This window comes from Zhongshania aquatica (genome assembly GCF_027257955.1).
Classification (GTDB): Bacteria; Pseudomonadota; Gammaproteobacteria; order Pseudomonadales; family Spongiibacteraceae; genus Spongiibacter; species Spongiibacter aquatica.
Genome location: NZ_JANZNQ010000008.1, coordinates 57,672 through 115,342, shown reverse-complemented (window position 1 = coordinate 115,342; position 57,671 = coordinate 57,672). Strand labels below are relative to the sequence as shown.

The following is a 57,671-nucleotide window of genomic DNA, read 5'->3' as shown; positions in this document are numbered from 1 at the left end:
ATTTAATTTATTTTTCATCTCGTTTGTAACATGGTGACTTGTTGTTACTCTTATAAGTAGAGTCGCTATGCAGCGGCCAATGTAATCTTTCAACTAATTATTCAGGTGATGACGATATGAAAAATACTGCGATGACAGCACTAGGTGCGGCCATGCTAGCTTCCTCAATGGCATCAGTTGCTGTTGCAGATACCAACCCCTTTGCCGCAACAGTAATGAGCAGCGGTTATCAGCTTGCTGATTATGCTAAAGACGCGGAAGGTAAATGTGGTGAAGCGAAATGCGGCGCTGAGAAAAAAGCTGCTGAAGCGAAATGTGGCGAAGCTAAGTGCGGCGCCGAGAAGAAGGCGGCTGCTGAAGGTAAGTGCGGCGAAGCGAAATGCGGTGCTGAAAAGAAAGCCGCTGCTGAGGGCAAGTGTGGTGAAGCTAAATGTGGCGCCGATAAGAAGTAATATCTAGTCTGTTTCACAGCCTCTTTGCCTTAGCGAAGGGGCTGTATTCTCTAAAATCCCCTTCCCTACTTGGCAATTACTGGCCAATATCAATCAGGCTCATTATAGTGGCGGCGCAAACGCGAGTTTTATAGTCGTTGCGGATCATTGTATAAAGAGACTGAGCCTTGGCATTATCGATAGAAAGAAAACAATTGTTCACTGGCTTAGCGCTGTCTTTAGTGACGGTGTTTTTCTCAAGCACAGTTGCCGCTGTCGGCAAGCATGTCTCGCAAGAAGTTCATGTATCCGCCATTGTCTTGGTGCAATATGGCATCAGTTTTTTATTTGCTCTACCGTCAGTATTACGAGCGGGTCGCTCTGGGCTAGCGACATCTCGCCCCGGTATTCACTTAATAAGAGGGATGAGTGGCTGCGCGTGTTTTTATTTGTACTATATCGCGTTAAGCAAAATATCGTTGGTCGATGCGACACTCCTACGTTCGTCTGCGCCCTTAATGGTACCGCTGGTAATCTACCTTTGGTTTAGCCAGCGAGTGCGTCGAGAAACGTGGCTGCCTTTGGTGGTGGGATTTTTGGGTGTGGTGCTGGTGCTTAAACCGGGAGCCGCAGGTTTAAGCCTATGGCATTTACTGGCGCTACTGTCGGGTTTGGGACTTGCGGTTTCTATGGTTAGTACACGTGTATTGGCACAACACGAGCCGCAAAATCGTATTTTATTTTATTATTTCAGTATTTCCCTGCTGTTCAGTCTTCCTTTTTTTCTATGGAATTATCAAGCCATACCTGCATCTGCGTGGCCCGGACTGATTTATATGGGCGTGGTTATTTATCTCAGCTTTGTGATGTACACCATGGCGTATCGCTATGTATCTGCGGCGGCGCTCGCACCAATAAGCTATTTTGGTGTGGTATTTAGCGGCTTATTAGATTGGCTGATTTGGGATCATATTCCCGGTGCGCTAACCATGATGGGGATTGCCTGCGTGATATTGGGTGGTGTGCTGGTGCTAAGGCATAAAGAAGTACCAGCGGCTTAGTTTGAGTCACTGGTCTACTTTTAAGGGACGGCCATGCTACTAGCGGTAGAGTGGTGCCAATGCTGGTCTAGTTTGGCCTTTTACAGTTCCCTTGCTACGTACAGATTTTACTGTGTCGAGTAGGGCATTGGTATCGAAGTCAATGTCGTGGCCGGAGAATAAATGCGCGTCTAGCTTTTGGCAGAACGTGCGTAACTCGGGAATGGCGTTTCCTAATTCGCTCAAGGTCACTGGACGTTTACAATAGCACTGCCCCCATTTGCTGAGAGTGCTTCGTAATTCGGTGTACGCGGCCTTAGTCTTTACACTTTTCTCTAATACTTTAAATGCCTTACTTTCAGAATTGCTTTCCATTTCTGGTGTGATAGGCGTCGCCGAGCTGCGGTGTCGCCCCCGCCACCACGCCACTGCAAATCCGAGATTGCTGAGTAGCAACAGCGCTACGACTACCCACATAAATACACTATTGCTTGATGTCTGATCACTTAAAGCATCAGCGGCATTTGTGTTAACTGGCTCATTTGCTTCTTTGTTATGGATGGTCGGCGTGTTCGGAATCAGCGAGTTACTGCTTGCGGCGCCCGTTTCTCCACTAGTGCTGAGTGCCGGTGCAACAGTAAACTTCCGCTCCGGCAGTACCGCAAACTCCGCTCGATCACTGTCGGTATTCCACCAAGCAATGCGGACTTCAGGTAGAACAAATTCGCCGGCGTGGGTCGGAATAATGGCTAAGGACTCGCTGCGAATTCCCGTCCAATTTGATTTGTCGTCACCTTTCTCTATTTTTGCCTGATCAGGATACAGTTTGGCGTTGTTCAACTCTATTGTTGGCAAGGCCGGTAGCTGAGATCCTAATAGCCCGTCGGCTTTAATGTTGACTGTACGAGTAATTGAGTCGCCAACTTTTAAGGTGTCAGGATTTTTACTCCAGCTTTCTTCAAGGGCAATTTCTTTGGCTGGCAGCCAGACAGCGCCTTTAAATTCTGCCGGTGGCGGTAGCACCTTGATACGGTGTTCACTGCTGCGTTTTACTACTAATCGGCCGGGATCGAGCATAGAAGGACGATAGCCCTCTACACGTGCTTGAAGAGTTAGTGCCGGAATTGTCAGGTTGCCGCTGGTTTGCGGATATATAGAATACCGTCGCTCAATTACTTGAAAATAACGACCATTGATAAGCGATTGATAGCGTTCTTCTCCGTCAGCTTCAACAACCGCATTGTCCACTTCTGGCGCATCCAATGAGGCGTCGAGAATATTTACCGATGTGAATATTTTTACCGTGTATTGCAATTCTTGTTGTACGTAAGCTGTGCGCGGCGAGACGTCAGATTCCATATACATACTTTCGTTGCCAGTTTGCTGAGCTTTAGCAGCCTTGCTGACAGTAATTGTGATCGCTCTGGTTTTATACTTGCCCATGGGAAGCGCCGGAATTGTTAATGTACCTTCGCGCTTCGGGACGAGGGTGTAGTCCCATTGCCGACTGCTGTTGACCTTGCCATTGATAATGTTGGTGCGGCTACTCTGTTGGCGATTAATAATATGAAAGTCTTTTTCCAGAGCGTTTACATCAGGTTCGCCTGAAAACAAAATGCTGTCGGCAGTGAGCGACAGGGTAAAGGATTCTTCGCTAGAAACCTGACTGCGATCGACCGTGGCGCGCACATTGGTTTCAGCGTGGGCAAAGCCAGCTTGGCATAGCAGTACTACCAGCAAGCCTAATATCGCAGCACCTTGTGTAAATATATTGTGGGATCTGTTTTGCATCATGGCATTCCTGTGGCGAAGCCGTTTAACAGTCTGGTTAATAGGGTGCATAGTCGTCGTTATTACCTTGTTGTTCTCCGCGCTGCTGGCGATCTAAGTGTTGATAGCGGAATTTATTACGCAGTAAATTTCCGGGGTTGTCCGGAATCTTTCGCAGCCACTGCTCGCGGGCTTGATCCTCTTCACTTAGCGGTTCGTCGCTTGCCATAGCAGCGGCGGCTTGCTCGCCAGCATCACTTTGTTCTTTAGCATCTCGCTTGGCTTCCATCGCTTTTTGCACGGCATCATTTTGTTCCGCAGACTGCTTGGCATAGTCTTCGGCAAGTTTTGCGTTGCGTTCTTCGGCAGCTTCTTTTTCAGCTTGAGACTGCTTATCTTGTTGTTCACTTTGGTCTTGCTTGTCTTCGCCTTGCTTGGATTGATTCTGAGAGTCTGAGCGATTGTCTTGCTGAGAATCAGAGGAGTCTTGTCCCTCAGAGCCATCTTGTTTCTGTGAATTATCTTGTTTTGATTGTTGCTGATCCTCAGCGCTGTCTGACTTCTCCCCAGACTCGTTGTTCTCTGAATCCTGATTCTGCTGATCTTGATTCTGTTGGCTTTTATCACCCTGCTGATTTTGTTTATCGTCTTGTGATTGGTCTTGCTTCTGTTTGTCATCCTTAGATTGTTGATCTTTATTATCTTGGGGATTTTGCTCTTGAGATTTTTTTAAATCCTCAAGAATTTTTTTGTTCTTCTGGGCGTCGGCATGTGAAGGGTCCTTTTCTAAGGCTGCATCATAGGACGCTATGGCTTCGTCTAGTTTACCGGCCTGCGCAAGGGCATTGCCTTTGTTGTAATGGGCATCAGCGGTATCGAATTGCCCGTAACTTTCCGCCGCGCCAGCAAAATCGCCAGCGCGGTATTGGGCTGCAGCTTTCCACATTGGGTCTTCGAATTTTTCAGCCGCAGCTTGCGGGCTTTCCCGCATAAGCGCGGCTGCCTGTTGATCTGGCGTTTGCCAAAGATCGTCAAATTCAAAGGCATTGGCTGTTGAAGGCTGCCCAGCAATTAAAACCGGCAGTAGCAAAGGCAATAGACTGGGTAACCAGCTTTTACGAAAGCCCACTAATGCAAAAGGTAATAGCAGCAATACCAGCCAAGGGCCAGCGTCTTTCCATTGATCGTAATTGCGCTCAGAACGGGTTTCAGTTTCGCTATCCTTTAAGTCAGACACGGTATCGATGGCAAGCGCTTCGATATCACTGTCGTCCAAACTGAGTTCTCGGTATCTTCCATTGCCCGCCCCCGCTAAGGACTGCAGTGCATCGACGGTCAAGGCTGGCACAATGATATTTCCGTTATTGTCTCGTGCAAAGCCACCGCCCGGTAAGGGAATGGGGGCGCCATCTGCACTGCCAACGCCTAGAACAGAGAGTGGGTAAGCGCTGTCGCTAATAAAGTCTTTTAAGCCGTCTAGCTGCTCTGCATTCACGCCATCGCTGATCAGTAGAATACTGCCGTTGCCGCCGCTGTTGTCCAGCAGATCCTTGGCCAGTGTCAGTCCCGCTAATGGATTGCTGCCGGGCATAGGCATCATTTCAGGACTGAGTCCGGGGATGAGCGTTAATAGGGTATTTACGTCATCGGTGAGCGGCGCAACGACGAACGCATCGCCAGCAAAAACTACCAAACCGGTTTGCCCGTCGCGGCGTGAATGCAATATGTCGCGCAGCTTGAATCGTGCCTGGCGGATACGGGAAGGTTGAATATCTTCAGCTAGCATTGAGGGTGATAAATCCAATACCACTACCAAGCCTTTGGTGTTTTTGTGTAGCGGCGACGGGACTTTTTCCCACGCGGGGCCAAGCAGCGCTATCCACGTTAAGGCAGCAGCGAGCAGCAAAATCAGCGCTGAGCGGCGCGGCTTACCGCCCTGTTTACCATCTAATAAATAGGGTAGCAATGCCGGGTCGATATGCCGTTGCCAGCTACGTTGTTTAAAGCTTTGGCGGGTTAGTAACAGGGCGCATATAAATAAGGGTATGCCAGTCCACAGTAGTTCGGGACGTATCCAATGTAATTCAATGCCAGCAAGGTTCATGAAGACACCTCACTTGATTTGCCGCTACCAAAGGGCCAGTTGCGGCTGAGAGCGAGGATCAACATGAGTGAGCCTGCGCAGAGCAGTGGCCAGTGCAGCAACGAACGCTCTGGGCGCAGCATTTCCTGTTCTTGCTCCACCGGTTCTAGTGCGGCAATCGCATCATAGGCTGACTGCAGTTCAGCTGGATTTCGAGCACGAAAGTACTCACCACCTGTTTTAGTGGCAATGGTCTGAAGAGTGTCTTCGTCCAGATCGGCAGAGGGATTTACCGTGCGTGCACCGAGATTGCTGCCGAAAATACCAGGTATTTTCATTTCGGTAGCGCCAACGCCGATGGTGTAAATTTTGATTTTTTCTGCCGCCGCTATTTCCGCTGCTTTTAAGGGCTTTAAGGTACTCGCAGTGTCTGCGCCATCGGTGAGCAATATGAGAACGCGACTGTTTTCTGGCCGCTGGCGTAGTCGCTTGATAGCAAAACCAATCGCGTCGCCAATGGCGGTTTGTTTACCCGCGAAGCCAACCTGCGCTTCGTTCATCAAGGTGTTGAGGGTATGTAAATCGAAGGACAATGGCGATTGGATGTAGGGATTGGAACCAAATAAAATTAAGCCAAGTTTATCGCCCTCTCGCTGCCGAACAAATTCGTTGACCACCGCCTTAACAACGGCGATACGGGGTAAACCTTGGCCTTTGATGATCATGTCTTCTTGATTCATGGAGCCAGAAATATCGACGGCCAACATGAGGTCGCGTCCAGTGGTGGGCATGGCAACAGGGTCACCTATCCAAGTTGGTCGCGCTGCGCCAGCGAGTAGCGATAGCCACACCAGACTGAACAGAAGGATATTTAAATAACTTCCGCTGCTTTGTGGCCCATTGTGCTCGCTGCTTAGACTGCGGAGCTGCGCAAAAAACGGTACGCGTAGGGCAGCCGCTGTGTTCTGATTCTGTGGTTTGGAGAGCCAGCGCACCAGAAGTGGTAGAGGGGCGAGTATAAAAATTAATGGCCATTGAAACTCAAACATGGCGGCTCCGGTGACGGCGAATCCACGTCTTACTTTCGGCAATGAGTCCATCGCGCGCGAGTGTATGGGTTGGTGATTGGTAGGCTGCTTGTAACAACGCCTCTAGACTAGCGTCCGCAAATATCGGCTTTTCGCCGCAGTTCTGGTATAAAAAATCCATCCATTTGTCGCCACTAAGGCCCGCTATTTTTTCTTTTGGGTAACTGTGTAAAGCGACCCGTCGCAGTAATTGATTGAGTTGCTGCGCGAATAATTGGTCTGATTCGATCGTCGCAATGTCGCTCAGTTCTACGAGTGCGGCTCGCCGGAAGGCACTCTTACTGCGGTGTTGACGATACCAAAAAACACCACATAGCAAGGCGATTACAGCGATGCCGAGTAGCACCCACCAGCCGGGCGCCCAAGGAAAATTGGCGACAGGCGGTGGTAAATGTATGTCGGCCAATTGCGCTAGCGGAGACGTTTGTCCCGCTGCGGCATTCATGGCTGGACTCATTGTTGGAGGGACATTAGCTGTCATGCCTGGCCCATTCCACGTTGTAGGTGCAGAAAATAAGCCGAGTCTGTCGAGAGAGAAATATGGTGAATGCCACCGCGTTTAAGGCTGGCTTGTAAGGAGTGCCGGGTCTGCTGGTGACGATTGATGAACTGTTCTCGTAGACGGTTTGTTAGGGTCATTTGAATTCGTTCGCGGCCGTTACTAACAGGATAACTTCCGTTTGTTGGTAGGCTTGCTTCCATTGGGTCGCTAATAGAAATGGCAATCACGTCGTTATGGCGTGCAATCAAATGGAGCTGGCGCTCTGCATCTTGCTCGTAACCCGCAAAATCGCTGAGCACGTAAACAGTTGATCCGGGTCGGGTGATTCGTCGCAGTTCTTCAAAGGCTGATGCTAGGCTCTTTTCGTTGCTAATATCTGATGCATTCGTTGTTTGTGCCAGACTTTGATTGTAGTCGGTGGCGGTATGAATAAAGTTAAGCACCGAGCGATGGCTGCGGCGTGGCCGTACTTCTCGGTGATGTTCATCGGCAAAGATTAAGCCGCCAACACGATCGTTGTTTTCAAGACCTGCCCACGCGAGGGTGGCGGCTACGTGGCAGGCCAGCACAGATTTAAAACAGTGGCGGCTGCCGAAAAACATGGTCGCGCGCTGATCCAAGCAAAGCACCACCGGCCGCTCTTTCTCTTCTTCAAATATTTTGGTGTGGGCTTTTGCTGTGCGAGCAGTCACTCGCCAGTCGATGTGACGAATTTCGTCGCCACCCTGATACTCACGAACATGGTGAAAGGCTAGACCGCGGCCTTTAAAAGGCGAGGCGTGGTTGCCGCCCTGTTTGGCAAAGTGGCGACGACGCGGTTTGGCTTTGAGTTTAGTGGCGGCAAAGCGGGTGTGTATCAGTGATTGCTGATCGACTACCGCACCTTTTACCGGCGCACTAAAGTCACCGCGCAATTGGCTACTCATGCCACTGGCACCACCTGCAACAGGCGATCGATAATATGGTCTTTACGGATACCGTCGGCCTCGGCTTCAAAACTTAAAATCAGGCGGTGGCGAAGTACGTCGTGCGCTACTGCTTGAACATCGTCGGGGCTAACGTAATCTCTATCATTTAGCCAGGCGTGGGCGCGAGCGCAGCGATCCAAGGCGATCGTTGCACGGGGACTGGCGCCAACTTCTATCCAGTTTGCCAGATCGGCATCCAAGGCTTTTGGGTCTCGGCTGGCGATAACCAACTGAACCATATATTCCTCAACAGCCTCCGCCATATGCAATTCTAAAACTTGCTTGCGGGCGGTGAGTAGGGTTTCTTGACTGAGTGGCGCAGGGGTGTCTATTTCTCCCCTTGCCTCGGCGCGAACCCGGCGAAGGATTTCGAGCTCGGCGGCAGCGTTGGGGTAGGCGACATTCACGTGCATCAAAAATCGGTCAAGCTGAGCTTCGGGCAGCGGATATGTGCCCTCTTGCTCAAGCGGGTTTTGCGTTGCCATCACCAGAAATAGTGGCGGCAGCGGCAGGGTATTGCTACCGACGCTAACCTGGCGCTCAGCCATCGCCTCTAGTAGGGCAGACTGTACTTTCGCAGGCGCGCGGTTTATTTCGTCGGCTAAAACTAAATTGTGAAAGATGGGCCCGGGTTGAAATTCGAACACACCGGTTTCGGGGCGGTAAATATCGCTCCCGGTAACGTCGCCCGGTAATAAGTCTGGAGTAAACTGAATACGTTGAAAGCTGGCATCAATCCCATCTGAGAGGGTTTTGATGGCCTTTGTTTTTGCCAAACCCGGCGCGCCCTCGACCAGCAAATGGCCATCGGCAAGCAGTGCAATAAGAAGGCGATCTACCAGACTTTGCTGGCCAATAATTTGCGAAGTCAGCCAATTACGTAATTGGCCAATGGATTGTTTTTCCGTCATTGGGGGGTTCCCTTGCCGAGCGAGTGTCATTATCCGTTCTTGTGACAGTGAAAATGGGGTTTTGCTCAGCGATTTCAAGGGAAAATTTAGTTTTGCTGTATTTTAATGCCCCTTAAGTTGAATTTAGGTCGTCATGCGCGCTTTGCCGGCCGACAGTCTTTGCTTGCAGTGTCTTCTAACACGGCCTGATCCAAGGCGGCGAAAGACTCTTCTAGGCAGCGTTTATAAAGCGCGGGTTCTTTTAGGGCGTTGGGGCTGCTTAGTACAGATAGGGTCATGACACCGTTGTAGCTCATTGCGACGTGAAACAATCCTAGATGATCGACAATTAGGCCTAAGCCGAGCATGTCCACCAGTTTGGCATCATTAAAATACAGCGGCACCGGAGGCCCCGGAACATTGCTAACAATGGTGCAAGCTGGCAGTGACACACCGCCAGGCCAATAAGCGAGGGCAGATAGCGCGCCCAAGGCCGCAGACTCGAGACCGTTTGGCATTTCGCGTACCAAGGAGGTAAGAGAGCTGCGGCCAATGGTGCTTGAAAACTGCTTTGCGTTATTGGAGGCATCGCGCACCGCCTGTAAGCGCTGAAGGGGGCATTGAATGTCAGTGCGTAGGCTGGCAATCATCATGCCGATGGCATTCCCCGCGATGTTGCTGTCGCTACTTCGCACATTCACGGGAATCATCGACGACAGGGGGTTGTCAGGTAGTTTATTGAGCTCTATGAGATACCGTCTGAGCGCGCCACCCACAATGCTAAGAATGACGTGATTAACCGTGGTTTGTGGATAGTGGCGGCGTATTTGGCGCAACCGTGAAAAATCTAAATGTACCAGCTGTATGTTTCGTTCGGCGGTGATACGAGTATTAAAGGGTGATTTCTGCCAATTCACCCTTGGGCGATGATCCGGAGTACTTATTACACTGGCAGCCTGTCGAATAGTCGGAATTAATTTACGTGCCTGCCAGGCAAAATTCATTGGCTTGCGAAGGCTGTTAATACAAATTTGGCGCGCGATGCTCCAACTGCTTGGCGGTGTGTCTGGCTGCCAATGATCTTCCTTTTCGGACGCATCTTCTAGGGCGAAGGCGATTGGCTCAAGATTGTGTAAGGCTGCCAGTATCTCTGTGCCTGACACACCATCCATCGCCGCGTGATGCACTTTCAAATACAAGCCAAAGGATCCTTTTTCATAGGTTTTTAACGTACCGAGGCCGTGAATAACATGAACCTCCCAGAGCGGGCGCTTCATGTTCATTGGCTGCGCGTGCAGTTTAGCGAGTAACGATGGCAGGTCACCGCCATGGTCTTTTATAGAATGGCTGAAAATATGGCGGTCTAGATCGAAGTGTTGGTCTTCAATCCAATATGGGTGATCCATGCCGTAGGGTATGGTAAGTAAGCGACGACGAAAAATAGGGGATGCCGATAGTCTTTGTTTGAAGCTGTCGCGTACTTCCTGCTGCAAGAACGTTTTGTGTTTGATGTTCTTGGGTTTGTAAACCAGAAAAGCGGCGATATGCATCGGCGCGTGTTGGCGTTCGTTTAGAGCGAATAGGGCGTCTAGTCCGTCTAATTGTTGCATAGTGATGTGTTCCATTATTTTGGCGTACGTGCGTTAACGACATTAGGCGCTGTATGTGGCGATTGTGTGTCACTGCTGTGTATCACTGTACTGTTTTTAGTGTCGGGTGAGATAACCTCTATTTTGTGACTAGATTTCGCCCCAAAAATTCAGCAATAACTGCGCCATCTTTAGAGTATTAACTGGCGTTGGGCGTTAATTGCTGGGGTACTTTAGTACTGGTAAAATGAGAAAATGGCGTGCTGTATCATTGGTCGGAAGGTTTCATGCCATCGGGTGTGGAAAAACTGAGATTTAGCATTTGGCAACCTGCAATGAATCACGCTGCGTAACAGGCCCGAATGATTAAACTGCGAGAGACGCTATTGGAGATACAGAGCTGAGCTTAATCCCAAGCGGATATTACTTGCCGATTGATCTTTAATTTTTACCGCTTCTGACTCTGCCAAAATGCACCGCTAATATCAGGGCGATGGATAAGCCGCCGGACAAACAGGCAACACTGGGTAAATTTAACCCTACTTCAAAGCGACCATTGTATGCCAGCAATGCATAACCCGTTATAAAGTTAACACTGCCCCATAACACATTGATTACTGGGGAGGATTTGCCGATACCCGGCGGTCGTGCGAATGGACTTGGAAATGCCTGCCCGCTGATGCCGCTCACGAAATGGGGCAGCCCATTGACTAAGAGTACACCGGCAAAAAAGTACGCAATAAATATCATCACCGTTTCTGCCTAGGTAAAATTAGGGGTATGGCTATCTGAAATAGGCTAATGGTTTGTTGGTCGACTTAGCTTATAAGGTTAACGATGTCAGTATTAGGGAGGTTTGTAAATACGTGATGTATCAACTTAGGGGTGTTAAGTAGCCAGCGCAGTTCTGACTACTTAACAATATGAGCTTATTTAAAATGACAGCGTGAGATCGACACCAAAGCTCCGCTGCTCACCAAATATTGTGGTAACAAAGCCACTGGCGGCCCAGTCTATTTCGTGTGCGGCGTAGGTTTTATTTTCCAAATTTCTTCCCCACAACTGCACGCTTAGTTCGCTTTTACCAATGGCGATAGCACTTACACCCAGCGTCGCACCCAGTAGACCGACGTCGTCTTTGCGAGCTATACCCTGAGTACTGAAGAAGTACTCGTCTTCCCAGCTGTAATTCACAGCAGCACTGAGTTCACCGATGGATATGGGGCGCGAATAATCTAAGCTGACGTTGTAGCTGTGTTGAGGCGCCGACGGGACATTTTTCGATTGCGATACTTCCTGCCCGTACTGAATGAAGGAGTCATAATTTGCATTGAGATAGCCATAGCTAACGTTAAGCTGTAGATCTCGCGTTATTAGGGCGGTTAAATCCATCTCAGCCCCTGACATTGTTGCTTCACCAGCATTAAAGGTGTCGGTCGCAATGATGTTCACCGGGTCGCTTTGGTCTACCTGTAAGTCTGTGTATTCATACCAAAAAGCCGCAAGGTTTATTCGCACTCGGCGATTGAATAGTTCTGCCTTGCTACCAATTTCGTAGGCGAGCAATTCCTCTGGGTCAAAACCTTGAGCAAATCTGGTTTCGGTACCGCGGGTGTTAAAACCGCCAGCGCGGTAGGCCGTGGCGATTTTTGCATAGGCGTTCACGTCGTCGCTTATGTCGTAGCCGATGGTGAAGCTCGGTGTGAACTTGCTAGAAGTTTGGTCGCCGCTAACAGTAGCGCCATTTTGATTGTCATATAAATTATCGTATTTAGTCGCATCGCGCTTGTCGCTGGTGTATCGCAGCCCCAAGGTTAGGTGCAAACGCTGTTCTAGTACTTCAGGTGTGTATTCAAGTTGTGAGAATGCCGCGAGGGATTCCGCACTGGCGTCGATTTCATAATATTCTTCTGCAATTTGCGGGAAGCCGCCCAGCGCAAGTAAGTTGAGAGATGCGAGCTGATCTTCGCTACCGTCTTCTTTGAAATAATAAAGTCCGCCAACGTAGTCAACTTTACCGTCGGCAAAGCTGCCTAAAAATTGAATCTCTTGAGAAAATTGGTCTTGTACTTTATTTGTTCGAGTGTCGAGGATTTCCGCGCCGCTGGCAACGAGAGACGGGAAGGTGCCGCCGCTAAAGTGGTGGGCACTGGCAGAGTAGTCTTGATAGGCGAACTCATCGAGTTCGCGATACGCCGTAATGGATTTGATGGTGAGGTCGTCATTAACAAGCCATGTTGCCGTTAAGCTATGACCGCCAACGTCATCGCTGCTATTTTCTAGATTGTTTACCGACAATGTTGATTGACGTGATTCTCTAGCAAACGCCGTAAAACCTGCGGCATTGGCATTGGTGACGCGAGTTATCTGGTAGGCGAGTTGACCGCCGTTAATTTCGGATTGGTCGAATGCATAGTCAAGAGAGAGGTCGTCACTGACTAGCCAGCGGGCAGCGAGACGTATAGCCTGCTTTTGTTGTTCGCCGAAATCTTTTCCATCGCCGGTGTTCTCTACCCAGCCGTCCTCAGCGCTGCGACTATAGGCTGCGCGCAGCATAAATGTATCGGTAACAGGAAGGTTGGCCTGAGTTGTGGTGCGCCAATAACCGCGATTGCCTTTGCTAAGCTTTTGCTTAAGGCTGAATTCTTCATTGGGCAGCGCGCTGCGAATGGAAATTGCGCCACCGGTAGTGTTGCGCCCGTAGAGGGTGCCCTGTGGTCCACGTAATACTTCAATAGCCTCTAAGTCTGCTATGTCTGCGCTTAGCCCTGCAGCACGGCCTAAATATACACCATCTAAATACACACCGACGGCGGGGTCTTTGGTGACTTGTAAGTCAGCATTCCCGACACCGCGAATAAAAGCGGTAAGCGAGTTTCTGTTAGTTGGATGCGGCGCAGTGGATAAATTCGGAACGGCGCTTTGAATATCCCCTACATCGCTAATACCTAATTTCTCTAATTTTTCGCTGTTGAACGCGATTAGGGAAATAGGGGCGTCTTGTAATGATTCGGTTTTTTTCTGCGCAGTAACAACAACCTCTTCGAGTGTTAGGCCATTAGGCGTTTGTTCAGCATAGCTAGTATTAATTAAAGATGTCGCCGCTAATAGAACGCCAGCGGACAGAGCGTAGGGTCGAAATGAAGACATAATTTACTCCGGAAAAACCTTGTTATTTATTGTTTAAAACTCAAAATACGGCGCTGTCTTATCGATGTTGGGCAGTATTATTGATACTCGTATTTATGTCATGGATAACAGCGTGTGACATCGTTGACTTGGACTATTCGAGATGGAATATCAGATATTACTAAGACGATTAAAAAAGGGCCGCCGCAAGCGGTGGCCCAAAGCGCTCACCCAGGATGTGCTGAGAACCTGCGGCCGGCACTAAAGCCTCCGTCAACAGCGATGGTTTGGCCGTTGACAAATGATGCCGCGTTTGATGAAAGAAACCCGATAACGCTGGCGACTTCTTCGGCGCGACCCGCACGTCCTTGAAGATGCCAGCTGATAAATTTTTCATGTAGCTGTGGGTCGAGTGCAATATCTTTGGTCATAGCAGTTTCAATCAAGCCGGGAGCCACACTATTGCATCGTATACCTTGGCTAGCATAGTCAGCGGTGATACTGCGGGTGAGCTGGATGATACCTCCTTTAGATACGTTGTAGGCGACATTGTTGTCGCAGGCTTCCAAGCCGAAGATGCTGGCAACGTTAATAATATTGCCAGCGCCCTGAGCGAGCATAATCGGCAACACGTATTTACACATCAGCATCGTGCCGGTCAGATTGATGTTTAATACTTTTTGCCACTGAGCCATCTCTATATCATTCACCCCGCCCCAGCCACTAATGCCGGCGCAGTTTATCAAGGTATCTATGCCTGCAAACTCGTCGGCGAGTTGATTAATAGCCGACCGAATGGCTGCTTCACTCTCTACATTCAGATTCAGGAAGTGTACGTTTTCTGAATCCCACTTGTGTTTTACGCTTGAAGATGGAGAATTTATATCGCAGGCGATAACGCTAGCGCCGCTTGCAAGCAGCGTGTCGACACTGGCCAGACCGATCCCAGAACAGGCGCCGGTGATAAGTGCTACATTTCTCATGCTAGAGGCCTCATTATTTTTTTATGTAGAATGAATAAAATATCGCTATTTTTTTAACTTAAGTTATACGCGGAAATATCAGGTCGCTGCATCGCTTCTTTAAACTGGGCGCGAGTCCATGGCCAAGTCGCAGGAACGCCCTGCGCATCCAGATACCAGCTTTGGCAACCCGATCCGAATATCGATTTTTTAGCTGCAATGACACGAGCTGCATCAAAGTCATTCAGCGCAGATTGTTTTGCGCTAACTTTGCTGTAGTCGCCACTCTCGACTAATGCCATCAGTTGACTAATGTAATGCCACTGCTGCTCTGCTATTTCGATGAGTGAGAAGTTCCCGACCGGGCCATTGGGCCCGTTGAGCATAAACAGGTTCGGAAACTCGGGAATTGATACCGACATATATGCCGTTGGGCGGTCGGCCCAGGCTTGCTCTAAAGTTATACCGTTTTCGCCAGTGATCGCCATTGGCCGCATAAAACGGTCGGCCTCAAAGCCGGTGGCGAGCACAATAATGTCAAATTCTCTGAGTGTGCCGTCGGGGCTACGTATCCCGTATTCTTCAATCGTGTCTGCGCCTTCGATGAGGATCTCGACATTGGGTTTTTGCACCGCGCTGTAAAAGCCCTCCGAGTAAATGAGTCGTTTGCAGGCGGCGCGATAGTTTGGTCGTAAACGCTCCCTAAGTATTGGATCGCTTACAGACAGCTCAAGATTTTGCGCCACGATATTTTCGATTTCATGCATGGCGGCTGAATCTGGCTCGGTTATCGCTACTGAAAAGCGCTCAATATTGGCTTCCAATTCTGGGTCGTTTTGGATGCGCTTTAGTGCGGCGGCGTCTGTGCGAAAAAGCTCCTTTTCAGCCTCGCTAAATTCCCCGTTGATGACCGGCATAATCCACTGCGGTGTGCGTTGGTAATGGCATAAGCTTGCCGCTCTGTCTGCGAGGGCGGTGACAATTTGTACGCCAGTCGACCCCGTGCCAACAACGGCAATTCGCTGACCATCTAATTTCACCGAGTGATCCCAGCGCGCGCTGTGGAATATATGACCTTTAAAGCTGTCCATGCCTTTTATATTCGGAATGCGCGGGTGGTGTAATACTCCGGTGGCCGCTATTACAAAATCGGCGTAATCGGTATGGCCAAGTGATGTAACAATTTGCCATTGATTATCAATAAATTGGCAACTGTTTATTTCTTCATTGAATGAAATAATATCTTCTAGATGATATTTAGCGGCCACCGATTCAAAATAGGCTTGTACTTCTGATCCTGGCGGTAAATACCGGCTCCAGTTTGGGTTTGGTTCAAAGGAGTAGGTGTAAGAGTGCGAGGGTACGTCACACGTTAATCCGGGATAGGTATTTTCTCGCCATGTGCCTCCGATCCGGTCGGCTTTTTCATAAACGCGAACATTTTTTTTGCCAGCGTCAAGCAGCTTGATAGCCGCCAAAATTCCCGCCATCCCGGCGCCGATAATGACGTATCGATATTGCTTATTCTTATTCATATTGACTATACCTTACATAGCTTTTTAAAAGCGCCTGTTTGCACTTTGCTTATCCTATGAGGGTTCGTCGGGGCTTAAATCGTCCAGATAAACTATTTTTGCACTTTGTCGTACATATTTATTCTATTGCTAGATAGGCAGCGACGCTTTTTAGTAGCAGGCTCACTAGCATTGTTTGCTGGGTAACGCCGGTTTTAGTAAAGATGGCGCGTAGGTGGGCGCGGGCGGTATTTCGGCTGATATGCAGGAAGTTGCTAGCGTCTTCTAAGTTTTGGCCGTCGGCTAAGGCCATCGCGAGCCGTGATTCCGCCGGTGTTAAGCCGTAGAGTTGGCCCAGTACTTCGCTTGATGTCTGTGATTTATTTTCTGGGTCGCTCAAGAATATGGCGACTGCGGCAATCGCTTGGCCATCGACACGGCTAGCTTGTGGCATAGAGCGCACGACGATGTTTAGTGGTAAGTGTCCGCTGCTTCGGGTTATCGCCATGGCTTGCACAATATAAGGCGTATTTTGCCGGTGGGCGTTTATTGCATCATTAACAATTTTCTTAAAATAACTTGCTTCACTTCCTTGGTTTATTTGTAATTGCTGGCCGTTTAGGCCAAGACCATCCTTATTCGACAGAATGCGATCAGCAACCGGATTACAGTGTATTACTTGACGTTTCTCGTCGAGAATAATGGTGCCCAAAGACAATTGCGACACCGTTCGGTCGAGTAGCGTGTTTTGGGATTCCATTTTTTGTAGTCTGGTATACAAGAGTATGGCACGCTGCAAATGCGGAACCAGAAGCGCTATTTTTTCCTTGTCTGTGCTCGTAAATGACGGCGCGTCAGAACCGCGGGTTATTCTCAGACTTACCCGCATGCCGTCAGCGAGCTGTATGTCTACGCCAAGATTGTGTAACAAATCATAGGGTTTCATACAGCGCAGATAAAATTCGCTTCGTAGCAGCTGATTCTGGGGTACAAACTCTTCCAGGGTGATGACTTGGCCGGTGGGAAGATTTGCAAAGGGATCTATCGCGTATAGGCCATCGCTGTAGGCGTTGTTTGGGCTTTCAGACAAGGTTGATGGCAGTCCGTCGCTCAATAGTAAACCCGCATCCCCTGGGTTGGGGTTTCGTAAAATAAGAAAGCAAATATTTGCGTTCATTTCTGTCCGTAGTAGGCTCAGAAATTTCTGCCAAAGCGGCGTTTCATCCAAGCCGCTATAGATACTTTCTAGCAATTCGCTAAATGTATTTACGTCATAGGTAGCATTCTTATTGTGCGTCATGTTGGCGGAGTCACTTATTGGCTTTTGACATGGTTTGCCGCTTTTCTAGAGCAGTCTACTAGCATAGCCTGATGACTTAGCTTTGTACTAGTCCATCTCGACGATGATAGTTTGGCCTATTGGTTGCACATTAGTACCTCATAAAGTTAATAAGCGCTTTGGCAGGGCGAGGAATAATGGTAATAGATCAACAACAGGTCGCAGTTATAACTGGCGCGGCAAGTGGTATTGGCTTGGGTTTGGTGAACGCCTGTGCTGCGAGACGGATGCGTATTGTTGCTGCGGATATTAGTCATTCAAGGCTGGAAGCCTTAAGTCGAGATTTACAATTTCGTAATATTGAGCATCAAATAATGGTCTGCGATGTTGCGGATCCCCTGCAGGTTAATGCCTTGGCCGATCTCGCATATACACAGTTTGGCCAAGTGAATGCGTTGTTTAATAATGCCGGTATTATGATTAACGGCCTGAGTTGGGAATGCAGTGTTGCCGATTGGCAAAAGACCATGAGTATCAATTTTCTAGGAGCTGTTTATGGCATACGTGAATTTGTGCCACGTATGTTGGAGCAGGCATCGCCAGCCCATATCGTGAACACGTCATCATTGGCGGGGCTGCTGAGTTCGCCGTTGATGGGCCCGTATGGTGCCAGTAAGCATGCTTTGGTTTCGTTGTCAGAGACCTTGCTTTATGACCTGCAGGCGCAGGGTGCGAAGATTGGCATTTCTGTGCTGTGTCCTGCTCAAGTTACTAGTAATATTATGGATGCGATTGATACTGGCGAGGGTAAGCAACACGGCGCAGAGCGGCTAAATGATTTTTTACGCGATGGTATTCGCCAAGGTATGGCCCCGAATGATGTGGCAGAGAACGTACTCGACGCTATTGAACGCAATGCATTTTGGATATTCACGCATCCTGATTTTAAGCCTACTTACGCCGCCAAGACAGACGCTTTGCTTAACGAGCGGAATCCAGTTTTTGAACAGGTGATTTGCGATTAAGTCGCGTGTGCGACTGAATGTTATCTAGACCAAAAATAATAAGGGAGTGTTGATGCTAGCCCCAGAAGTGAAAGCTTTACTAGAGTTTATTAATAGTCAGCCTAGTTTTCCAATGTCTGATGTCACACCTGCCGTGTTGCGGGAAAGTGCTAAGACTGTCGGTGGCGCTGTTGAGCCGGTATTTAAGGTTGAGAATTCTCAAATCACTATTGCGGCCAGCGACAGCGAGCCTGGGCAGAGCGACCCGCTAAGAGTCCGGATCTATTATCCGGAAAACGCTAAAGCGAATGGTGGTGCTCTGTTGCCTGCGGTGTTGTTCTATCACGGCGGCGGCTTTGTTATGTGTGATTTGGATAGTCACGATGGAATGTGCCGAACGCTGTGTAATGCCAGTCAGGCGGTTGTGGTTTCGGTGGATTATCGGCTGGCACCTGAGGCGCATTTTCCTGCTGCTCCGGAAGATGCGTATCGCTCATTACTTTGGCTGCATCAAGAAGCAGAAACCTTAGGTGTTGATGCCAATGCCATTTCGGTTTGTGGTGATAGTGCTGGCGGCAACCTTGCGGCGGTTTTGTGCCTCCTTACTCGAGATCGACGTGGCCCGGCGATACAAAAACAATTGCTTCTGTATCCAGTAACATCGCCAAATTGCGATACTGACTCGCACCATAAATTTGCCGAAGGCTACTTTTTGACCCGCGAACAAATGCAATGGTTTTGGCAGCATTACCTCGGTGACGCCACAGATGCAAAAACGCCGTATGTTGATTTGCTGGAAGCCGATCTAACTGACTTGCCGCCCGCTATGATTATTACCGCTGAATATGATCCACTGTCAGATGAGGGGAGACTCTATGCGGACAATCTGAAAGCGGCGGGTAATACCGTTGAACATCGCTGTGTGCCAGGCCAAATCCACGGCTTTTGTAGCTTCAGCGATTATATTCCCCAGGGACGAGACGTGCTGTGTAGCTTATTTAAATCTTAGATCTTTTGTTAGGTGGGCGATGACTTTAGTAACTCATCAATATCCAAATGTGTTTCTAAAGAGTCGGCCAAGCGATCAATATTACTTTCGATAATACCGGCGTAATTTAGTTGTTCTACCTGCGCGATGCCCGCCCACGATAGCAATTCATTGCGGGTATCGCTTTCATCAAATAGCCCATGTAAATAGCTGCCAATGATCTGGCCGTCGTCACTGCGGCTGCCATCTTTATGGCTACCCAAATCTGCGAAGGGAGTATTTAGTGCAGTGCCGCTGCTAATGCCTGCGTGAATTTCGTAGCCGCTAATTTTTGCGCCGCTGCCGATAAGTTGGCCGCTAACGCGGCGCAGGGTTTTGTCGCTGCCGAGGGTGGTTTCCATATCGAGAAAACCTAAACCGGTGCTGGAACCGGCATCGCCTTCGATGCCATCGGGATCGTGAACGGTCTTACCCAGCATTTGAAACCCGCCGCATATCCCAAGCACTTTGCCACCATAGCGGAGGTGTTTGTTAATGTCGCTGTCCCAGCCATTGCTGCGTAAATACTCTAGGTCGCGGCGTGTGCTTTTGCTGCCGGGAATGATGATTAGCTCGCATGGCGGAATTGATTCGCCTTTGCCGACAAAACAAAGATCTACCTGGGGGTGCAGACGTAGCACGTCAAAGTCGGTGTGGTTACTTATGCGGGTGAGCACCGGCACCGCAACTTTAATGACTTTGTCATTCAGTTGTTGGCGGCTGTCTATTGCGTCTTCGGCTTCCAAGTGAAGGTCGTGAATATAGGGAACCACGCCAATGACTTTTTTTCCGGTGCGCTCTTCTAACCAATCTAGACCGGATTGGAGTAGGGCGATATCACCGCGAAAACGATTGATGATAAAGCCTTTAACCCGCGCCTGTTCAGTGGCAGAAAGTAAATCCAGTGTGCCGACGAGGTGAGCGAATACGCCGCCGCGGTCAATGTCGGCGACGATCACCACGGGGCAGTCCACCGCTTCAGCAAAGCCCATATTGGCAATGTCGTTGGCGCGTAAATTGATTTCCGCAGGGCTGCCGGCACCTTCCACCACGATCACATCGTATTGTTCGCTGAGTCGCTGATGTGATTCTAGTACCGCGCTCATGGCGCGTTTTTTATAGGCGTGATAATCCTGAGCTTCCATATTACTCAGCGCTTTGCCGTGAATAATTACTTGCGCGCCTGTATCGCTATTGGGTTTGAGTAATACTGGATTCATGTCTGTGTGCGGCAGCAAGCCGCAGGCCTGTGCTTGAACTGCTTGGGCGCGACCAATTTCGCCACCCTCTGGGGTGACGGCGCTGTTCAATGCCATATTCTGCGGTTTAAACGGCGCTACGCTCAAACCGCGACGTTTAAATACTCGGCACAGCCCCGCGACAGTGACACTTTTGCCTGCGTCTGAGGTGGTGCCTTGAATCATTAATGTTAGGGTCATGGTTGTATCACTTAATTTAATTCGTCGGATGTCTGGTGTCGGAAGTCGGACGAGCGAATTAGTGTTCTTCGCCTAGCGTCTCCCGTGTTCTGAGAATGCTTTACGCTAGATGGGAGACGGTAAACGCTAAGAAGATTGGTCGGAAGTCGGGTGTCTGACGTCGGACGTAAGTGGACAGGCCGCGATATATTGCCACTTCTCAACCTAGCTTCGAGCAGTATTTTAAGCGTCTCCCGTCCAGCGTTCTGCAGCCACCGCGTCCGACATCAGACCTAATCCAGCCACCCATCTTGCATTATCAATTCGTCAATATTTTTGCGCTCAGCCCAGCGCTCGGTCTCTAGCATGGGGCGAGGATAAAATTCCTCTACAGGGCCAAGGCATAGCACGGCAATAGCGCGACAGCCCTCGGGCATATTGAGTAAATTTTGTAGTGAATCTGGATCGAATAGCGATACCCAGCCCATGCCAAGACCTTCCGCGCGAGCGGCCAGCCACAGGTTTTGAATGGCGCAGGAGGCGGAAGCTAAGTCCATTTCTGGTAGGGTGCGGCGACCAAATATATGTTTGTCGCGGCCGTTCATTAAACAGACTACAAGTAGTTCAGCACAGTCACGCACGCCTTCTACCTTTAAACGCATGAATTCATCTTCGCGTTCATTAAGTGCTTGTGCGGTTTTGATTCTTTCGTCTTGGACTAGCTGATAAATATTTTCGCGTAGCTCGGCTTTGCGAATACGAATAAATCGCCACGGTTGCATAAAACCAACACTGGGTGCGAGGTGGGCGGCAGAAAGCAATTTCTTTAAGGTGGTTTCGTCTACCTGACCTCCACTGAAATGGCGCATGTCGCGACGCTCAGCCATGACTCGATAGACGGTATCGCGATCTGCCGCGCTGTACCGTAAATCGTCGATGTTGGATTTAGTCACGGCGAGAGTTCCTGCTGCTGACGGGCATGAAATAAGTTTGGCCTTCGCTGGAGATCATACTGAGCTCTTGGTCGTAGAGTCGCTCCAGTGCTGTAACGGTAAGCATGGTATCGGCATCCCCCCAACATGCGTCGCCGTTGGGATACAACAGCAGAATTTTATCGCACCAGTGTGCCGCTAGATTCAAATCATGTAGGCAAAGAATAATTCCGCAGCCGCTATCCGCTTGCTCTGCGAGTAGCGCCATAATTTGCACCTGATGCTTTAGATCAAGGTGGTTGCTAGGTTCGTCGGCCAGCCATAACTTCGGGCTCTGACAAAGAGCGGTGGCAATGGCGAGTCGTTGGCGTTCGCCGCCAGACAGAGTGCTGACTAAACGCTGCTCTAAATTGCTAAGTTCTAATTTTTGCAGTGCGCTTCGCGCGATAGCGAGATCGTCTGCGGTTTCAATATCCCAAGGTGAAATAAAAGGATGGCGACCGATCATGGCGGTTTCTAATACAGTGGCGGGAAAGCCTTCACCATTGTTTTGAAATACCACCGCCAATTGCTGGGCAACGTGTTTGCGGCGTAACTGTTGAATATCGCTATTATTTAAATTCACTTTTCCAGAGCGAGGTTTTTTAAGCCCTGCAAGGGTGTGTAATAAGGTGGTTTTGCCTGCACCGTTGGGGCCGAGTATGCCCCATATTTCTCCAGACTTAACGTCGAAACATAGCGGCGTACCACTTTTGCGTTCTGGGATATCAATAACTAAGTCAGTCGCGGATAACATTTTCAGCGACTCCGGTGTAATAAATATAGAAAACTAGGTACGCCGATGAGGGCGGTGATAACACCTGCGGGTAATTGTTCTGGCGCAATTACGGTGCGGGCCAGCGTGTCGGCTAATGTAAGTAAAGCGCCGCCGGCTAAGGCGGCGGCGGGCAAAATAAGGCGCTGATCGTTGCCTAGTACCAGACGTAACATATGGGGAACAATCAAGCCGACAAAGCCAATACTGCCTGCGGTGGTAACGGCAAAGGCAGTGAGTAAGCTCGCGCAAATATAGATTGTCCACTCTAGCGGCCGAACAGAAACACCCAGTGCAGCGGCTTGCATTTGCCCGCGAGCTAACACATTTAAGCTGCGTCCCAATGGCAACATAACAACAGAAATAATCGCAAGTACGGTGAGCGCCATCCACGGGGAGCGCGCGTAGGCGAGGTCGCCCATAAGCCAGTAGAGCATGCCGGGTAGTTGATCGCTGGGGCTGACCGCCAACATAAAGGTTATTGCCGCGCCCCAGCCAGAGGCAATTACCACGCCGGTCAGTAATAAGCGGGTGGGCGTCCAGCTACCGGTGCCGTGGGCAAGACCAAATACGGTGACCGCAGAAATCATCGCGCCGATAAACGCAGAGCCAGAAACAACCGTCGCACTTAGTCCGCTGAGCATGGCGATTAAGGCGCCAACAGCGGCTCCACCAGACAGACCCAGTACATAGGGGTCGGCTAGGGGGTTGCGCAATAATACCTGCATTAAAGCACCGGCAACAGCGAGTAAGCCACCTGCGGCAAACGCGGAAAGCGCGCGGGGTAGACGTAGTTCAAAGACCAGCGTCCGGTGCAACGGTTCACCGCCGCCACTTAAGACCTGCCATAGCTCCTGATTAGAAATATGTACGCTGCCAGTAGTAATCGCCAGTATTAAGGCGCCGAGTGTAAAGATAAATAGCAGCAGCAGCGGCGTTAAAAAACGCGGTAGTGCGCTTGTGGCGTTATTCGTTTTAACGACGGCCACGGGCAGTGTCCAAGTGTTTGCAAAGTAAGGTAGTGCCCTGCAGTAAACGCGGTGTTGGGCGTTGTATTGTCGATGGCGGAATAAAAAATAAATTATTTTTGCGCACGGCAGTCAGTCCACTGAAACGACGCCATTCATTGAGCCAATCACGATTTTCTTCACCCATGCCGCCGGCGATGATGGCCTCTGGTTGGGCTGCCAGTACCGCTTCGTTGTCGATACGTGCCGTTAAGTTTGGTAAGTCACCAAATACATTTACGCCGCCGCAAATACGGGTGGCCTCGCTGATGATGTGTTCGTTATTGACTGTCATTAGCGGGTTTGTCCAAATTTGTTGAAAGACAGTGACCGGCGCCGAATTTTGATAACGTGTCCGTAAATCGTTTACGCCAACACGGAATTTCTTCGCGGCTGTTTTTGCGGTGCTATCGGTACCCGCTAATGCGCCGATGCGCTCTAGTGTAGAGGCAACATCTTCGAAAGAGCGTAGTTCGCTGTAGTAAACCGACAAGCCTAGTGAGTGCAATTGTGATAGCTGTTCACGCGGATTTCCGCTGAGCCAGCCTATGAGTAAATCTGGCTTTAAGGCGAGAATCGCCTCTTGATCAAAACGGTTATAACTGCCGACACGAGGGAGATTTTTGGCCGGTTCTGGATAGTCGCTAAAACTGACTGCTGCGACTAATTTGTCGCCGGCACCTGCTGCGTAAACCAACTCGGTTGCACCGGGTGATAAAGCGATAATGCGCTGTGCGGCTTTGGTTAAACAGAGTTGCGCACCGCTGTCGTCGTTAACGCAAATATCAGCATGTACATGAGCCGCTAACAGCGCGGTGACAAACAATAAACCGCGAACTAAATTTATGTGGTAGCGGCGCATTACCACTCCACACCCTTGCGGGCTTTGATACCACCGCGGAAGGCGTGCTTTTTGTCATCGATCATCGACACGGTGTCGGCGAGTTCTTTGAGCGGCACCGGTGCGCCACGACCAGTGATAATCACGCTCTGCTCGCGGGGGCGATTGCGCAGGGCCTCGTAAACTTCTTCGGCGTCAATGTAGCCGTATTTTAAAATGTAGGTAAGTTCGTCTAGCAGTACTAAATGAATTGATTCATCTTGCAGTAAGATTTTGGTTTGCTGCCAGGCTTGCTGAGCCGCTTCGCGATCTTGTTCTTTGCTCTGGGTTTCCCAAGTGAAGCCGGAACCCATCACTATAAAGGGTACTTCTGGGCAGCGCTGTTGAATGAAATTGCGCTCACCGCAGTCCCATGTGCCTTTAATAAATTGTACGACGGCGGCTTTATAGCCGTGTCCGAGTGCGCGAATAATAGTGCCAAAACCAGAGCTGGATTTGCCCTTGCCGGGCCCGCTTAATACGATCAGCACGCCGCGCTCTTCAGTTGCCAGTGCGACTTTTTCGTCGATCATCGCCTTTTTAATCTGCATTCGCTTTTGGTGCTTTTCTTCTTCACTCAGTGTCATGGTGGCTCCTAATTGCTGAGTCTAATCTGCGTTGCCTCGCAACGCAGATTAGTTAGCGGTCAATGATACCTTTATTTTGGCGTATAAGTGATGGTGAGCATCGCCTCGCGACCAATGGAAAGGTAGTCGCCAAAGCTGAAACTGCGTGCACTTACATATTCTTTGTCGAATATATTTTTAAGGGCCAGTTGCAGTTTGACCTGATCGTTTACACGGTAAGACACCGCGCTGTCGACTAAGCCGTAGCCGCCGAGTTCATCAGTATTGGCGGTGTCTTCATAGCGGCTACTGACTAAACGCAGACTGCCGCTCACGCCCCAGTGTTGCCATTCACGACCAATATCAAGGTTGGCTTGCTTGTCGGCGCGGCGGCGCAGATCTAAGCCGGTATTGGCGTCGCGGGCGTTGAGGAGGCTGATGTTGGCGTCGATGCTCCAATTTTGAATCGCGCTTGAAACGCTAAATTCCCAACCTTTTATTTCTGCGCCTTCGATTTGGTCTGGCCCGAATGTGGCGGGGTTGTATTGGATTAGATTGTCTACGTCATTCTTAAATCGTCCGACACTCCAGCTGCCCCAGCGGTGATTGCCTCGAAGTTCTAGTTCAATATTTTCAGAGGTTTCCGGTTCTAAGGTGGCTACACCGTAAAAAGGGTAATACAGATCATTGAATGTTGGTGCATTAAAGCCTTCACCGTAGGACGCAATGATCTTTATCGCGTCGCTAATATCGAATCCGGCCGAGGCATTTCCAGTGTCGTTTGAACCAAACTGATTGTTGTCGTCGTTACGGCCTCCAATCGTAAGGTCAACGGGGCCGAACTCTGCCTGCCATTGCGCGAAATAGGCTTTGTTGCCGCGACTTTGTTCATCATAGCTGAGGTTACTTTCAACGCTGTCTAATAGTCTTTCGAAACCGACGGTGATGACATGATGTTTACCAATCATCCAGTCATTTTGCACGCTGTAGATTCTACGTGTGGTGTCGAAGGTGTCTCCGCTTATACCGACTGCGGCGGGGTCTACATAGCGATAGTCGATGGTTGATTGGTCTTTTGACTCACCAGCAGAAAGTGTAAGTAACCAATTCTCCATTGGTCGAAATTCGCCGCGAATATTCGCGATGCTAACTTCGCCGTCGGTATAAGGCGAACATTCAAAGTTCGCGAAGCTGGCGTCGTAGCAGCTATTGTCGTAGTCACTTTCGGTTTTACTATTTTGATAAAAGGCAAAGAGCTCCGCGGCGTCGCTAATCTTGTGGCTGATACTGGCGTTAACCGCAGTTTGTTCAAAGCCATCGTCGTCACCGCTGACACCGCTTTTGCTTGAAGTATTATCGACACCGTCGGTCTCTTCACGCAGTACGCTGATATTTACTTGTGTTTGTTCATCACCACCGCTGATCGCGACCAGCGCTTTTTGAGTGCCCTGCGTGCCTACACCTAATTGCAGCATGGGTTGTAGGCCGTCGGTGTCATGGTACTTGCGGGTGATAATGTTGATTACCCCGCCAATGGCCTCAGAGCCATAGAGGCTGGAGCGTGAACCGCGCACAATCTCCACGCGCTCGATGAGCTCAGGCGGGAGATTGGTAAGTGATGGGCTACCAAGTGTGGCGGAGCCAATGCGAACACCGTCGATCAGGACTAAGGTGTGATTACTTTGGTTGCCACGCAAAAACAGGCTAGTGCTGGCGCCGCGTCCGCCATTGCGAACAAAGCTAACACCGACTGCACGGGACAGTAATTCTTGTAAGTCTGCTGGCTGAATGCGCTCTATATCTGCACGTTCAAAGACGGTCACCGGCGCCAGAATATCGGCCACCGATTGCTCGGTGCGGGTTGCAGTGACGATGGTGGTTTCGATATGGGATTCGTCCGCCGCAAAAAGTGGTGACGATGCAAGGGTAAAAATACTGCCAATGGCAGCAAGCCTAGTGTTGTTCATGGTTAAACCTCAAAGCTATAAAAGGAAGCAATGAGGGAGGGGTAGGGGTTATATACAAGTATACGACCGCTGATGGAGCCCTCCGCTTCATCGGGTGAATCAGTAGAGGCCGGTTCCGGGCTCGTGCACTCAGCAAAGCTGAAATGTACTTACCGTTGCGGGGGCAGCGTCGGCATTGCGGCGACTCGTGTTGAGCGTTCGCGCACCTGACTTCCCGTTTAACTCCTTGTCACTAATTGCTGACGCAGAGCACCTGTTACTTGGCGCGCACTCTAAGGCGGTGTTGTGATTTTGTCAAATTAAGAGGGGATTTTTGGTTGCATTGTTAGTGTTTTGCTTCTCTTGAAAGACGCTTAATCTCCGCCAGTATTTCCTGATTTAAGGGTACGTTGATATTGTGCTGCTCAGCTAATTGACAGAGGTATCCGGTAATAGCATCGATTTCGGTTTCACGACCCGCTTCAATGTCTTGCAGCATTGATGACCGATTGTCTGCAGTGGTTTTGGCGACATTCTCGACGTATTCGTGAAGGTTGGTCAGCCAATGTGTGCGATTCAAGGCGACACTCACGGCGAGTATTTCATCAACGATCTGTCGCATTTGGGCGAGGGCTTTTGGTTTATGTAGTAATTCACCGTTGCGGCAGTGATGAATCACCGTTAGCGGGTTTATTGCACAATTCACCGCCAGCTTGCGCCATAGCACTGCGTCGATATCGTTGCTAATGTTTACATTTAACGGTGGAAAAGAGAGCGATGCCGCGAGTTGGTCTAGAGCGTTGAAGTCGCGTATTCCGCTCCCTCCTGTCGCACCAATAAACGTATGGCCGTGACCTGCATGCACAAACTCGAAGCCGGATTGGCGATAACAGCCTTCGGTAGTGGAGCCCTGTAGTACGGTTACACTCGGGAATTCTTGACGGATTTGATCCGCAATGCCTAGGCCATTTTGAAGTAAAAGAAATACAGCCTGTTCAGCAATATGGGGCTTTATGGCGCTCAATGCATCCATGGTTTGGGGGGCCTTGGTGGTGATCAGCAGATTCTGAATCGGAGTGGATATACTTTGTGGGTAATCTGCGGGTACCGGGCTGACCAAGGTTTGGTGTGCACTGATTAAGTGAATGCCACCGTGTTGTTGGTAGTCATTAACGGTCTGTTGATTCCGTAGAATAAGACGAATATCCGCGCCGGCTTGATAGCCATACGCGCCCCAGAGACTGCCGATGGCTCCGGCGCCCAAAATATACAAGGGACTTTGTGAGGTGGGCTTTAGATTGGCTGTTAACATATGTGTTGCCTTCATTTTGCCCGAGATACGTTTTGTCGCGTTGCTGGGGATGCTAAACTGCGCCCAGCAACATAACAAAGGAAACTAGGCTATGCCAGCGTTTGATATTGTCTCGGAAGTGGACCTACACGTCTTTACCAATGCCGTCGATCAGGCTGGGCGGGTTATTGAAACGCGCTTTGATTTTAAAGGTGTCGATGCGCGATTCGAACGCGACGCACTAACGGTAACCATGTTTGCTGAGGCGGAGTTCCAATTACAGCAAATGGAAGACCTGCTGCGTGCTGCTTTGGTCAAGGTGAAAATTGATCCCTTAGCAATGGAAATAGGTGATGTTAAGGGCGCAGGTAAACAGGTAAAACAACTGGTAACGATGCAAAGCGGCCTGACTTCAGATGTCGCTCGTAAAATTATTAAATTAATCAAAGAAAGCAAAATTAAAGTACAAAGCCAGATTCAGGATGAACAGGTGCGTGTGACAGGTAAAAAACGCGATGACCTCCAACAGGTGATGGCTCTGTTGCGGGCGGAAGAATTAGATCAGCCCTTACAGTTCACTAATTTCCGCGATTAATCTAATCAGGGGCTGTCGAATGCGTCGGAGCAATCGATAAGCCCTTGCAATATTGCTGGCGGTCGCCAGAATGAAGCCATTGTTTTTGTGGAATTCCCTATGAGTGATCAGCAGTCGGTTTCGGCTTTGCCTTGGCACAAGGCGATTTTTAATCGTCATATGTTCATTTGCGTGCTAACCGGTTTCGCCTCGGGTTTACCTCTGTATTTTTTGATTCAGTTAGTTCCGGCATGGCTGCGCAGCGAAGGTGTGGGGCTGACGGAAATTGGCTTGTTCGCCTTGGTTGGCTTTCCCTACAACTGGAAGTTTGTTTGGGCGCCGTTGATGGATCGCTATGTGCCACCATTTTTAGGGCGTCGCCGCGGCTGGATGCTAATTACCCAGATAGGCCTTATCGTGTCTATGGCTGGGTTGGGGTTCATTAATCCGGTGTTTTCTGTTGGATTAGTTGCCTACGGCGCGGCGGCGGTGGCTTTTTGCAGCGCCAGTCAGGATGTGGTCTTAGACGCTTATCGGCGTGAGTTATTGCTTGATGAAGAACTTGGATTGGGGAACTCAATTCACGTACAAGCATACCGTTTGGCCGGGCTGGTCCCAGGCTCTATTGGTGTCATTCTTGGCGATTTTCTTCCTTGGAGTACGGTGTTTATTGTCATGGCTGGATTCATGATGATCGCGGTGGCGGCGACAATCTGGATTGAAGAAGCTGTTGACGCGAGTATTGCACCACTGAGTTTGCGCGCTGCGGTAGTTGAGCCATTCAAAGAGTTTGTTAATCGAAAAGGCTGGAGCAGCGCACTGTATTTATTGTTATTCCTCTTCCTTTACAAACTTGGCGACAATATGGCCACAGCGCTGTCATCGCCATTTTATTTAGATCTTGGCTTTACTTTGACTGAAATTGGCACGATCGCGAAAACCGCGTCGCTGACGGCAGCTATTCTCGGCGGCTTGGCGGGCGGCATTATTATGATTCGTCTGGGTATCAATCGCGCTTTGTGGCTATTTGGCGTGGTACAGGTGATGAGTATTCTCGGTTTTGCCGCATTGGCGGAAATTGGGCCAAACCGCCTCGCGTTGGCTGGTGTCATTGTATTTGAGTATCTCGGAGTGGGCTTGGGCACCGCGGCATTTACGGCCTTTATTGCCCGGGCAACAATGCCAGCCTATGCAGCAACTCAGTTTGCATTGTTTACTGCTTTAGCTGCGCTGCCGCGCACCTTTGCCAATGCCACTACCGGTATTATTGTTGAGTCGGTGGGTTGGACTAACTTCTATCTGTTGTGCACCGCAGTTGCCATTCCCGGCATGTTAATGCTGTTCAAGGTGGCGCCGTGGTCAGAAGATGCCGTGTTAGACGGCAATAAATGAATACGGGCGGCTCAGTTGTGCGGCGCCTTTTTACGAACTGTTGGCCGACAGCGCTTGTCCTTTTTTCCTTATTAATATTTTACTATTTTCATACAAAGTACGATCTGTCCTATCAGCGGATTTTGGTGGCAGAAGGTCAGTGGTGGAGACTCCTCAGCGGGCAATTTGTTCATAATAATAGCTCTCATCTATTTTCAAATATGGCGGCGTTGCTGCTGTGCAGAGCCTTGCTGTCGATAGTGTATAGCGAACGTAATTTCATCCTCAGTTTATTGAGCTGCGCGTTGTTGACTGGCGTGTTGATTCATTTTTTATTGCCGTCATATGACTATTATTTAGGTGTGTCGGCGGCACTCTATGGGGTTTTGATTGCGGGTGCTTTGGCTATGTGGCGTGGACGGCCATATGCGGGCGTGTCCTTATTCGTACTTATTATCGCTAAATTATCATTAGATTATTTTGTGCCTGATTCCGTTGGTGCGGTATCGGAGCGCATTGGCGTTCCGGTGGCTGTCGAGGCGCATTTTGTTGGGGTACTTGCCGGTGTGTTAGTTGGCGTGGGTGAAGCTGCGCTGGGTTTAATCGGGCCAGCGACATTGCCGCCAAAATAAGCGACCAGATTCGTCTGCGCTGGATTCTTCAATTAAATGACTTAATTGGCGTCGGTAGCTTTCGCTATCTAACGGTAAGCTTATCTTCCCTTGACTATTTACGATTCTGAACCAAGGTAGGTTGGTGTCTTTCGGGAGGTGGCTGAGCAGGCGGCCCACGTAGCGAGCGTGACCGGGGAGGCCTGCTAGTTCAGCAATTTTACCGTAACTGCAAAGGCGTCCCTCTGGGACGCCGTAAATTGCTGCGTAAATTTGCTCAATGGCCTCGCTCTTCATTGGGCTCTCGATTGCGTGGCCTAATTGTTATTCAGCGTTGCTTTCGGCTTCTAAGTTGCGAGTGCGTTCCCAGTAATCTTCGTAAAAGAAATCAACCTCGCCGGTTTCGAGCGAGTACTCGGCACCCACTACCATGAGTTTTCCTTCGCTAATGAGCTTTTCCAAAGTGGGTGAACCACTGCTGAGATGTTCAACAGAGCTTCTGACATTGGCGCGAACAGATTGCTCGATGAGCGCTTTATGGTCGTGGCGTAATTCTGTGCACAACAGGGTTTCTACCGCTGGGCGAATACGTTTGACGATAGAGTGAAGATTTTGCGATGGAATTTTACTGTTTCCGGTGAGTACGTCGACGGTGGCTGAGATCGCCCCGCAGCTTGAGTGGCCAAGTACCACAACTAAGGGGGTACCAAAGCTTAAGGCGGCGAATTCAACGCTACCAATGCCAGACGGTGCGACTACATTGCCCGCCACGCGGATAACAAATAGGTCGCCTAGGCCTTGGTCGAACACGAGTTCGGCCGGCACACGGGCGTCGGAGCAACCGAGCACGATGGCAAGCGGAGCTTGAACTTCGACTAGCTCTGGACGCTTGGTATGAAGGACCGTTGCGTATTCGCTGTTTAGGTTTTTGACAAAGCGGGCATTGCCTTCTTTTAATCGCGCTAGCGCTTCTTGTGCTGTGATCATGTGTAGTTTCCCGTTGAGTGAGTTTATCTCTATAGCCAGTCGCTGATCAGTACGCCAATACCGACACTTTCGATGGCATTATTGTATTCAATCAGGCTCTCTCCGTAGCCATTAAAGTACTTCACATAGGCTTTTACCCGCGAACTGATCGGGAAGCTCCAGCCTATTTCAATAGCGCCTTTGTTCTCGCTACGTAAGTTATTTCGTAGCATGAGACTAAGGGTTCTATTGTGCCACTGGTACATACCCATCCATTCAAAATGGCCTAAATATTTTCCGATATCTGGGTTGTCATCGTCTTTAGATGATTCCGGTAATCGGTACCAGGGTTTGAATGACATCGCAAAGCGATCTCGTTCAAATATCATATTTAACATGATGCGGTTCCAACTCCGCGACAGAGGTTCGCTGCGACCGTTCGATTGGTGGTTAAAGATAAACTGGTTGGCCACATTGCGTATACCCATCCATTCCCAATCATTGGCAAAAGTGAGCATTATTTCCGGTTCGTGATTGGTTTCCCGAAAGGGCGCTGACGCGGCGCTATTGTAGGCCTGCCAATATGATCGATTGGTATAACCAACACTGAGATAGCCGTTGTCTTTAAAAATTTGCTCCCAAACCGTGATTTTAATACTGAGCTGAAACTCCAGCTCGACGCGGTCTGCATCGCCGCTATTGTTGGGAAGAATACCGCTGTAATCGGTAATATCGTCTCGATATGAGACTGGTAAGACATAATTGGTTCGGTGTGGCGTGAGTACGAAAGGGTTGTCGATGGTGAAGCGTTCGAGCGCGAGCCGCTCTTCGACAACACCGCTGCGCTGATAATTGTCAGAGTCCTCTGTTACGGGAACTCTCTCGCTAGTGTTAGTCCAAGCATTGGGCGTGTTGCACAGTGCGCGGAGTTCGCCAACGGTCGTCGATTCGGCAGCGGACTGCGTCGCCATTTGCAAACATTCAGCGTTGCTGTCGGTAGTTTGTGCCTGACATTGACCCACGTAGAGCAATAGCAGCGCGAGGCGTTTAGCAAATCGCATTTTGCGCTATATCTCCTTATGAAGTAGGTTTGTGGGAGCCTGCGATTGTAAACGAAAGTGACATAGTGTGATGGAGTTTTTATAGCCTATTTTGCAATCAGCATTTGCGTCTGTAGCTGGCGCTTGAATTTGACATTAAAACCCCAACCTCTTTATAAAGCCCGAGCTAAGTGAGTCTCTGATGCGATTTTTGTTCGTCATGTTTGTCGTCCTGCCAATCATTGAAATGTGGTTGTTGATCAAAGTAGGTGCTGTTATCGGTGCGCTGCCAACTATTGCCATGGTGGTGACGACCGCTATTATTGGTGCGGCACTTCTTAAGCAACAGGGCTTGCAAACCCTGACCCGCGCTCAGCAGCGCTTGAATTCCGGCGAGGTGCCAGCGACCGAGATTTTAGAAGGTCTGATGCTGGCAGTTGGCGGCGCCTTATTACTGACCCCCGGATTTGTGACCGACGCTATTGGTTTTGTCTGCCTTATCGCTCCGTTGCGTCGTATGGTCATTGCTGCGCTCATAAAACGGGGCGTTATGCAGGTGCAAATGAATCAATTCAATAACGGCACGAGTCCTTTTGGTTCTGCTGGCCAACCTTTCGGCGAAAGGCCCCAGAATAAGGCGGCAGATAGTCGCTCTGTTGAATCGGTCATTATTGAAGGTGAGTACAAAAAAGAAGAATAATTTTTTTGTCGCGCTCTTGAAAAGATTTCTACGAACCCCATTTACAGGACAGCCCACGGTGACTTGGTGATTGCACTTGGTTTTCCCAGTCGGAACATCTGTTCGTTCTGATCCGTATGAAGGGGTTTCAGATCAAAAGGTCTGTAGAAGTAAGATCTACGGCTTTTGGGCTGAATGCCGGTTTAGCCGGTCAAAAAATTCTAACTCATTGATTTAATGGAGATTGATAAAAATGAAAATTCGTCCGTTATACGATCGCGTTGTTGTCCGTCGTAAGGAAGAAGAAAAAACTAGCGCTGGCGGCATCGTGTTGCCTGGTTCTGCAAAAGAGAAACCAAACCAAGGCGAAGTGCTTGCAGTTGGCGAAGGTAAATTGCTTGAAAGCGGTGAATTGCGTCCAGTTGGCGTAAAAGCTGGTGATTTGGTTATTTTCGGCCAGTACTCTGGTAGCACTGTAAAAGTCGACGGCGAAGAGCTGATCGTTCTGAATGAATCAGAAATCTTTGGTGTGGTAGAAGCGTAAGTCCCACACAAAGTTTCTTTTGAATCAACGAATTAGTTAATAAAAGGGTTATAAGATCATGGCAGCAAAAGACGTAGTATTTGGTAATGAAGCGCGTCAGCGTATGGTGGCGGGTGTTAACATTCTTGCTAACGCAGTAAAAGTTACTTTGGGTCCCAAGGGCCGCAACGTGGTACTTGAGAAGTCCTACGGCGCGCCAACCATCACTAAAGATGGCGTGTCAGTAGCGAAAGAAATTGAATTGGAAGACCGCCTAGAAAATATGGGCGCGCAAATGGTTAAAGAAGTAGCATCACGCGCTTCTGATGACGCTGGTGACGGCACCACAACAGCGACCGTTTTGGCGCAGGCGATTGTGAACGAAGGCCTAAAATCAGTTGCCGCCGGTATGAATCCAATGGATATCAAACGTGGTATCGATAAGGCAATTGCCGCAGCAGTTGAAGAAGTTAAGAAACTGTCTAGCCCTTGCTCAGATTCTAAGGCGATTGCTCAGGTAGGTACTATCTCTGCCAACAGCGATGCCAACATTGGCGACATCATTGCCGAGGCAATGGAAAAAGTCGGTAAAGAAGGTGTTATTACCGTTGAAGAAGGCCAAGGTCTAGAGAATGAGTTAGACGTTGTTGAAGGTATGCAGTTCGACCGTGGCTACCTGTCTCCTTACTTCGTTAACAACACTGAAAATATGAGTGTTGAGCACGACAGCCCATACATTTTATTGGCTGACAAAAAGATCTCTAATATCCGCGAAATGCTGCCTTTGCTTGAGCAAGTTGCAAAGTCTAGCCGTCCGCTGATTATTGTAGCCGAAGACGTTGAAGGCGAAGCGTTGGCAACTCTGGTTGTGAACACCATGCGCGGGATCGTTAAAGTTGCTGCTTGTAAGGCACCTGGCTTCGGTGATCGTCGTAAAGCAATGTTGCAAGATCTTGCGATTCTGACTGGTGGTACTGTTATTTCTGAAGAAGTGGGTCTTGATCTTGAGCAAGCAACCCTTGAGCACCTTGGTACTGCTAAGCGCGTGACCATGGATAAAGAAAACACTGTGATTGTTGATGGTGCTGGTCAAGCAGCAGCGATTCAAGCACGTGTTGGCGAGATCCGTACTCAGATCGAAAACACTAGCTCTGACTACGACCGTGAAAAACTGCAAGAGCGCGTAGCGAAATTGGCTGGCGGCGTAGCAGTTATCAAGGTTGGCGCTGCTACCGAAATGGAAATGAAAGAGAAGAAAGCCCGCGTTGAAGATGCGCTGCATGCAACTCGTGCTGCTGTTGAAGAAGGCGTGGTTCCTGGCGGTGGTGTTGCTCTGGTTCGTGCTATCTCTAACATCGGTAAGATCGAAGGCGAAAACCTAGATCAAACTGCGGGTATCAATGCTGCACTGCGCGCACTTGAAGCACCTTTGCGTCAAATCGTAACCAACGCAGGCGACGAAGCCTCTGTTGTGCTAGATAAGGTTCGTAGCGGTACTGGTAACTTCGGTTACAACGCGGGCACTGGCGAATACGGCGATATGATGGAAATGGGTATTCTTGACCCTGCTAAAGTAACCCGTACAGCGCTGCAAGCCGCAGGTTCTGTTGCTGGCTTGATCATTACCACTGAGTGCATGATTGCTGATGCGCCTAAGGCAGAAGCCGGTGGCATGCCTGATATGGGCGGCATGGGCGGCGGTATGGGCGGTATGGGTGGCATGGGCGGAATGATGTAATTTATAGCCCCACCTAGCTCGACCTAAAAACCTCGCTTCGGCGGGGTTTTTTTATGCCTGAATTTTGCTTTTCTGGATATTGCGGGCTTAAATCTAACAAAAGACTTAAGTTTGATCTTGTGTGATCGATGTTAACATGTATAGTATTGTCATATATTGTTTAAAATGTGTAATAGTGGCGCTCATGCTGAACTGACAGGCGGCTAGAAACGCATATTTGCTCGTTATAAAAATAAGTTGCCAGGTGTATCCCATGTCTTACAGTCGTTATTTATGCATCGTTTTTACCGTTGCCGCTTTATCTGCCTGCGGTGGTAGTTCGGTTTCTAGTTCAGGTTCTTCTTCCGGCTCCCCAAATAATGGCGGCGGCGGAGTTAACCAGCTGCAGGACGCGGATTCGGACGGAATCGCTGACAATGTCGATAACTGTCCGGTAAATAGTAATGCCGGGCAAGCAGATATAGATTCAGATGGATTTGGCGACGCTTGTGATAACGATGCTGATAACGACGGAATAGACAACAGCAGTGATAATTGCCCCTCTGTCGCGAATTCAAATCAATCTGATCTTGATGGCGACCTCATCGGTGATGCCTGTGATGCGGTTGATAATAGCGGCGGCAATGGCGGTAATGGTGGTGGCCAGCCAGTCGATAGCGATTCTGATGGTATTCCAGATACCAGTGATAATTGTCCAAATGCCTCAAATCCTGGTCAAGCAGATGCGGATACCGACGGTGTGGGCGATGCTTGTGATAACGACGCTGATAATGATGGCGTTTCTAATGGCGTTGATAACTGTCCTGCGACCCCAAATACGGGGCAGCAAGATATCGATGCCGACGGTATTGGTGATGCCTGCGATCCTCAGGATGATCGAGATAGTGACGGTGATGGTGTTTTAGACACGCTAGATAATTGCCCATCTACCGCAAACACGGATCAGCAAGATTTAGATGTCGATACGGTCGGCGATGCCTGTGACCCAGAAGATAATCGCGACAGCGACGGAGATGGCGTTGGTAATGATGCTGATCTTTGCGCTGGTTCATCAGCCGGTGCGCAAGTTGATGCCAGCGGATGCTCTGCAACGCAAACTAATGCGTCCTGCGGCGATAGCTTTGCAAGTGTTGTTGCTAATCGCCACTATCAAGTGATTTTGCCCTCGGCGAGTGGTGAAAATATTAGCTTCGAGGTTTTCGAACCGGCAGTAATTGATTGTGGGCAGCGCGCTCAGGGAGCGCACCCCTTGGTATTACATAGTCACGGTTTTGGCGGCGCCCGAGTGAGTGACACGGGAAGTGAGTATACCGGCAATGCGATTGATCGATTAGTCGCTGGTGGCTATCCGGTAATCAGTATCGATTTGCGTGGTTTTGGCGATAGCAGTGGCACAGTAAGAGTAATGGATCCGGATTTCGAGGGTTTGGATTTGCTGCAGATTCTAGATTGGGCAGAGGCGAATCTGGATTACTTGTCCTGGCGTGACGAAAGCACGGGTGAATTTGTCGGCCGCCCCGCAGCGCCTGAGAGTGTAGCGGGTGGCGTGAACCTGCTAGTGGGTTCGGTGGGTTCTAGCTACGGCGGCGGCTACCAAATGCTGATTCACGGCGTTGATGAAAAGCAGCGCTTAGATGCGATGGTTCCTGATATTACTTGGCACAATCTGCCCTACAGTTTGAACCAGGGTGATGTTGTTAAATCGACATGGGCACTGTTACTGGTCGCTGGCGGCGAAGCCGGTAGTTATCAGCCTGGGCTAGAGAATCAAGAATCTCCGTTGGCCCGTGGTCTAGACCCGTTTGTTGTTGAAACCTTAGCGCGCGGTCTGGCAACTAACGAGTTTCCTCGTGATGCATTAGACTGGTTTACCTACCATAGCCCGCGCTATTGGTGCGGATTGAACGGTCAGGCAACCATGCCATACAGCGTGGCGGCGAGTGCGCTGAATAACAATATCAGTAGTGAATTTAATGAGGCACCCGGCAGCAATACTTATACAGGTCAGCCGGGTGTGGACATATTACTTACTCAAGGTATTCGCGACACCTTGTTTAATTTCAATGAGGCCTGGTGGAATTTTCAGTGTCTGAGTGAGCGTGCGGCTGAAACCGGACATGAAGTTAGAATGCTGACTCATGAAAGTGGCCATATTATTTCTAGTTTCATTGGCGAGACACCGGACCCCATATTTATGCAGGCGCCAGGCGGCAAATTTGCCTGCGGCAGCATCGACCAGCGTGATGCGACTATTGCGTGGCTGGATGAAAAACTGCGTGGCCTGCCGGCGGCTGACTATTTAAGTGGTGAGAATGCAATTTGTACATCGCTTGCTGACGATGACGCGGTAATGATTCCAGTGTCGAAGTTTAAGGCGCGTCGCTCTGCTAACGACGACACCGCTGTATCGTTTACTGAGTACAGTGATCTCTCGGCAAGTAATGTATTAAACGGTGTTGCCGCTCAAGTCGCGCATTTACCTGGTCAAGATGTGGTTATAGTGCCGGTGTTAAGTGTCACAAGTAGCAATGGGCTTATTGTGGCGGGTATTCCCCAGTTGGATATGACCGTCACGACGCCTCAGCAAATTAACGATGCGGTGTGTGCCTTGGGCAGTATTCCAACTCTGCGCATCGGCTGCGACAGTATCTTGTTTGCCGGGGTGGCGATTCGCAGTGCGGGTGGCGAGTGGCGTTTGCTAGATGATCAAATAACGCCGGTTCGCGGTATTGGCCAGCATTTCGATATTGATATGGTCGGTATCGCAGAGCGCCTTGGTCAAGGTGATGAGTTGGGTTTGTGGTTGAGCGGCTATCATCCGCAATACTTGGAAGCCTTCTCGCGTGACCTGACCATTCCCGCAGTTAATATCGCCGCAAGTCTTCGTTTGCCGCTGTTTGCCGTTGGCGCAGATGGGCAGCCTGATTTTGACGCCAACGCTACTGAGTCTTTGGGTGCGCCGGAGCCGTTAAGTACAGCGCTAGGTATTGACGGAGGATTACCGGATTTAGGTGGTGGTTTGCCTGATTTAGCTGGCGAGCTGCCAAGCCCCTAGTAAGCAGGGTTAATCTATACTTCAAGGCGACTGGAAAGTCGCCTTTTTACGTTTTGAGTCGCGGGTTTATATAGCGGTTCATCGTAAAACACCGGCATGCTGCGCAAAGGGTTTGTGCTGCCAGTGTGACCATCACTATACTTGCTGGGCAGCGATGCGTATTGTGCGTCCATCGAGGTAGGCGTGGCGTAATACTTGCGCCAATAATTATTGTGAGGATGTTTTGGAGCTGTCATCCATTGTCCCCTGGGGACGATCATACGCGGAGTACTGCCGGATGTTTTCGCTGTCTGAGCGAGATCTTGACGGCTATATTTTGGGCTGCGGTGATGGCCCTGCCAGCTTTAATGCTGAATTGACTCAGCGTGGCGGGCGGATCATGTCTATTGATCCTATTTACCAGTTTTCAGCCGAGGGTATTCGCAGCCGTATCCAGCGAGTGTACCCCGGAATGATTGCCGAGCTTGCTCGAAATGCACAGCAATTTTATTGGACCAGCTTTAAAGACCCCGGCCATTTGGGGTCGATCCGAATGTCGGCGATGAATCGCTTTCTGGATGACTTTGACAAGGGCCTCGAAGAGGGGCGTTACATTGATGCCAGTCTGCCGGAACTTCCGTTTTTAGATGATGAATTTGATCTGGCACTTAGCTCCCATCTACTGTTTTTATACAGCGAGCAAATTGATGCGGCTCAGCACATTGAGGCGCTGTCTGAAATGTGCCGCGTTGCCAAGGAAGTTCGGGTGTATCCCTTGTTAAGTTTAGATGGTCGAATTTCTCAACACGTTCCCGGTGTCCTTCGCTATTTTAATGAGCGAGATTATATTGCCGAGCTAAAGCCCGTTGCCTACCAGTTTCAGAAAGGTGCAATGGATATGATGGTGCTGCGAAAGAAGCCGAGCTAGACCTGTGATATTAAAAGTGAATAATTTAATTGGAATCTTGATGTGAATAGCGACATAGCTGCGAGCCTAGATGTACTTAATTTGCGCAATGCTCAGATTCATTTGCGCGCTGCAAGCACTGTTTTTACCGAAGCAAATGGCTATTCTGAGCTAAGCTCTGAATCGGCTGATCTGCCAGTTTTAGAATGTATAAGTGAAACCTGTCGTGCTGTGATATCTCTGCAGGGCGCGCAGATATTGTCTTTCCGTCCAAACGGAAAAGATGAGTTGTTATGGCTTAGTCCGCTATCATCTTTTCGCGTGGGTGACCCTATTCGCGGCGGTATTCCACTGTGCTTGCCGTGGTTTGGTGTAAATCGTCGCCAAGTAGACTTAGCGAAGCATGGCTTTGCGCGTACTCAACTTTGGACTTTAGATGATGTACAGCAAGCTGAAGATGACAACATCACTTTGCAGTTTGGATTTAGTCCTACGAAGGACGATTTAGCGGCATTCCCTTTTTCATTTAGGGCTCGGCTAGATGTGACCTTGGGCCATGAATTACATCTCAAACTGAGCATCATTAACCAAGGACGAGAAACCATGCCGCTCAGTTTTGCGCTGCATACTTACTTTGCAGTTGGTGATTTAGGTCGTGTGAAAATCGATGGCCTTACCGATAGCGCCTACTTGGATAATTGCCAAGGCTTAGCTAAGTTTGTGCAAAGTGATCCATTGGTTTTCGATAAGGAAATCGACCGAGTGTATGAAGGACTTGGTGGTAGTCAGTCGATACTTGATGCTGGCCGTCGGATTGATATCGGCGGTGTAGGATGTGACACCGTCGTGGTCTGGAACCCTGGGGCTGAACTGGCGAGAAAAATGGCGGATGTGGGTCCGCACTACCTTGACTATGTATGTGTTGAGCGCGGTATGGCCTTTGACGATGAGCAGTTATTAGCGGCCGGCGGTGTTACTGTTGCAGAGATGACTTTGTCGTCTAATTGATTTGAGCCTAGTCGTCTTATGTTTATTGTTCTCTGTTTAATTAATATCGCCGTGATATCAGTAGCCGTGCTGATACACCATGAAACTTTATTTACCTTGGCCAAGTTTGTCCCTCGCTTGGCTAAACCGAGGCACCGGGTATTGGTCGCATTGACTGGTGTTTTGTTAGCTCATGCCGTAGAGGTATGGATTTTTTCGCTGGCTTATTTTCTGCTAAGTGCAGACGGTAGTTTTGGTGCCTTAACTGGTAATTTCTCTGGAACCTTGCTCGACAGTGCCTACTTTTCATTTACGGTCTACACTTCACTGGGGTTTGGCGACATTGTCCCTGTTGGAGATCTGCGTTTTCTATGCGGTTTAGAGTCATTGATTGGCTTGGTAATGATTGCCTGGTCAGCTTCATTTATGTATCTAGAAATGCAAAAAAATTGGACCGATATCAAGTAGTTTGAAAATTAAATGGCTTTGTTAAGTTTCAGTTCAGCTCCAGTGCGTATTATGGTGGCTTGTTAAAGGTGCGGGGTTCTACCATAAGGTAGTATCGCTATAAGTTGATTTTTTTAGGGGAAAGTTATGCGTTTACAGTGGGTTTTTGCCGTGTTGTTATCTGGTCTTGTTGTGGGTTGCAGCAGCACAGGTACAACGTACCAGCCAGCTGACGAGCGCGGTGCTTATGGTTATACCGAAACGGAATTGGGTAGTGATCGTTACCGTGTCACGTTTACTGGTAATAGCCGTACAGATAAAGAAACGGTTAATGATTATGCAATGCTGCGCGCAGCGGAGCTAACCTTGCAGAATGGCTACAATTGGTTCCATTTAGTCAATCGTGATACAGAAAGTAAAAGTCGTAGCAGTACCAGTATCTCTGGTGTAAACGATTTTGGTGGCCATACTGCCGTGTATCAACGTTGCGGTTTAATGAGCTGCAGCACGGTAGTGGCGCAAACGCCATCACGTTTGAGCGGCGGCGTAGCGTCAACAACAACGCGTACAAACTACCAAGCGTCATTAGAAATTAAAATGGGTAAAGACCCTATGCCGGATGATGCAGAAGCTTATAATGCACAAGAACTGGCATCTACATTGCGTCGCTGGATGGGTAAACAAGCGAAGTAATTTGCGGAAGTATAGGAAAAATTGCCGGGCGCCTGTCGCCCGGTTTTTGTTTGTCTGGAGAATGTGATGAGCGAGACAGTATTGGTGTTGGGTGCAAGCCCAAAGCCGGAGCGATACTCCTTTAAAGCCGTGCAGCTACTCAAGGAATATGGTCACAAGGTGTTGCCGGTGAACCCCTATCATGAAGAAGTAGCCGGCGTGAAATGTGTTCCTATGATTAACACTGTGAGCGACCATGTCGATACGGTGACAGTCTATGTTAGGGCGGACTTACTCAAAAACGATATTGATCAGCTTATTGCGTTGGCACCACGTAGAGTGATTTTTAATCCGGGCACCGAATCTGACGAGATGGCAGAGCGGCTCGAAAAGGCAGGAATAGCGACTGAAGAAGCGTGCACCTTAGTCTTGTTGCGTACCGGTCAGTACTAGAAAAACTTCACAAAAAAGGGAGCCTTTAAGGCTCCCTTTTCAGTTCGTTATATTAGGCAATTACACGAATTGAAGCAGTGCAACCATCGCTATGGCTAACGCTATGCTGCAATGTACAACGCCTTTTACTGTGGTCATAGGGCCAGTTTTGCCGAAGATAGCATTTAGTTCAAGGACAACAATTAGACCAATACAAATCCACAGGCCCAAGCTAATAGACGTACCAGCTTTACTTACCGCAGCCGCACCAGCGGCACCCGCGCCGTGGAAAGAGCCCAGCATACCAATTAGCATTGGTGCAGAGAAAAGGGTATTAGTGCGAGAAGCCAAGCCAGCCTTGGGAGCCGCTTTTGATGCATCGCCGGGCACAATACCGCAAACAATTTTTTGGTTTGGCCAAATAATTAGCCACACGTTTAAGAACATTAAGGTGCCCATGAGGGCGCCAATAATGATGTAACCGTTCAGACCGCGCGCCATGGTGAAGTGCAATAGACCAAGGCCGGTTAAAAAGGTGAACATGGCACCCCAGCGGAACCACCAAAGGGCTCTTGGGGCTAATTTCTTAACTGCATCCGCTTTCGCCGAAGCTTCGGCTTCTTTGAAGTATTCGGTTTGTACAAAGTTGAAGTAGTACAGCAGGCCAATCCACGTGATACCGAAGAGAACGTGTAACCAGCGCAGTAATAAATCTGGTGAAATAAATGCATCCATTTAAAGTAGCCTCATTTTACGTATTGGTGTTGTTAAATTTTTATTGTTGTTCTTCTGCTCGAAATCGCATTTGACGCGTCTTGAACATAAGGTGCAACACTAAAACCGCTAAAGTATAGCAAAGCAGATGAACTTGGGCAGCGAATACCGTTCAAATCGGGTAGCGGGTGCTTTAACACCCGACATGCCAATGTCATAATGATTCTTTTTCGCCCTTCATACAGTGAGTTAATTAGTCGTGAGCACGGAAAGACAAGAACCAAAAATTTCACTCTCTATTGACGATGATGATATTGCGCATCGTGCGGCAATGAAAAAGCCCGGCCAGCCAGTGTCGCCTCAAGACGCTGGGCCGAAAAGCGGCGGCGGTGGTGGGTTCGTCATGTTTATGTTGACCCTATTGGTACTGCTACTGTCCGGTGTCTCTTATTATTTGTACGATCAATTAAGCGGCACTCAAGCTCAGTTAATGCTAGGTCAAAAACGAATTGATGCGCTTGAGCAGCGCCTATCATCTGCTGATGAGAGTATTAGTGAAAGTACTGTGACCACTTCGGTGAAGTTGAAAGAGCTTGATCAGGAAGTTCGCAAGCTTTGGGACAATGTTTGGAAAAAGCAAAAAGACGAACTAGCCCAGCATGACGCGACCTTAGACAAGCAGCAGTCTGAGATGGACAAATCGATTAAGCGTATCGTAGCACTAGAAGCCAAGCTTAAAACGAGTGATGAGCAGCTAAGTAAGATCGTAAAATCTTATAGCAGTGATCGCGAGTCCTTTACTTCTATGTCTGGAAAACTGGACAGGGTAATTGCGCAATCTGAGGTTAACCGCAAGGAACTGCTCAATATGGGTAAGCAAGTTGCGGCGGGCGGCGGTTTAGATGTTCGGGTTAAAGACCTTGAGCGGCGCATCACCCAAAATGAAGAGTGGTTAGACTCAGTCAATGCCTTCCGTAAGCAGGTAAACCGCGATATTGAATCTATGCGCCAAACCATGACGCAGTATCATTCCGGTAGCCCGGCTCCTCGTTAATATATCCCCAGACACGGTGGTGTGGCCCTTTGCGCTACACTACCGGCTATTTGCTAGTGTATACTCTGCCGCCTTTCTGGGCGCTGTCGCCAACCATTTAGCAGGAGTCCTCCGATGACCGTAATTCGTCAAGACGACCTTATTCAAAGTGTGGCCGACGCGCTGCAATACATTTCCTACTACCACCCCGTTGATTTTATCCGCGCGATGGATGAAGCCTATCAGCGTGAGCAGAATCCTGCTGCTAAAGATGCAATGGCGCAGATTCTTATTAATTCCCGCATGTGCGCCGAAGGCAAACGTCCGATTTGTCAGGATACCGGCATTGTGACCGTGTTCTTAACAGTAGGTATGAATGTGCAATGGGAAGGCACGATGGGCGTGACGGATATGGTTAACGAAGGCGTTCGCCGTGCCTACAATCTTCCTGATAACGTCCTGCGCGCCTCAATACTGGCCGATCCAGACGGCACCCGCGCCAACACTAAAGATAATACGCCGGCGGTTATTCACTATGAGATTGTTCCCGGTGACACGGTTGAGGTACACGTAGCTGCTAAAGGCGGCGGTTCGGAGGCGAAATCAAAATTTGCCATGTTGAACCCCTCTGACTCCGTGGTGGATTGGGTATTAAAAATGGTGCCGACCATGGGTGCTGGCTGGTGTCCGCCGGGCATGCTTGGTATCGGTATTGGTGGAACGGCAGAGAAGGCGATGATTATCGCCAAAGAAGCCTTGCTTGATCCCATCGATATTCATGATCTGCAAAAGCGCGGCGCGAGCAATCGTGCGGAAGAATTGCGTTTAGAATTATTTGAAAAAGTGAACAAACTCGGTATTGGCGCTCAGGGTCTTGGCGGTTTGACGACTGTGTTAGATGTGAAAGTAAAAGACTTTCCAACCCATGCGGCCAATAAAGCCGTAGCAATGATCCCGAATTGCGCCGCGACACGCCATGCCCACTTTACCTTGGATGGAAGTGGTCCAGCGGCGCTGACACCGCCTTCATTGGATGAGTGGCCTGAAGTGACCCGCGAAGCAGGTGGTGACGTAAAACGAGTGAACCTCGATACCGTTACCCAGGAAGAAATGGCGACGTGGAAGCCCGGTGATACGATATTGCTGAGTGGCAAAATGCTTACCGGTCGCGATGCCGCGCATAAAAAAATGGTCGACATGCTTGCCCGTGGTGAGAAGTTGCCTGTAGATATGAAGGGGCGGTTTATTTACTACGTTGGCCCAGTTGATCCGGTGCGTGACGAAGTGGTTGGCCCTGCAGGCCCGACTACAGCGACCCGTATGGATAAATTTACCCGCACCATGCTGGCTGAAACTGGGTTAATGGGCATGATTGGCAAATCTGAGCGCGGCGACGTCGCTATTGAAGCCATCAAAGAGTTCGGCGCAACCTACCTTATGGCAGTAGGCGGCGCGGCATATTTGGTGGCGCAGGCGATCAAGAAATCCGAAGTGGTTGGCTTCCCTGAGCTTGGTATGGAAGCCATTTACGAATTCACCATTGAAGATATGCCGGTCACGGTTGCCGTTGATGTGCGCGGGGAGTCTGTTCATAAAATTGGCCCCCAAATTTGGAAGGCTAAAATTGAAGAGCAGGCGATTACCGTCTCTTAAGCCCAAAGCGGAGTGCGTTACCGCGCGCTCCGCTATCGTTTTATATGCTAAATTTTCTCCTTATCGTTGGTGATTAACGATAAATCGTTACATTGTTTGCATTTTTTGTCTTAGCCATGTGCAATACCGTCATCGCCTATTTGATCGGACACTATCTTGGCCACTTCAACGTTCTATTGGCATGACTATGAAACTTGGGGCGCAAATCCCGCTCGAGATCGTCCAGTGCAGTTTGCCGGTGTGCGAACCGACGCGGACTTAAATATTATCGGCGAGCCGTTGATGGTGTACAGCCGACCCAGCCCGGATTATCTTCCCCATCCCGAAGCCTGCTTAATTACCGGCATAACTCCCCAGCAAGCTCTGCAAGAAGGGGTGTCTGAGGCAGAGTTTATTGCCGCTGTGCACGCAGAGTTATCGCAACCGGGTACCTGTGGCGTTGGGTACAATAGTATTCGTTTCGACGATGAAGTGACTCGCTATACCCTGTATCGCAATTTTTATGATCCCTATGCGCGTGAATGGCAAAACGGTAATTCGCGCTGGGATTTGATTGACGTTGCGCGCCTGTGTCGCGCGCTGCGACCAGACGGAATTGAATGGCCCTTGCGTGAAGACGGCACTCCGAGTTTTAAATTAGAAGAACTGAGCGCCGCCAATGGCCTGAGCCACGAATCTGCTCACGATGCGTTGTCGGATGTGTATGCCACTATCGATTTGGCGAAACTGTTAAAACAACGCCAGCCCAAGTTATTTGCTTATGCCTTAAGCCTGCGCGATAAGCGTACGGTGGCAGCGATGCTAGACGTGGTTACGCAAGTGCCGGTATTACATGTTTCTGGCCGTTTACCCGCGGCCAAGTTTTGTTCAGCGCTGATGATGCCGCTAGCCTTGCATCCAGATAATAAAAACAGCGTTATTGTGTATGACTTGAGTGTTGATCCCGCGCCATTAATAGAGCTGTCCTCTGACGAAATTGCGGCGCGGGTATTTAGCTCTGCAGCAGATTTACCGGAAGGGACCGAGCGTATTCCACTCAAGGAAATTCATATCAATCGGGCGCCGATTGTTGCTACCGCTAAATTAGTTGATGAGTCGGTAAGTCAGCGTATAGGTCTTGATATGGCGCAGTGCCGTCGGCATTGGGCGCAGCTCCATAAAGCAAAGGGTGTCGTTGAAAAATTGCAGCAGATTTTTGGCGCGCGCGAATTTGCCGAAAGTAATGATCCCGACGTGATGCTTTACGGTGGCGGATTTTTTAGTGGCGATGATAAAAAGCTAATGGATGAGGTTCGAAGAGCCACGCCAGATATTCTTGCCATGCAGAGCTATCACTTTAGCGACGCGCGTCTGCCAGAGCTATTGTGGCGCTACCGTGCCCGTAATTTCCCGATGAGTTTGTCTGACACTGAACGAGATAAATGGCGTGTCTTTTGTCGCCGTTGTTTGCGTGAGCCAGAGAAAGGGCAACTCGGTTTTACTGAATTTCGTCAGCGCTTGGTTGAGCTCGCTGGCGAGCGAACGTCTAGCGCTGATGTGATGATCTTGAGTGAGCTAAACGACTACGCCGACGCCTTGGAGCAAGAGGGTTTGTGAGTTCGGCGTGGTGGGTATATATGGTGCGAAGTCGCAGCGGTAAGCTGTATACCGGCATTACTACTGACCCTGAGCGCCGATTTAGAGAGCATTGTGGCGAAGGTGGTCGCGGAGCACGGTTTTTTCGCGGTGATCCGGCCGAGGCTATGGTGTATCGCGAGCCAGCGGAAAATCGTTCAGAGGCGTCGCAACGCGAAGCCGCCATCAAGAAGCTGCGTCGCAGCGAAAAAGAATCCTTGATCCTTTAGCGATTACGTAAAAAATCATGGTTTGTAAATGCCTTGAAACGTTGCTTTCCCGCGCCAGAGATAAAGGCGATAATGCGCTGCTAAGCAGGGGAGAGTTATGACGGATACCGGTTCAGAACGCGAAAAAAGTACGAATGTCGGCGTATTAAAGGCGATGATGACCTTTTTACGACCCTATCGCTGGCAGATGATTGGTGCCAGTATCGCGCTTATTTGCACCGCCGGTATTACCCTATCGATTGGTCAAGGTCTGCGCATGTTGGTGGATCAGGGCTTTTCCAGCAATGCCTCGGTTGATGCCCTCAATCAGGCATTACTGCTGTTTATGGTAATGATCCTTCTTCTGGCAACAGGCACCTTTGTTCGCTTTTATTTGGTGTCGTGGATTGGCGAGCGGGTCAGCGCGGATTTGCGCAAGGCAGTGTTCGCCCACGTCGTGCATCTTCATCCCGGTTATTTCGAAACCAATCTCAGCGGTGAAATTCAATCGCGCATCACTACCGACACTACCCTGCTGCAAACGGTGATTGGTTCCTCGGTGTCCATTGCCCTGCGCAACTTCTTGATGTTCATCGGTGGCCTGATATTGCTCTTTATCACCAACCCCAAATTAACGGGTTTGGTGATGTTGAGTGTGCCTTTGGTAGTGGTGCCGATTATTGTATTTGGTCGCCGAGTTCGTAGCCTTTCGCGTACCAGCCAAGATCGTATTGCCGGAGTGGGTACGTTCGTTGGTGAGGCAGTTAAGAACATAAAGATGGTGCAGGCCTTTAATCATCAGACCCTCGATAAAGCCGCCTTTGACGGTCATGTAGAATCAGCATTTACGGTTGCGATTATCCGCATAAAACAGCGGGCTTGGCTATCTACCACAGTAATAACCCTTGTGCTCGGTGCGGTCACTGCCATGTTGTGGATCGGTGGGCTAGATGTACTGGCCGGCAAAATTAGTGGCGGCGAGTTAGCTGCATTTATTTTTTATGCGGTGATGGTGGCGGCCTCTGTGGGCGCGATCTCCGAAGTTTATGGCGATTTGCAGCGTGCAGCTGGTGCTACAGAGCGTCTATTAGAATTGTTGGCTGCTGAGAATTTGGTGCCGACGCCAGAAAAACCCTTGGCTTTGCCAGAATCACCAGAGGGTAGTTTGCAGTTTGATGCGGTCTGTTTCAGTTATCCATCGCGCCCGGAACAACGCGCCATTGATAATCTAAGTTTAAATATAGCGCCGGGCACGAGTGTGGCCTTGGTGGGTAGTTCCGGTGCGGGTAAATCTACCTTGGTCGATTTAATACTGCGCTTTTATGATGTGCAGGGCGGCGCAATTCGCTTTGATGGCATTGATATTCGCGAACTCAGTCTTGAAGATCTGCGTAGCCAAATCGCCATGGTTCCCCAGCAGCCGGTGCTCTTTACCGGCACAGTGGCAGACAATATTCGCTATGGTAAACCGGGTGCAACGCTGGCTGAAATTGAAGCCGCATCGCGCTCCGCTTATGCTCACGAATTTATTGAACGTTTGTCTGAAGGCTATAACAGCTTTGTTGGCGAGGGTGGTATTCGCCTTTCCGGTGGCCAGCGTCAGCGCATAGCTATTGCCCGAGCCATCTTAGCGGACCCAACCTTACTTCTTTTGGATGAGGCGACCAGTGCACTTGATGCTGAAAGCGAGTTCCAGGTGCAGCAGGCGCTGGAGTTGCTAATGAAGGGCCGCACCACTATCGTGATTGCCCACCGCTTAGCGACGGTTGTCGATGTTGATATTATTGCGGTGCTGGACCATGGCAAGTTGGTGGCAACGGGCAGCCATTCAGAACTTTTACTCAGTTCGCCACTCTATGCGCGCTGGGCTAGCTTGCAATTTGATGAGGGCGCGAACACGTCAGATGTGTTGGCCACGGTTTAATTTTTCGGAGAGACCTTTACACGAGCGGGAATTTTTTTCTGGCGAGGAAAAGGCGCACGAACCGTAGCGTAGCGGAGATCACGCACATTGTGCGAGTGACCAACGGGAGCGGTAATTGAGGGAATTTATACTTATAAATGACCGATGGAGTACGTTTTCGCCAACAGTAGGCGCTTTTAGGCGACGAAGTCAGAGAACAAATAGCTATCATGCAAAGGTCTCGGAGGGGCAGTAGTGAAATTTTCAGGCAGTCATATTCTCTCTATCAGTCAGTTTGATCGCGATGAGATTGAGCGCGTATTTCAGGTTGCCGATCGCATGGTGCCATACGCTCATCGGCAGCGCGTGACCAAGGTGCTGGACGGCGCGATTCTCGGCAATATGTTTTTTGAACCCTCTACCCGAACTCGCGTGAGTTTTGGCTGCGCGTTTAATTTACTGGGCGGCGAAGTTCGTGAAACCACCGGCTTTGAAACTTCGGCCATCGCCAAGGGTGAATCACTTTACGACACCGCACGAGTGCTGAGTGGCTACAGTGACGTTATTGTGATGCGACATCCGGTTTCTGGTTCGGTGGCGGAATTTGCGGCGGCAAGTCGTGTACCTGTCGTCAATGGCGGCGACGGCTCCAACGAGCACCCAAGCCAAGCGCTTCTTGATTTGTACACCATTCGCAAAGAATTGCAGCATCACGGTCGTAGCGATCTTGATGGCCTTCGAATTGCGATGATCGGCGATTTGAAATATGGCCGTACCGTGCATTCGCTATGTAAATTACTGTGCTTGTATAAAAACGTGACGGTGGTGCTGATTTCACCTAATGAATTAAAAATGCCGGAGGCGATTGTTGAGCAGTTGCGGCAGGCGGGTCACACCGTGCAAGAGTCAGACGTGATGGAAGGTAGTATCTCCAAGGTCGATATAGCCTACTCTACCCGGATTCAAGAAGAGCGTTTTGCCAGTCCGGCAGAGGCTGATTTATATCGCGGCCGCTATCGCCTGAACCAAGCTATTTATACCCGTTACTGCGAGCCGAACACTGTCATTATGCATCCGCTGCCAAGGGATTCGCGCACCGAGGCCAATGAGCTTGATAATGATCTTAACGATAATCCGAACCTAGCGATTTTCCGTCAAGCAGATAACGGAGTGCTGGTGCGAATGGCATTGTTTGCGCTCATTCTGGATGTTGCCGGCCAAGTCGATAAAGCGGCGCGGGATGTAAATTGGTATACCGAAAGACGTTTTTGATTTTATTGTTTTGTTTTTAGCTCTTTGGGCGGCGGAAATTTTGAATGGCAGATTTTGAGCGCAAGGATGTAGAGGTTGATGAAGACCGCGCAGCATGGCGCGGTTTTTTTCAGGTGCGTGCACTGCGTTTGCGTCATCGCCTATTTGGCGGCGGTTGGGGGAATTGGCTGAGCCGTGAATTATTTGTGCGCGGCCCAGCAGTGGGCTTGCTGCCCTACGATCCCGTGAATGATTGTATTCTTAAAGTTGAGCAATTTCGGGTTGGCGCATTAAGTCGCGCAAATAGTCCTTGGTTGTTGGAATTGGTCGCGGGCATTATCGATACTGACGAAAGTCCCGCTGACGTGGCTCGCCGTGAGGCGATGGAAGAGGCGGGAATAGACATCGGCGAGATGGAATCCATCGCCGAGTATTACTCTTCCCCGGGCGGAAGCGATGAATATTTTTATTTATTTTGTGGTTCGGCTGACTTAAGTAAGGCGGGCGGCTATTTCGGTCTTGCTGATGAAGGTGAAGATATTCACGCTCAGGTTATTTCATTTGCTGATGCGATGGAGATGCTCGACACCGGCAAGATAGATAATGCACATAGCATTATCGCGATGCAGTGGCTGCGTCAACACCGTGATGAACTGCGGCGCCGGTGGTTGGCATGAGCGAAGCAGTAGCGCCGAAGCCAGTAAAGCAGCGCGGCTTATTAAGCTCAAGTTTATTAGTTAGTGTGATGACCCTACTGTCCCGTGTTTTGGGACTGATTCGCGATGTGGTTATTGCGATATTCCTAGGTGCGAGCAGTAACGCGGACTGCTTTTTTGTCGCCTTTAAAATTCCCAATTTCCTGCGACGTTTATTCGCTGAAGGTGCTTTTTCTCAGGCCTTTGTGCCTGTCTTGTCTGAATACCATGAAAAGGGCAGCAAAGAATCTGTAAAGCTGTTGATCGACCGCACGGCGGGTGCGCTTGGCGGCGTTTTATTGCTGGTAACGTCGGTAGCGGTTATTGCCTCGCCCTTAGTGGCTACCTTGTTTGCCCCCGGCTTTCGCGACGATCCTGCTAAATTTCAACTAACGTCGGACATGATCCGGATTACCTTTCCGTATTTGTTCCTTATATCAATGACCGGATTTGCTGGCGGTATTTTAAATACCTTTGGCCGCTATGCTGTTCCCGCCTTTACGCCAGTGTTATTGAACGTCTGTTTGATCGTGTCAGCCTTATATATGTCGTCTTACTTTGCCGAGCCTGCAATGGCCTTGGCCTGGGGCGTATTAATGGCAGGCGCGGTCCAACTGGTATTTCAGTTGCCATTTTTAAAGCAGATTCAAATGCTGCCGCGGCCTCGTTGGGACTGGCATAACGACGGTGTGCAGAAAATTGTTACCCTGATGATTCCTGCTTTATTTGGCGTTTCAGTGAGCCAGATCAATTTGCTGTTAGACACCATACTGGCGTCGTTCCTGCCAACCGGCAGTATTTCTTGGTTGTATTATTCTGACCGCCTAGTCGAGTTACCGTTGGGGGTTTTCGCTATCGCAATTGCGACGGTAGTGTTGCCAAATTTGTCACGTCAGCGCGCAGGAGGGAATGAAACCGCGTTCGCATCGACCCTCGATTGGGGTTTGAGAAGCGTATTGCTCATGGCAGTGCCGGCCGCCGTGGCATTAATGATTCTCGCTGAGCCGATTTTAATTACGCTGTTCCAGTACGGTGAATTGAAAATGCACGACGTGACCATGTCGGGCTTAAGTTTGCGCGCCTATACGATCGGCTTAATTCCTTTCATGTTAATCAAAGTACTGGCGCCTGGGTTTTATGCGCGTCAGGACACCAAGACTCCCGTGCGAATTGGTATTATCGCCATGGTGTCGAATATGGTGATGAATATAGCCTTTGTCGTCCCCTTGCATCATTACTGGCAGATTGGTCACGCGGGCTTAGCTTTGGCAACGGCAGCTTCGGCTTGGCTCAATGCAGGGCTGCTGTATCGAGGATTGCGCCGTGATGCGGGCTTTGCACCCTTGGCTGGCTGGGGACGTTATTACCTGCAATTAAGCTGCGGTGTCGTTGCCATGAGCGCGTGTTTGTATTTCGGCTTACAGTGGTTCACCGATTGGCAGGTCTGGAGTGTGTGGGAACGCGCACTTCACTTGTTGACGCTGTGCGTTGCGGGTGGCGGGACCTATGTGCTGGTGATGTTTATCTGCGGATTACGCCTGCGTGATATTAGGGGTGCAGCCCATTAGCGTTCCCATAACGCTGTTTAAGCGTGTACAAATTGATAATATTTCGCGCTTATCGAGTCCAGCGGTAAGAGTGACAAACACTGGCGTTTTAGTCGGGCCTACTCCTAGGCTATAATCCTCCGCTTTGCTGGGCAAAAAGACGGTAACCATGGAGTTAATCCGCGGATTTCAACATTTTCGTCCTCGTCATCGTGGCTGTGTTGCCACGATAGGGGCATTTGATGGTGTGCATTTAGGGCATCAGGCGGTCTTACGCCAGTTAATTGCCAAAGGGCGGGAAATGGGCCTGCCTTCGACAGTGGTTATTTTTGAGCCACTTCCCAGAGAGTTTTTCTCCCCCGATGAGGCGCCTGCGCGCTTGATGAGTTTTCGCGAGAAATTTATTGCCCTGCGAGATCTGGGTATTGACCGCGTAATGCGAATTAGCTTTACGCCTGATTTTCGCGATATGACCGCCCATGATTTTATCTATAAGCTATTCGTGGTCGGTTTAGGCGTGAAATACATTGTAGTCGGTGACGATTTGCGATTTGGCCGTAATCGCAGCGGCGATTTTGATTTACTCCGCAAGGTTGGTAAAACCAGCGGTTTTGACGTTGTTGATACCTCAACCATAGAAATTACCGGTGATCGGGTGAGTAGCACTCGCATTCGCGAAGTACTGGCAGAGGCTGACTTCGAATTGGCGGAGCGCTTGCTGGGGAGACCTTACAGTATTTCTGGACGGGTGATTATTGGTCAGCAGTTAGGACGAACCATTGGTACGCGAACAGCGAATATGGAACTGCATCGTCTTCGCTCTCCCTTGTCGGGGGTGTTTGCCGTAGAAGTGTACGGCGCAGACAGTGTTATGCAGCTCGGTGTTGCCAATGTTGGCGTGCGACCAACAGTCGGGGATTTATCCAAGGCGATTTTGGAAGTCCATTTATTGGATTTCAGCAAAGATATATACGGTCGCAACATCAAGGTCGTGTTTCGTAAAAAGCTACGCAACGAGCATAAATTTGATGGGCTAGACGCCTTGAAGGCGCAAATAGCACGGGACGTTGAACAGGCACGCGGCTATTTTGATCTTTAGCCCGATCACCTTAAATTAATAGTACAGCTTACTTTGGAATATACAGACCACCTATATGAGTGATTATAAGCATACCCTGAATCTACCCGAGACCAGTTTTGCGATGAAAGCGAACTTGTCACAACGCGAACCCGGCATGCTTAAACGCTGGCAGGAAGAGCGTGTCTACGAGCAAATTCGTGAAGCGCGTGCGGGCAGAGAAAAGTTTATTCTTCACGATGGTCCTCCGTATGCGAACGGCGATATTCATATTGGTCATGCGGTAAATAAAATCCTCAAAGACATGATTGTTAAATCGAAAACCTTGAGCGGTTTCGATGCGCCCTATGTGCCGGGCTGGGATTGCCACGGTCTGCCGATTGAGCTGAATGTCGAAAAGAAAGTCGGCAAGGCGGGGCACAAGGTCGATGCGGCGACATTCCGTGAGAAGTGCCGAGAATATGCTTACAAACAAGTTAATGGCCAGCGCGAAGACTTTAAACGTTTAGGGGTTTTTGGCGATTGGGACAAACCTTATCTGACCATGGATTTTCATTTCGAAGCCAATATCATCCGCGCTCTCGGTAAAATCGTTGAGAACGGCCACATGCATAAAGGCTTTAAGCCGGTGCATTGGTGTATGGATTGCGGTTCGGCGTTGGCTGAGGCCGAAGTTGAATATAAAGACAAAACATCCCCTGCAATTGACGTTGCATTTGCGGTTGTTGATCGCGCAGCGGTCATCGCAAAGGGTGGTTTACCGGCTGATATTGACGGTGAGTTGAACTTGGCCATCTGGACCACGACGCCCTGGACCTTGCCCGCTAACATGGCAGTCTGTCTGCACCCAGAATTGGATTACGTTTGGGTTAGCTTTACCGGCGAAAGTGGCGACAAGATGGTGTTGCTGTTAGCCGAGGCGCTGCACGAATCGACCATGGCTAGATACGGTGTAGAAGAGATGGCGGTTGTCGGTCGCTGTAAAGGCGCGGCGCTAGAGAACCTGCAATTGCAGCATCCGTTTTACAGTCGTCAGGTTCCCGTTATTCTGGGTGATCATGTGACCACCGACGCGGGTACAGGCGCCGTTCACACTGCACCGGCCCATGGTCAAGACGACTTTATAGTCGGCAAGCAATACGGTTTGGAAGTCTACAATCCGGTGGCGGCCAACGGAACCTTCCTTGAAGGCACTGAGTTGTTTGAAGGCCAGCATGTCTTTAAAGCGAATGACAATGTTATCGCGACGTTGACTGAGCGCAAGCGTTTGCTGCACTGCAAACATTTTGAACACAGTTATCCGCATTGCTGGCGCCATAAGAGTCCAATTATTTTCCGTGCCACGCCGCAGTGGTTTGTGAGCATGAAACAAAATGGTTTGCTCGACATGGCAATGGCTGCGGTCGATACGGTAGCGTGGACGCCGAGCTGGGGACGTGCGCGTATTGAATCTATGATGCAAGAGCGCCCCGATTGGTGTATCTCTCGTCAGCGTACCTGGGGTGCGCCCATCGCATTATTTGCTCATAACGAAACGGCGGAATTGCATCCACGCACCGCAGAGTTAATAGAGCAGGTTGCTAAGCGTGTTGAGGTCGGTGGTATTCAAGCTTGGTTCGATATAGATGCAACTGAATTACTCGGCGAAGAGGCCGCGCAGTACAGTAAAGTGACCGATACGCTCGATGTGTGGTTCGATTCGGGTGTGACTCATTATGCGGTATTGTCGCAACTGGAGAATTTACAATTCCCCGCTGATCTTTATCTTGAAGGTTCTGACCAGCATCGCGGTTGGTTCCAGTCATCAATGCTAACGTCAATTGCCACTCGTGGCGTTGCGCCCTACAAAGGTGTGTTGACCCACGGTTTTACCGTCGATGCCCAAGGTCGCAAAATGTCCAAGTCGGTGGGCAATGTTGTTGCGCCGCAAAAAATCATGAACACCCTGGGCGCGGATATATTGCGTCTTTGGGTGGCGGCAACCGATTACCGCAATGAAATGACGGTATCCGATGAAATCTTTAAGCGCACCGCCGATTCCTATCGCCGCATTCGTAATACCGCGCGCTTTCTACTCGCGAATATGGCGGGCTTTGAGCCCAACGAACATGCGGTTAAACCCGAGGAAATGCTCGCTTTAGATCGTTGGATTATGCATCGCGCCGCGGTGTTGCAGGACGAAATTGTAGCGGCGTACGAAGCCTATCAATTCCACTTGGTCTATCAGAAATTGCATAACTTCTGTGTGCTGGAATTGGGTGGTTTCTATCTGGATATCATCAAGGACCGTCAGTACACCACTAAGGCAAATAGCCTGCCGCGTCGCTCGGCGCAAACCGCGCTTTATCATATCGCTGAAGCACTCACACGCTGGATCTCGCCAATCTTAAGTTTTACTGCAGACGAATTGTGGGAGCATTTGCCCGGCGAACATAGTGGTACCGTGTTTGCGGCTGAATGGTATACAGGTCTTAGCAAGATGCCCGCAGACAGTGGCATGGGCGACGACTTTTGGACTACGGTGCAAGAGGTTAAGTCAGCGGTAAATAAGGTACTGGAAGGCGCCAAAAAAGAAGGCTTTGTCGGTGGTAGTTTAGCGGCAGAAGTGACCCTGTTTTGTGACGAGTCACTAATGACAAGCTTACACGCCTTGGGTGACGAGCTTCGCTTTGTGTTAATTACTTCGGCTGCAAGGCTTGCGCCTTTATCAACAGCGAACGAAGCAATAGAAACGGATGTCGAGGGTCTGCAGGTTCGTGTTGCGGCTAGCGATGGCACAAAGTGTACACGTTGCTGGCACCACCGCGAAGATGTAGGGCAATCGTTAGATCATCCTGAATTGTGTTTCCGTTGCATCGACAACGTGGATGGCGATGGAGAAGTGCGTCTATATGCATGAGGCTGGCGTGGATAGCGAAATGGCTGCGCAGCGTCGCAGCCGCGTTTTTTGGTTATTGGTTTCTGTTGCGGTGATCGTGCTTGATCAAATCACTAAATATTTTGCCGATAGCAATTTAGATTACGCTAGCCCGGTAGAGATTTTACCGGTGCTGGATATAACTCTGCATTATAACCGCGGTGCGGCATTTAGCTTTTTAAGTGATGCTGGTGGCTGGCAGCGCTGGTTTTTTACGGTGATCGCTCTGGCGGTCAGCACGTATATTTGTGTGTGGCTGATGCGTTTACAACGTCATCAGTGGTTGTTATCGCTGGCCTTGGCCTTAGTCTTAGGCGGTGCCTTGGGCAATTTGTGGGATCGTATGTACTTAGGTCACGTTGTCGATTTCATTTCTGTACATTGGGGCCCAAGTTACTTTCCTACCTTCAATATTGCCGATGCGGGAATCAGTGTCGGCGCAGCGCTGTTATTACTCGATATGGTGTTGAACCCCGAGCCGAAAAAATCAGCCTAAGTGGCTGTGTGGAAACAGATTGATTATGACGAATATTTGCATAGCACCTGGCACAGAAATTAGCCTACATTTTTCCCTTGGTATTATTGGTGGCGACGAGGTGGACTCCACCTTTGGCGGTAAACCTGCCACGTTTACTTATGGTGACGGCAGCTTACTTCCCAGTGTAGAAGCTAAACTATTAGGTTTAAGTGCTGGCGCAAAAGAGACTTTTACCCTAGAGCCACAAGACGGCTTTGGTCAGCGCAATCCTGGCAATATCCAGCGCTTTCCTCGTAGCCAGTTTGCTGCAGATATGGTGTTAGAAGAAGGCTTGGTTATTTCCTTTGCCGATGCCGCGCGCACAGAATTGCCAGGTGTGGTGAGCGAAGTGGGTGACGATCATGTCATGGTAGATTTTAACCACCCATTGGCTGGAAGAAACTTAGCCTTCCGTGTTGAAATTTTAAG

At 49.6% G+C, this 57,671-nt stretch carries 53 protein-coding genes and 1 riboswitch (1 of these 54 only partly in view); of the genes, 28 read left to right on the top strand and 25 right to left on the bottom strand.

What is annotated here, in order from left to right; all coding sequences use genetic code 11:
- Positions 1-116 precede the first annotated feature (116 nt).
- Positions 117-452 (top strand): HvfA family oxazolone/thioamide-modified RiPP metallophore, encoded by a 336-nt coding sequence (locus tag O9X78_RS10170; RefSeq protein ID WP_269619569.1) that lies wholly within the window; start codon positions 117-119, stop codon positions 450-452.
- 167 nt (positions 453-619) lie between these two features.
- Positions 620-1,492 (top strand): DMT family transporter, encoded by an 873-nt coding sequence (locus O9X78_RS10165; RefSeq protein ID WP_269619568.1) that lies wholly within the window; start codon positions 620-622, stop codon positions 1,490-1,492.
- A 39-nt stretch (positions 1,493-1,531) separates the two neighbouring features.
- On the opposite strand, the gene O9X78_RS10160 is transcribed toward O9X78_RS10165, so the two are convergent.
- The 12 genes from O9X78_RS10160 to O9X78_RS10105 all read right to left on the bottom strand — a co-directional run bounded on the left by O9X78_RS10160 (position 1,532) and on the right by O9X78_RS10105 (position 17,266).
- Positions 1,532-3,265: a BatD family protein gene (locus O9X78_RS10160; RefSeq protein WP_269619567.1), complete on the bottom strand. Its 1,734-nt coding sequence runs from the start codon at positions 3,263-3,265 to the stop codon at positions 1,532-1,534.
- 34 nt (positions 3,266-3,299) lie between these two features.
- Positions 3,300-5,345, bottom strand: coding sequence for a vWA domain-containing protein (locus O9X78_RS10155; RefSeq protein WP_269619566.1), 2,046 nt, complete (start codon positions 5,343-5,345; stop codon positions 3,300-3,302).
- Positions 5,342-6,373: a VWA domain-containing protein gene (locus O9X78_RS10150; protein WP_269619565.1), complete on the bottom strand. Its 1,032-nt coding sequence runs from the start codon at positions 6,371-6,373 to the stop codon at positions 5,342-5,344. Before O9X78_RS10150 ends, O9X78_RS10155 begins: the two co-directional genes overlap by 4 nt.
- Positions 6,366-6,893 carry a DUF4381 domain-containing protein gene (locus O9X78_RS10145; protein WP_269619564.1) on the bottom strand — a complete coding sequence of 176 codons (528 nt, stop codon included), beginning with the start codon at positions 6,891-6,893 and terminating at the stop codon, positions 6,366-6,368. Before O9X78_RS10145 ends, O9X78_RS10150 begins: the two co-directional genes overlap by 8 nt.
- Complete coding sequence (locus O9X78_RS10140) at positions 6,890-7,840, bottom strand: DUF58 domain-containing protein (protein ID WP_269619563.1); 951 nt, start codon at positions 7,838-7,840, stop codon at positions 6,890-6,892. Before O9X78_RS10140 ends, O9X78_RS10145 begins: the two co-directional genes overlap by 4 nt.
- Positions 7,837-8,793, bottom strand: coding sequence for an AAA family ATPase (locus O9X78_RS10135; RefSeq protein WP_269619562.1), 957 nt, complete (start codon positions 8,791-8,793; stop codon positions 7,837-7,839). The genes O9X78_RS10140 and O9X78_RS10135 overlap by 4 nt, the downstream gene beginning before the upstream one ends.
- 131 nt (positions 8,794-8,924) lie before the next feature.
- Positions 8,925-10,382, bottom strand: a complete 1,458-nt coding sequence (locus O9X78_RS10130; RefSeq protein ID WP_269619561.1) for a wax ester/triacylglycerol synthase family O-acyltransferase — start codon at positions 10,380-10,382, stop codon at positions 8,925-8,927.
- Between the two features lie 420 nt (positions 10,383-10,802).
- Entirely contained in the window at positions 10,803-11,114 is a 312-nt protein-coding gene (locus tag O9X78_RS10125; RefSeq protein ID WP_269619560.1) for a hypothetical protein, read from the bottom strand.
- Between the two features lie 180 nt (positions 11,115-11,294).
- A complete protein-coding gene (locus O9X78_RS10120; protein ID WP_269619559.1) occupies positions 11,295-13,511 on the bottom strand; it encodes a TonB-dependent receptor in 2,217 nt (738 codons plus the stop codon).
- 206 nt (positions 13,512-13,717) lie between these two features.
- Positions 13,718-14,473 (bottom strand): SDR family NAD(P)-dependent oxidoreductase, encoded by a 756-nt coding sequence (locus O9X78_RS10115; RefSeq protein ID WP_269619558.1) that lies wholly within the window; start codon positions 14,471-14,473, stop codon positions 13,718-13,720.
- A 53-nt stretch (positions 14,474-14,526) separates the two neighbouring features.
- Positions 14,527-15,987, bottom strand: a complete 1,461-nt coding sequence (locus O9X78_RS10110; RefSeq protein ID WP_269619557.1) for a flavin-containing monooxygenase — start codon at positions 15,985-15,987, stop codon at positions 14,527-14,529.
- 118 nt (positions 15,988-16,105) lie between these two features.
- Positions 16,106-17,266, bottom strand: a complete 1,161-nt coding sequence (locus tag O9X78_RS10105; RefSeq protein WP_269619556.1) for a helix-turn-helix transcriptional regulator — start codon at positions 17,264-17,266, stop codon at positions 16,106-16,108.
- Positions 17,267-17,442: 176 nt separating this feature from the next.
- Here O9X78_RS10105 and O9X78_RS10100 point away from each other — a divergent pair, with 176 nt between their 5' ends.
- Both O9X78_RS10100 and O9X78_RS10095 read left to right on the top strand, forming a co-directional pair.
- The gene (locus O9X78_RS10100; RefSeq protein WP_269619555.1) at positions 17,443-18,270 is read left to right on the top strand and encodes an SDR family NAD(P)-dependent oxidoreductase; all 828 of its coding nucleotides are present in this window, start codon (positions 17,443-17,445) and stop codon (positions 18,268-18,270) included.
- A 52-nt stretch (positions 18,271-18,322) separates the two neighbouring features.
- Positions 18,323-19,258 (top strand): alpha/beta hydrolase, encoded by a 936-nt coding sequence (locus O9X78_RS10095; protein ID WP_269619554.1) that lies wholly within the window; start codon positions 18,323-18,325, stop codon positions 19,256-19,258.
- Positions 19,259-19,266: 8 nt separating this feature from the next.
- On the opposite strand, the gene O9X78_RS10090 is transcribed toward O9X78_RS10095, so the two are convergent.
- The 8 genes from O9X78_RS10090 to O9X78_RS10055 form a co-directional block, all read right to left on the bottom strand.
- Positions 19,267-20,715 carry a cobyric acid synthase gene (locus tag O9X78_RS10090; protein WP_269619552.1) on the bottom strand — a complete coding sequence of 483 codons (1,449 nt, stop codon included), beginning with the start codon at positions 20,713-20,715 and terminating at the stop codon, positions 19,267-19,269.
- 272 nt (positions 20,716-20,987) lie between these two features.
- Complete coding sequence (gene bluB / locus O9X78_RS10085) at positions 20,988-21,647, bottom strand: 5,6-dimethylbenzimidazole synthase (RefSeq protein WP_269619551.1); 660 nt, start codon at positions 21,645-21,647, stop codon at positions 20,988-20,990.
- Positions 21,640-22,422, bottom strand: a complete 783-nt coding sequence (locus O9X78_RS10080; RefSeq protein WP_269619550.1) for an ABC transporter ATP-binding protein — start codon at positions 22,420-22,422, stop codon at positions 21,640-21,642. Before O9X78_RS10080 ends, bluB begins: the two co-directional genes overlap by 8 nt.
- A 2-nt stretch (positions 22,423-22,424) precedes the next feature.
- A complete protein-coding gene (locus O9X78_RS10075; RefSeq protein ID WP_269619549.1) occupies positions 22,425-23,429 on the bottom strand; it encodes a FecCD family ABC transporter permease in 1,005 nt (334 codons plus the stop codon).
- The gene (locus tag O9X78_RS10070) at positions 23,416-24,309 is read right to left on the bottom strand and encodes a cobalamin-binding protein (RefSeq protein WP_269619548.1); all 894 of its coding nucleotides are present in this window, start codon (positions 24,307-24,309) and stop codon (positions 23,416-23,418) included. Before O9X78_RS10070 ends, O9X78_RS10075 begins: the two co-directional genes overlap by 14 nt.
- Positions 24,309-24,914, bottom strand: coding sequence for a cob(I)yrinic acid a,c-diamide adenosyltransferase (cobO, locus tag O9X78_RS10065; protein ID WP_269619547.1), 606 nt, complete (start codon positions 24,912-24,914; stop codon positions 24,309-24,311). The genes O9X78_RS10070 and cobO overlap by 1 nt, the downstream gene beginning before the upstream one ends.
- Before the next feature lie 71 nt (positions 24,915-24,985).
- Complete coding sequence (locus O9X78_RS10060) at positions 24,986-26,860, bottom strand: TonB-dependent receptor domain-containing protein (RefSeq protein ID WP_269619546.1); 1,875 nt, start codon at positions 26,858-26,860, stop codon at positions 24,986-24,988.
- A gap of 90 nt (positions 26,861-26,950) precedes the next feature.
- Positions 26,951-27,130, bottom strand: a riboswitch (cobalamin riboswitch).
- A 55-nt stretch (positions 27,131-27,185) separates the two neighbouring features.
- The gene (locus tag O9X78_RS10055; RefSeq protein ID WP_269619545.1) at positions 27,186-28,151 is read right to left on the bottom strand and encodes a ketopantoate reductase family protein; all 966 of its coding nucleotides are present in this window, start codon (positions 28,149-28,151) and stop codon (positions 27,186-27,188) included.
- Positions 28,152-28,242: 91 nt separating this feature from the next.
- Between O9X78_RS10055 and O9X78_RS10050 the strand changes: the two genes are divergently transcribed.
- From O9X78_RS10050 to rrtA, 3 genes are all read left to right on the top strand, one after another.
- Positions 28,243-28,725, top strand: coding sequence for a YajQ family cyclic di-GMP-binding protein (locus O9X78_RS10050; RefSeq protein WP_269619544.1), 483 nt, complete (start codon positions 28,243-28,245; stop codon positions 28,723-28,725).
- Between the two features lie 99 nt (positions 28,726-28,824).
- A complete protein-coding gene (locus O9X78_RS10045) occupies positions 28,825-30,096 on the top strand; it encodes an AmpG family muropeptide MFS transporter (RefSeq protein ID WP_269619543.1) in 1,272 nt (423 codons plus the stop codon).
- Positions 30,093-30,707, top strand: a complete 615-nt coding sequence (gene rrtA / locus O9X78_RS10040) for a rhombosortase (RefSeq protein WP_269619542.1) — start codon at positions 30,093-30,095, stop codon at positions 30,705-30,707. Before O9X78_RS10045 ends, rrtA begins: the two co-directional genes overlap by 4 nt.
- Here the strand turns inward: rrtA and O9X78_RS10035 are convergent.
- The 3 genes from O9X78_RS10035 to O9X78_RS10025 are packed head-to-tail and all read right to left on the bottom strand — an operon-like array spanning position 30,675 to position 32,713.
- Entirely contained in the window at positions 30,675-30,983 is a 309-nt protein-coding gene (locus O9X78_RS10035) for an MGMT family protein (protein ID WP_269619541.1), read from the bottom strand. The genes rrtA and O9X78_RS10035 overlap by 33 nt on opposite strands.
- A 27-nt stretch (positions 30,984-31,010) precedes the next feature.
- The gene (locus tag O9X78_RS10030) at positions 31,011-31,673 is read right to left on the bottom strand and encodes a carbonic anhydrase (RefSeq protein ID WP_269619540.1); all 663 of its coding nucleotides are present in this window, start codon (positions 31,671-31,673) and stop codon (positions 31,011-31,013) included.
- 29 nt (positions 31,674-31,702) lie between these two features.
- The gene (locus O9X78_RS10025) at positions 31,703-32,713 is read right to left on the bottom strand and encodes a phospholipase A (protein WP_269619539.1); all 1,011 of its coding nucleotides are present in this window, start codon (positions 32,711-32,713) and stop codon (positions 31,703-31,705) included.
- A 181-nt stretch (positions 32,714-32,894) separates the two neighbouring features.
- Between O9X78_RS10025 and O9X78_RS10020 the strand changes: the two genes are divergently transcribed.
- The 4 genes from O9X78_RS10020 (at position 32,895) to O9X78_RS10005 (ending at position 38,687) form a co-directional block, all read left to right on the top strand.
- A complete protein-coding gene (locus O9X78_RS10020) occupies positions 32,895-33,392 on the top strand; it encodes an FxsA family protein (protein ID WP_269619538.1) in 498 nt (165 codons plus the stop codon).
- 232 nt (positions 33,393-33,624) lie between these two features.
- Positions 33,625-33,915 carry a co-chaperone GroES gene (locus O9X78_RS10015; protein WP_269619537.1) on the top strand — a complete coding sequence of 97 codons (291 nt, stop codon included), beginning with the start codon at positions 33,625-33,627 and terminating at the stop codon, positions 33,913-33,915.
- Positions 33,916-33,973: 58 nt separating this feature from the next.
- The gene (groL, locus tag O9X78_RS10010; protein WP_269619536.1) at positions 33,974-35,632 is read left to right on the top strand and encodes a chaperonin GroEL; all 1,659 of its coding nucleotides are present in this window, start codon (positions 33,974-33,976) and stop codon (positions 35,630-35,632) included.
- A 253-nt stretch (positions 35,633-35,885) separates the two neighbouring features.
- Positions 35,886-38,687: a thrombospondin type 3 repeat-containing protein gene (locus tag O9X78_RS10005; RefSeq protein ID WP_269619535.1), complete on the top strand. Its 2,802-nt coding sequence runs from the start codon at positions 35,886-35,888 to the stop codon at positions 38,685-38,687.
- A gap of 14 nt (positions 38,688-38,701) precedes the next feature.
- On the opposite strand, the gene O9X78_RS10000 is transcribed toward O9X78_RS10005, so the two are convergent.
- Positions 38,702-38,923 carry a hypothetical protein gene (locus O9X78_RS10000; RefSeq protein WP_269619534.1) on the bottom strand — a complete coding sequence of 74 codons (222 nt, stop codon included), beginning with the start codon at positions 38,921-38,923 and terminating at the stop codon, positions 38,702-38,704.
- Between the two features lie 41 nt (positions 38,924-38,964).
- Here O9X78_RS10000 and O9X78_RS09995 point away from each other — a divergent pair, with 41 nt between their 5' ends.
- From O9X78_RS09995 to O9X78_RS09975, 5 genes are all read left to right on the top strand, one after another.
- Complete coding sequence (locus O9X78_RS09995; RefSeq protein ID WP_269619533.1) at positions 38,965-39,594, top strand: class I SAM-dependent methyltransferase; 630 nt, start codon at positions 38,965-38,967, stop codon at positions 39,592-39,594.
- A gap of 42 nt (positions 39,595-39,636) precedes the next feature.
- Entirely contained in the window at positions 39,637-40,581 is a 945-nt protein-coding gene (locus tag O9X78_RS09990) for a D-hexose-6-phosphate mutarotase (RefSeq protein WP_269619532.1), read from the top strand.
- A gap of 18 nt (positions 40,582-40,599) precedes the next feature.
- Positions 40,600-41,028, top strand: a complete 429-nt coding sequence (locus O9X78_RS09985) for a potassium channel family protein (protein WP_269619531.1) — start codon at positions 40,600-40,602, stop codon at positions 41,026-41,028.
- 126 nt (positions 41,029-41,154) lie between these two features.
- Positions 41,155-41,700 (top strand): CC0125/CC1285 family lipoprotein, encoded by a 546-nt coding sequence (locus O9X78_RS09980; RefSeq protein ID WP_269619530.1) that lies wholly within the window; start codon positions 41,155-41,157, stop codon positions 41,698-41,700.
- A gap of 66 nt (positions 41,701-41,766) precedes the next feature.
- Positions 41,767-42,132 carry a CoA-binding protein gene (locus O9X78_RS09975; RefSeq protein ID WP_269619529.1) on the top strand — a complete coding sequence of 122 codons (366 nt, stop codon included), beginning with the start codon at positions 41,767-41,769 and terminating at the stop codon, positions 42,130-42,132.
- Positions 42,133-42,192: 60 nt separating this feature from the next.
- Here the strand turns inward: O9X78_RS09975 and O9X78_RS09970 are convergent, their stop codons facing one another.
- The gene (locus O9X78_RS09970; RefSeq protein WP_269619528.1) at positions 42,193-42,846 is read right to left on the bottom strand and encodes a urate hydroxylase PuuD; all 654 of its coding nucleotides are present in this window, start codon (positions 42,844-42,846) and stop codon (positions 42,193-42,195) included.
- Positions 42,847-43,084: 238 nt separating this feature from the next.
- Here O9X78_RS09970 and O9X78_RS09965 point away from each other — a divergent pair, with 238 nt between their 5' ends.
- The 12 genes from O9X78_RS09965 to fkpB form a co-directional block, all read left to right on the top strand.
- Entirely contained in the window at positions 43,085-43,879 is a 795-nt protein-coding gene (locus O9X78_RS09965; RefSeq protein WP_269619527.1) for a hypothetical protein, read from the top strand.
- Positions 43,880-43,993: 114 nt separating this feature from the next.
- Positions 43,994-45,511, top strand: a complete 1,518-nt coding sequence (locus O9X78_RS09960; RefSeq protein WP_269619526.1) for a fumarate hydratase — start codon at positions 43,994-43,996, stop codon at positions 45,509-45,511.
- Positions 45,512-45,667: 156 nt separating this feature from the next.
- A complete protein-coding gene (gene sbcB / locus O9X78_RS09955; RefSeq protein WP_269619525.1) occupies positions 45,668-47,107 on the top strand; it encodes an exodeoxyribonuclease I in 1,440 nt (479 codons plus the stop codon).
- Positions 47,104-47,355: a GIY-YIG nuclease family protein gene (locus tag O9X78_RS09950; protein ID WP_269619523.1), complete on the top strand. Its 252-nt coding sequence runs from the start codon at positions 47,104-47,106 to the stop codon at positions 47,353-47,355. Before sbcB ends, O9X78_RS09950 begins: the two co-directional genes overlap by 4 nt.
- Positions 47,356-47,452: 97 nt before the next feature.
- Complete coding sequence (locus tag O9X78_RS09945) at positions 47,453-49,258, top strand: ABC transporter transmembrane domain-containing protein (RefSeq protein ID WP_269619521.1); 1,806 nt, start codon at positions 47,453-47,455, stop codon at positions 49,256-49,258.
- Between the two features lie 234 nt (positions 49,259-49,492).
- The gene (locus O9X78_RS09940) at positions 49,493-50,509 is read left to right on the top strand and encodes an aspartate carbamoyltransferase (RefSeq protein WP_269619519.1); all 1,017 of its coding nucleotides are present in this window, start codon (positions 49,493-49,495) and stop codon (positions 50,507-50,509) included.
- Positions 50,510-50,553: 44 nt separating this feature from the next.
- Complete coding sequence (locus O9X78_RS09935; protein ID WP_269619518.1) at positions 50,554-51,165, top strand: NUDIX domain-containing protein; 612 nt, start codon at positions 50,554-50,556, stop codon at positions 51,163-51,165.
- Positions 51,162-52,751: a murein biosynthesis integral membrane protein MurJ gene (gene murJ, locus O9X78_RS09930; protein ID WP_269619516.1), complete on the top strand. Its 1,590-nt coding sequence runs from the start codon at positions 51,162-51,164 to the stop codon at positions 52,749-52,751. Before O9X78_RS09935 ends, murJ begins: the two co-directional genes overlap by 4 nt.
- A 148-nt stretch (positions 52,752-52,899) precedes the next feature.
- Positions 52,900-53,829: a bifunctional riboflavin kinase/FAD synthetase gene (ribF, locus tag O9X78_RS09925; protein ID WP_269619514.1), complete on the top strand. Its 930-nt coding sequence runs from the start codon at positions 52,900-52,902 to the stop codon at positions 53,827-53,829.
- 55 nt (positions 53,830-53,884) lie between these two features.
- Positions 53,885-56,707 carry an isoleucine--tRNA ligase gene (ileS, locus tag O9X78_RS09920; RefSeq protein ID WP_269619511.1) on the top strand — a complete coding sequence of 941 codons (2,823 nt, stop codon included), beginning with the start codon at positions 53,885-53,887 and terminating at the stop codon, positions 56,705-56,707.
- Positions 56,682-57,221, top strand: a complete 540-nt coding sequence (gene lspA, locus O9X78_RS09915) for a signal peptidase II (protein WP_435056054.1) — start codon at positions 56,682-56,684, stop codon at positions 57,219-57,221. Before ileS ends, lspA begins: the two co-directional genes overlap by 26 nt.
- Positions 57,222-57,246: 25 nt before the next feature.
- Positions 57,247-57,671, top strand: partial view of an FKBP-type peptidyl-prolyl cis-trans isomerase gene (gene fkpB, locus O9X78_RS09910; protein WP_269619510.1) — the 5' portion only. It continues 28 nt past the right edge of the window; the window shows 425 of its 453 coding nt (coding positions 1-425); its start codon is at positions 57,247-57,249; its stop codon lies off the right edge, out of view.

Excerpts from the sequence above, each read along its gene's own strand:
- O9X78_RS10170 (WP_269619569.1), top strand. The coding sequence starts at position 117 with ATGAAAAATACTGCGATGACAGCACTAGGTGCGGCCATGCTAGCTTCC.
- O9X78_RS10160 (WP_269619567.1), bottom strand. The coding sequence starts at position 3,265 with ATGATGCAAAACAGATCCCACAATATATTTACACAAGGTGCTGCGATA.
- O9X78_RS10155 (WP_269619566.1), bottom strand. The coding sequence starts at position 5,345 with ATGAACCTTGCTGGCATTGAATTACATTGGATACGTCCCGAACTACTG.
- O9X78_RS10150 (WP_269619565.1), bottom strand. The coding sequence starts at position 6,373 with ATGTTTGAGTTTCAATGGCCATTAATTTTTATACTCGCCCCTCTACCA.
- O9X78_RS10145 (WP_269619564.1), bottom strand. The coding sequence starts at position 6,893 with ATGACAGCTAATGTCCCTCCAACAATGAGTCCAGCCATGAATGCCGCA.
- O9X78_RS10140 (WP_269619563.1), bottom strand. The coding sequence starts at position 7,840 with ATGAGTAGCCAATTGCGCGGTGACTTTAGTGCGCCGGTAAAAGGTGCG.
- O9X78_RS10135 (WP_269619562.1), bottom strand. The coding sequence starts at position 8,793 with ATGACGGAAAAACAATCCATTGGCCAATTACGTAATTGGCTGACTTCG.
- O9X78_RS10130 (WP_269619561.1), bottom strand. The coding sequence starts at position 10,382 with ATGCAACAATTAGACGGACTAGACGCCCTATTCGCTCTAAACGAACGC.
- O9X78_RS10120 (WP_269619559.1), bottom strand. The coding sequence starts at position 13,511 with ATGTCTTCATTTCGACCCTACGCTCTGTCCGCTGGCGTTCTATTAGCG.
- O9X78_RS10115 (WP_269619558.1), bottom strand. The coding sequence starts at position 14,473 with ATGAGAAATGTAGCACTTATCACCGGCGCCTGTTCTGGGATCGGTCTG.
- O9X78_RS10110 (WP_269619557.1), bottom strand. The coding sequence starts at position 15,987 with ATGAATAAGAATAAGCAATATCGATACGTCATTATCGGCGCCGGGATG.
- O9X78_RS10105 (WP_269619556.1), bottom strand. The coding sequence starts at position 17,266 with ATGACGCACAATAAGAATGCTACCTATGACGTAAATACATTTAGCGAA.
- O9X78_RS10100 (WP_269619555.1), top strand. The coding sequence starts at position 17,443 with ATGGTAATAGATCAACAACAGGTCGCAGTTATAACTGGCGCGGCAAGT.
- O9X78_RS10095 (WP_269619554.1), top strand. The coding sequence starts at position 18,323 with ATGCTAGCCCCAGAAGTGAAAGCTTTACTAGAGTTTATTAATAGTCAG.
- O9X78_RS10090 (WP_269619552.1), bottom strand. The coding sequence starts at position 20,715 with ATGACCCTAACATTAATGATTCAAGGCACCACCTCAGACGCAGGCAAA.
- O9X78_RS10080 (WP_269619550.1), bottom strand. The coding sequence starts at position 22,422 with ATGTTATCCGCGACTGACTTAGTTATTGATATCCCAGAACGCAAAAGT.
- O9X78_RS10070 (WP_269619548.1), bottom strand. The coding sequence starts at position 24,309 with ATGCGCCGCTACCACATAAATTTAGTTCGCGGTTTATTGTTTGTCACC.
- cobO (WP_269619547.1), bottom strand. The coding sequence starts at position 24,914 with ATGACACTGAGTGAAGAAGAAAAGCACCAAAAGCGAATGCAGATTAAA.
- O9X78_RS10060 (WP_269619546.1), bottom strand. The coding sequence starts at position 26,860 with ATGAACAACACTAGGCTTGCTGCCATTGGCAGTATTTTTACCCTTGCA.
- O9X78_RS10055 (WP_269619545.1), bottom strand. The coding sequence starts at position 28,151 with ATGTTAACAGCCAATCTAAAGCCCACCTCACAAAGTCCCTTGTATATT.
- O9X78_RS10050 (WP_269619544.1), top strand. The coding sequence starts at position 28,243 with ATGCCAGCGTTTGATATTGTCTCGGAAGTGGACCTACACGTCTTTACC.
- O9X78_RS10045 (WP_269619543.1), top strand. The coding sequence starts at position 28,825 with ATGAGTGATCAGCAGTCGGTTTCGGCTTTGCCTTGGCACAAGGCGATT.
- rrtA (WP_269619542.1), top strand. The coding sequence starts at position 30,093 with ATGAATACGGGCGGCTCAGTTGTGCGGCGCCTTTTTACGAACTGTTGG.
- O9X78_RS10035 (WP_269619541.1), bottom strand. The coding sequence starts at position 30,983 with ATGAAGAGCGAGGCCATTGAGCAAATTTACGCAGCAATTTACGGCGTC.
- O9X78_RS10030 (WP_269619540.1), bottom strand. The coding sequence starts at position 31,673 with ATGATCACAGCACAAGAAGCGCTAGCGCGATTAAAAGAAGGCAATGCC.
- O9X78_RS10025 (WP_269619539.1), bottom strand. The coding sequence starts at position 32,713 with ATGCGATTTGCTAAACGCCTCGCGCTGCTATTGCTCTACGTGGGTCAA.
- O9X78_RS10020 (WP_269619538.1), top strand. The coding sequence starts at position 32,895 with ATGCGATTTTTGTTCGTCATGTTTGTCGTCCTGCCAATCATTGAAATG.
- O9X78_RS10015 (WP_269619537.1), top strand. The coding sequence starts at position 33,625 with ATGAAAATTCGTCCGTTATACGATCGCGTTGTTGTCCGTCGTAAGGAA.
- groL (WP_269619536.1), top strand. The coding sequence starts at position 33,974 with ATGGCAGCAAAAGACGTAGTATTTGGTAATGAAGCGCGTCAGCGTATG.
- O9X78_RS10005 (WP_269619535.1), top strand. The coding sequence starts at position 35,886 with ATGTCTTACAGTCGTTATTTATGCATCGTTTTTACCGTTGCCGCTTTA.
- O9X78_RS10000 (WP_269619534.1), bottom strand. The coding sequence starts at position 38,923 with ATGACAGCTCCAAAACATCCTCACAATAATTATTGGCGCAAGTATTAC.
- O9X78_RS09995 (WP_269619533.1), top strand. The coding sequence starts at position 38,965 with ATGTTTTCGCTGTCTGAGCGAGATCTTGACGGCTATATTTTGGGCTGC.
- O9X78_RS09985 (WP_269619531.1), top strand. The coding sequence starts at position 40,600 with ATGTTTATTGTTCTCTGTTTAATTAATATCGCCGTGATATCAGTAGCC.
- O9X78_RS09980 (WP_269619530.1), top strand. The coding sequence starts at position 41,155 with ATGCGTTTACAGTGGGTTTTTGCCGTGTTGTTATCTGGTCTTGTTGTG.
- O9X78_RS09975 (WP_269619529.1), top strand. The coding sequence starts at position 41,767 with ATGAGCGAGACAGTATTGGTGTTGGGTGCAAGCCCAAAGCCGGAGCGA.
- O9X78_RS09970 (WP_269619528.1), bottom strand. The coding sequence starts at position 42,846 with ATGGATGCATTTATTTCACCAGATTTATTACTGCGCTGGTTACACGTT.
- O9X78_RS09960 (WP_269619526.1), top strand. The coding sequence starts at position 43,994 with ATGACCGTAATTCGTCAAGACGACCTTATTCAAAGTGTGGCCGACGCG.
- O9X78_RS09945 (WP_269619521.1), top strand. The coding sequence starts at position 47,453 with ATGACGGATACCGGTTCAGAACGCGAAAAAAGTACGAATGTCGGCGTA.
- O9X78_RS09935 (WP_269619518.1), top strand. The coding sequence starts at position 50,554 with ATGGCAGATTTTGAGCGCAAGGATGTAGAGGTTGATGAAGACCGCGCA.
- murJ (WP_269619516.1), top strand. The coding sequence starts at position 51,162 with ATGAGCGAAGCAGTAGCGCCGAAGCCAGTAAAGCAGCGCGGCTTATTA.
- ribF (WP_269619514.1), top strand. The coding sequence starts at position 52,900 with ATGGAGTTAATCCGCGGATTTCAACATTTTCGTCCTCGTCATCGTGGC.
- ileS (WP_269619511.1), top strand. The coding sequence starts at position 53,885 with ATGAGTGATTATAAGCATACCCTGAATCTACCCGAGACCAGTTTTGCG.
- lspA (WP_435056054.1), top strand. The coding sequence starts at position 56,682 with ATGGAGAAGTGCGTCTATATGCATGAGGCTGGCGTGGATAGCGAAATG.